Below are 44,576 nucleotides of genomic sequence, written 5' to 3'. Positions count from 1 at the left end.
CACGCTCAATGACGACCGCATACCCCGTCGTCGTCATCCCGAGAGACGGTCAACAATAGAGATGCACTGCCCACCGTGCCCTTACGACCCCCGATGCGGGAGTTGCGCACAACCTACGCATTACTGGCCACATCCTCGGTGAGACACGCCCAGAAACAGCGCATAACCGCAGCCGGGACCGGCGGCATGCTTTCCACGGCCTACGACCACCTCATCGAGATGAACCCCAAGGCCCGCCCAGTGCTCTACGGGCAGGACATCAACCCGCGCTCTTATGCCATGTGCAAGTCCGACATGATCATCAAGGGTCAGGACATCGACAACATCTACCGGGGCGACACCCTCACGGATGATGGCTTCCGCACCCGGCACTTCGACTTCCTGCTCTCTAACCCCCCGTTCGGGGTGGCCTGGAACACCCAGCAAAAACAGGTCACTGACGAGTGTGAGCAGCGTGGCTTCGCAGGACGATTCGGCCCCGGCCTACCTCGTGTGTCCGACGGGTCACTGCTATTCCTGTTGCACTTGATCTCCAAGATGCAGCCCGTCAAGGGCGGTGAGGGCGGCAGCCGCCTTGCGATGGTCCTTAACGGCTCCCCGCTGTTCACTGGTGGGGCGGGTTCGGGTGAGTCGAACATTCGGCAGTGGATCGTCGAGAACGACCTGCTGGACGCGATCATCGCCTTGCCGACCGACATGTTCTACAACACCGGAATCAGCACCTACATCTGGGTTCTCGACAACAACAAGCCCACCAAGCGCAAGGGCAAGGTCCAGCTCATCAACGCCGTCGACATGTTCGGCAAGATGCGCAAGTCGTTGGGGTCCAAGCGCAAAGAGCTACGGCCCAAAGACATCGAGCGGATCTGCCACCTCTACGAGGGCTTCCGCAACGAACACGGCACCGACGAACACCCAGCCCTCTCGAAAGTGTTCACGGGTGACGAGTTCGGCTACTCCACCATCACCGTCGAACGCCCCCTGCAACTGCGGTTCACCCCCACCGAGGACAAAGTCGAAGAAGTCCTCGCCCAGAAGAGCATCGAGAAGCTCAAGCCCGGTGAGCAGGCCGCGATCCGCAATGCCCTGACCGGACTGATCGGGTGGGAATACAAGGACCGCGACGGATTCGTCACCGAAGTCAGAGACGCACTCCGTAAAGCAGGGTTGGCCAAACCGCCTGCCCCGCTGATCAAGACGATCTGGTCGACCATCGGTGAGCACGACGACCCCTGATGGCAAGGGATGGATACGTACAACCCACTGTTGACCTCCGCGCCGTCACGCGGGGCGGCACTTATGCCGATTACGACATCGTCGCCGAGAGCGCGGTCGATTGCCAGGTGATTCCTTAGCTCGGTCACGGCGGATGCTCCTCGGACCACAGTCCGAAGAACTGATGGTCTCACTCGGGCCCGACCTGACGACCTTTCTCGAAGAAGTGCACCGAGGACCAATTCGGGGCTTCACGAGCCCGGTTGTACTGTCAGTGCCGCATCGCCCAGCGGATGGGACCGGGATTCGAAGAACGAAAGGTTCTGTTCGGGCAACTTTGCGCGGTAACGAGCCATCGTGGCTGTGTTCTGCTCGTTGGTGCCGGGGAACACTGAGATGGCGATGTTGCGAGGGGCGCCAGCCCTTAGTGCAGTAACGATGTGGTCGTCTTGCGGCCCAATATCCGCCCCGAATATCACTGTGTTCGACGTGTCAACGGCCAACTGACGAAGAGCAAACGAGAGATATTCCGAACGGCGGATCACGGCCAGCTTCTGCTTTGAGGTTCCTTCGCTCACCATGAGTGGTTGACGGTCGGGGTCAGAGCGATAGTAATCGGCAAGGTTCGCAAGAAGGTTGCCCTGAGTTCCGCTCGTCCACTTACCGGTCAGGCCGGTCGTCGATTCGTGCCAGAGATGCACTCCTCCATGGAGGTAGAGAAGACCTGTTCGCCCAGAAGCCAGTTCGCAATTACTGGAATCGAAAACACTGCCAGGTGCCCAGAAGTAGTCGCCTGTATAGGTAGGGCTGGTGGAGTTCATGGCAGACCAGTAGGTCAGCAGGTCGTAATTGAGGGTGAACACTAGGTTCTGCTGATTCAGGACCGTTGCGATTCGTGTGAAGGTAGATGGACGAATCAAGGCCCACGGGACGTGGACGTCCTGCACTGCTTCGAATAGCGCATTCTGCACGCTCTCGTAGAGATCTTTGACCTGCTCATGTGGTTGGTTTAGCGCGTGTAGTACTCGCTCTGCGTGCCAGAGCCCTTCAAGGACGACCTCGAAGTTGGAGGTGTCGAGATCGCCGAAAAATTGCCTTGCTGCGGGAGTCAGATTCGCGTGTTCCAGCAGGCTTTTGTACGCGAATCGAGACCACACATTGATACTCAATCCGTTGCCAATCAGAAGGGTTGGCCACGTGCGATCACGAAGTTGGTCCCAACGAAGGAGCTCATCGCTCAACGGTCAACTGCCCATCTGGTCGTTGTAGGCGACGCTGTATTGGCTCACGCCGAAGGCTTCAATCCCTCATAGATGACCGGAATTAGCTCGCCCAGTAACTTTGACGACAGCTCCGGGTTGTTCAGGATCTGCGTGGACAGATCTTCCGAGGACGCCATCGCCCCGATTACTGCGGCAACGAACTCGTTCTGCAGGTCTGGGCTGGCCGAGAACTGCGCAAGAGTGTTGTGCTCGGCCTGCTGCTGCAGTGTTTCGCTTTCTTCGAGCCGGTCTTTGATGTGGGTGACAACGTTGCGGACGCTGGAATCTGGGTGCTCCCCGGAGAACAGGTCGTTGATCTGGGCGATGACCTCGTCAAGGGCCACCAGCTCGGGATCTTTAGCCGTCCCCGTGCCCGACTCCTTGGCCGGTTGCAGCGGCACGTCGCCGGTGAGAGTGCCGGAAGTGGTGCCTTGCCCGTGCTGCGCCAGATAGTCAAAATCGACGGTGGACAGGTCGATCTCGTGGTTGAGCTGCTCGCTGCTGATCACCGGGGCCAGGTGGCGCAGGTAGATCGAGAGCTTCTCCAACGACAGGTCCTCGTAGTTCACGATCTGCGACAGGAAATCGTATTGGCGCAGGAAGGTGCTCACGTCCTTGCGGAACAGGTGTAATTCGTCGAGGGCCAGCTTGTCGCTGTGATCGACGGCATCGCGTTCCCGGTCACGGAAGCGGTCCCGGGCCGGGGTGACCCACTTGGTCAGGGCATTGTTGCCCTTCTTGGCCAGGTAGTCCTTGACCAGGCCCTCGACCTCGGACTCCTGATAGATCGCTGCGGCATCCAGCTTGGCCATCGTCGAGTGGACGATGTTCGGATCGGTGACATCGGCCAACGTGGTGGCCTCGTAATAGGGCTCGAACGCCTCGACGATGTCCTCGGCGGGATTGGCGAAATCCAGCACGAAGGTCTGATCCTTGCCGGGGGCCACCCGGTTGAGCCGGGACAGGGTCTGCACCGCAGCCACCCCCGAAAGGCGCTTGTCGACGTACATGGCCACCAGCAGCGGCTGGTCGAAGCCCGTCTGGAACTTGTTTGCCACCAACATCACTTGATACTCGTCGGTGGCGAATGCATCACGCAGATCGCGGCCCTTCAAGCCGGGGTTCATCGAGGTCTCGGTGACTTTCTCAAGCCCCGACTCCAGATCAGTGACTTCCCCCGAGAACGCCACCAGGGCGGTGACATCGGTGTAGCCCTGCTCTTTGACGTACTTGTCGAACGCCAGCTTGTAGCGCACCGCCGCTTTACGTGAGGACGTGACCACCATGGCCTTGGCCTTGCCCTCCAAACGCCAGCCGACGTTCTCGCGGAAGTGCTCGATGATGATCTGCACCTTCTGGGAGATGTTGGTGGGGTGCAGTTTGACCCAGTTCATCACCGACTTGATCGCCGCGCTCTTATCCACCAAGTCGGTGTTCGAGGCTCCTGAGACCTGGATGGTCCCCGTGACGTTTTCATGTGTGACCACAACGGTCCCGGCAGTTCGGGCTATCTTGAGGTATTCCTCCCGCAGCCCGCAGACAGCCGACGGATTTGGTTCGTACATGTTGATTCACTCCTGCGGCCAGCCCGCAGCCAGCCCGCAGTAGCCAGGCAAAGCCCATCCAAAGTGAGCTACACACACAACGCTAATCCTAAGGGCAATAGTCGGATTCGTCTTAAGCCATCACAACCTGTCAAAACCCAGAACGCCGAGAGGGGCGATCTTAAAATCCGCACAACCCCTTGGCGCGTGCGGTTGAGACGGAAACGACGGCTCGCGGCGTGCCCCAGGCGAGAGTCGAACTCGCAACTCAAGGATTTTAAGTCCTTTGCCTCTGCCAATTGGGCTACTGGGGCTCGGGAGTGGAGTCTACGTCCTCGTCTGCCAGCCCAGCTGTTCACCGGTTCGGATCATGTGGCAGTTGGCGCATCTCACCTCGCATTTCTCGAACTCAGCCAGAAGCTGTTTGCGGGTCCCGATAAGTCTCGAAATCCGTTTATTGTGGGGCTCACGCTCAATGTGATCAAATTGCAAGACGCGTATATCGTTATTGCCACAATCCATACATGGATGCGTCTCTAAATACTGCTTGATAATCACGCGTTGCTCTCGGCGCTGTTTTGCCCGAGATGCGACCGCCCTCATCTTGTATAAATCCTTATTTCGTTCATAATGCAAGCGTTGGTATGCACGTTCATCGTCGGGATTTGCGTACGGCACCGAAACCTCCAGGCTTTCTAGGTCATGCTGTATGGTCAACGTATCTACGTTTCTTCCGCTATTTACGTATTGTTGCAGGCGGGTCTGACACCGATCGACTAACTTTCGAACGACTCTCCACTAGAGTTATTTGAGCAAGGATGTGCCACAGCCGAGGTCCCATCAATGTCTAGAGTGTGGGCTCCCCATTGAATGCGTGCCGTTGGCTGGCAGGCAACCTAGTGGTATTTCCAGCTGAGGAGTATCGTCGGTCCACGAACCGCGCTCGTGGACCGGCGAAAGCATCAATTGGCATCCGTACTAGGGAATGAACCCGCCAACAAGCTTGAGTTCGAATCCGAGTGGGGGCGCCGCCGTACTAGGAGCCCTAGATTCCCAGAATGCGCGTGCCTTGCCGAATCGCAGAGTTCAACAAGCGGGTCACCAATCCGACCGCTCGCACGAATCCACCGTGGCTTCCGAACCTCGGCACGCTCGAGCACGTCGGGCGAAAGTCAGGGAAGCGCTATCAAACGCCCCTTCTGGTATTCAAGACCCATGATGGCTACGCCATCCTCATCGGCTACGGCCTACAGACGGACTGGTTGAAGAATGTGCTGGCCGGCGGCCCGACGGTGCTACGCAAGCGGAGACGGGCGGTCACGCTCGTCAACCCGCTGGTGGTAAGCAAGGCCGAGGGTGCGGCCCTGGTCGTACCGCGTTCTCGCCTCCTCTACCGAGCGTTTCCCTACAACGAGGCAGCCCTACTGCTGACGGAAGTGGTCGCTGCAGGTTGATCTCCGGACCGCGCCGGGCTTGGAACCGGGCGTTGTCTCAGCGCGGGGCCGCCTCGCCCAGGACGTCGTCCAGCCAGTCGAAGGCATAGCCCTCGAACAAGGTTGCGCCCAGCCCCTCGCAGTGGCCGCCGGCGCCTTCGGCCGCACTGAACCGCTTGAGCTCCTTGCGGATCGACGGCTGGAGGTGGTTGTACAGGGCTTCGCCCTGTGCAGCGAAGTCGCCCTCACCCTCGGTGATCAGCGTGGGGCAGGCGATCGAGCCCACACATCCGCCGAGCTCGTAGGTGAGCTGCCGCCGGATCCAGTCGCCGACGGTGGCGGCTCCCAGCGTGGCCATGCGCGACCCGTACCACTCGGTGTTGCGCGCTCCGTGGCACAGCTCCTCGAGTTGCGCATCCACGTCGGGATCCGCGTCGATGATTTTCTGCAGTTGCTCGGTTGTGTCGACCATCTTGGCGATTCGGCTGGCGAAGTCGAACTGGCCCGGGTCGGCGATCAGCGCCGCGATGCGCGGTTCGAAGGCGGCCGCACGTGGTCCCAGGTAACCGCCGAACGACCGGCCGATGATGGCCACCCGATTCGGGTCGACGCCCGGCTGGTCGATCAGCCAGGCGAACGCGGCGGCGAAGGGCACCTCGAAGTCGGGTCGCATCGCCACCCGGTGCTCGTACAGCATCCCGCCCTGGCCCGGGCCTTCGAAGACGAAGAAGTTGTAGCCCCGGGCCAGCGCCATGTAGCCGGTCGCGCAGTAGCCGGCCTCTGCCGTCGAGTCATATCCGCACGGGGCGATCACAGTCGGCCGTGGGATTCCGTCGCTGCTCGCCCGGAACAGATACCCGGACATCGTCGCGCCGTTGAAGGGGATCTCCGTTGCGGCAGAGGGGAATTCAAGATAGGGCAGAGCCGAGCGGAACGTGAGCCGATGCTGGCGCCACGCGTGCTGTAGTCGCTCATCGGTGATGTCGTGCCGGAGGAAGAAGAACGCCTGACGCCAATACTCCGACGCGCGAAGGTAGGCCTTACGAGCGGTCACGGCATGACCGCCCTCGGCGGCCTGGTCGGCGAGGGCCTGGGCGGTGTTGGCGGTGGCAGACCACTGCGAGTACCAGGAGTCGTAGTCGCCTTCGATGACCCGAGCGGCGGTAGCGAACGCTTCACCGAGATCGCAGGCCTCGGCCGCGATTGCGGTCAGAGTCCGGCTCAACTGCGCGTCCATATCGGCGTCGTCGAAAAGGATCTTCATGGGCGCATGTTACGGCGTTCGAGAACGCCCACGGCGAGTGTCGCCGGCGATGAGGCGTGACCGTTGCGCGGCGACCAATGCGCCCCTTCGGTCGATCGGGTAGGCCGGTGCGATCCCCGGCGTAGACGCGGCATACGCGAAAAATTTGTCACTGCTCAGCAAACCCCAAGATGAATTCATTCGACCGTGGGCGGTGGTCGGTGTCGGCGGGGCCCGAGGGCCTGCTGCGATCCCGGTCCGCGTTCGTCGCTGTCGCTGCGGGCCCCTGGGCGTCGACCGGCGCGTGCAAACGCCGCGAAATTTATATAAGCGTGGTTATGGTACTGAAAGGTAACTTAGAAGACAGGTTCAGCAAACTGCTTATCTTACCCTCAGGTAAGTTAGGCCACCGAAAATGGTAGCTGCCGGCCTTCCGTAGTTCGCCGAGGGGCAACCTCGCGGAGCCGCCAGAAGTGGCGTGAACAGGGGTGTTGACCACGCACGCCGAAATGTGGCGCAGCAATCTGGGGTCCTTTCGACGCGCAAGAAAGTTTCCAGAACCTCTACTTACTGATGAGTAAGGTGCGCTACGTTTTGGCGCTTAGGGGGTTAATTTCTTCGAAGGAGAGTCATGAACGCTGCTGTACGTCCGTACGCCACCGCTGGTGTTGCGCTGGTGGGAGCGAGTGTTATCGCGATCTCGCCGCTGACGCCGACGATGCCTGACGCTCAGGCCCTGCAGCGGTCGGTGTCGTCGGTCAGCGTCGAGCTCAGCGCCGCGATCAACCCGATCGAGAACTGGGTACAGGTTTTCCAGAAATCCGCAGCAAATCTCGGCGCAATCGGCCAGCAGATCGCAGCCAGTCCCGCGCCGATCCTCAAGCAGATCGTCGAAAACCAGCTCGCCAGCCTGAAGGCCTTGCAAACGGCCTATACCAATGACGTGGCGAACCTCAAGCTGATCTTCCAAGGCGTCCCCGGTGCGCTGGAGACCGCTCGCGGCCAGCTCCAAAGCGGTGACATCGTGGGCGCGTTCGACACCATCAACAACACCGTCGTGATCCCGCTCGCGCTGAACCTCGTTACGGTCGTCTCCGATTCGACCGTCCCTCTGGTGAACACGGTGAACAACTTCGCCAAGGCCTTCGCCACACTGCCCAACACCGTGTTTCAGGTCGTTCTACCGATGACCTTCCCGCTGGTGTCGACGATCAACGCTGCGGTGCAAGCAACGCAGGACGTGTACGACGGCGTGGTCGCCGGTGACCCGGGTGCCGTCCTCAACACCCTGGTGAACCTCCCCGCGAATCTGGTCGGTGGCTTCCTCAACGGGTCGGGCACCGTCCTCGGATTCATCGATGCCCCGGGCCTTCTTACGCCCTACAGCCCCGACTTCGGCTTCTTGGCGAGCGGGCCGATCGCCAGCCTGATCCAGCTGCGTGATGTCATCGCCCAGGCCATCGGAGCCACCCCGCCGGCCACGGCTGCCATCAGTGCCGCGGCCAAGGCGCCGGCTGCCGCCAAGACGGTAACCCTGTCGACCGCCGCCTCGGCGGCAACCGGCACGGCGTCGGCGGCCAGGAGTGCCACCAAGGCCGCATCGGACAGCGCGGCTGCCGACACCGCGACTGAAGCGGGCGCGACCGAATCCGCCACTGGCGGAACGGGTTCCACGAAGGCCAGCATCAAGGCCGTCCCGGCGGCGGCTTCCAGTGCCGGTGGCTCGGATTCGTCCAGCGGCGCCAAGGCCGGATCCTCGTCCGCCGGCAGTCACGACTCGAAGGCCGGGAGCGGCAAGAAGAGTTCGTCGGGCAAGTCCGGCAGGTCCGCGAAGGCCGGCAAGTAGTTTCGATCCGATGGCGCCAGCTGGCCCAAGGAGGGGTCGGCTGGCGCCATCGGCGTCACTAGCGACTGTGCGCAGCTTCGCGACGGTTGGTCTTCCTGATCGCAGCGACCAGATCGCTCTTGTTCATCGTCGAGCGGCGCGGAATGTCGAGCTTTCGCGCGATCTCCGTCAAGTCTTTCTTGGTCGCATTCGCATTCACACCCTGCGCGGTCTCGCCCTTGGCGTTCTTGGCCTTCTTCTCCCAGTGGTCGCCCACCTTCTCGAACTTGTTCTCCAGCGCGCTGTAGGCGACTCGGTAAGCGCGCTCGGCGTCGCTGTATTCCTTGGCTGCCGCGTCGTGTGCTTTGGCGAAGGTGCGCTGGGCCTTCTTGCCCGACTTCTGCAGGGTGCTTGGCAGTTCACTCTTCTTCGGCTTGCCGTTCTTCTTGGTCATCGGCACAGTGCGCTCCTTTCGAGTTGATCCGGCGTAGGCCGCCACCACCCGCGTGATCGGGCCGGTGGCGCCCGCTGATTCGACGCCGTCTACCCGCTGATGCGTCAGCTAAACGCGGCGCGCAACCTCATGCCGATTCGGACTGCCACCTACCTTGTGGCACAAGGAATTCGCCGGGACATTAGGCGATGCGGTGCGTCCGACCTGTCGATGTTGCCGGCCGCCCGACATCAGCGGCCTTCTTCCGCTCTCGCCGGTGCACCGCGCTCGAGCTTTCTGAGAAGACTCTGCAACCGCCACGGATGATCCACGTGCGGCCACATCCTCTCGATCGCGGCGTTGAACTCCGCGCCCAGAAGCACTGCGAAAGCGGTGATGTAGAGCCACAGGACAACAGCAATGGGCACCGCGAGTTGGCCGAAGACGGCGTCGTGCCGAACGCTCAACGAGAGATACGTCCGTAGCCCGGCAGACGCCAGCAACCAGATCGCCATGGCGAGTAACGCGCCGGGCAGGTCCCGGCGCCAGGGTGTCCGCCACGGGGCCCCGACGTGGTACATCGTCGCCAAGCCGACGATCAACACCGCGACGACCGATGGCCAGAAGAACAGGTGAAGTGTGCGAAGCGTGGTCTCCTCGACGGAATCCGGCGCCACCCACTTCACAATCCGCGGACCAAACACCATGGGCGGCAACACTGCCCCCGCACCCAGCAGCAGGCCGATGGTGAGTCCCAAAGCCAGCAGGCGCCGCCGCCAGCCGGGTCGCGGTTCGAGGTCATAGGCGATCGTGATCGTCTCGAGGTAGCGATTCACCGCCCGTGAACCGGTCCAGACGCTCAGCAGGAGGGCAATGGACACGACACCTCCGCGCGTTTCGGTCAGCACGGTGTCCACCAGCTGCTTGTAGGTGGCATAGCTGGGATCCGACAGGAACGACCTGGGGATTCCGAGTACGAGTTGGCGGAAGCTGTCCCGGCCCTCCGGACCGAGGGCGGCTGCGACGAATCCGAGTGAACCCACGACCGCCAACAGCAACGCCGGCAGCGAGATCAACGTGAAGAACGCCGCCTCGGCCGCCAACCCCGGGACCCGGTCCTCGAGTGTCCCGCGGCCGGTACGGCCGATCAGCCGGCAGGTCTGCTGCAACGGCCCGGGCAGGCGAACGAATACCACGTGACCGCGACGCCGCAGGGTCCAGCGCGCGGAGGCCGCGGCCTCCGACACGCGCGACCACGCGTCGTGCTGCCTGCTTCGCGATGACACTGCACCCAGCGTAGGAGAAGACGGCTCGCCACCAGCGGCGCGCAACAAATGGACCCGACCTGATCGGCCTGCAGCCCCCGACTGAATCCGTGTCCGGGCCCGCGGGAGGTGAACCTATCCGGCTTTCCGGGTACGTAACGTCGTGAACATGGATGCACGCAACTTGGCCTTGGAATGGACGGACACCACCCGGCACTGGCTCGTGGAGGTGCCGATCCGCCTGGCGGTGTACCTGATCGTCGTCCTGATCGTCCGATATCTGCTGCACCGGATGATCGACCGTGCCACTACCGGCCGGAGCGGCAAGAGCAGCGTCGAGGAGCGCCCCCAGGACGCCAAGCCGACCTTGCTACGCCGCTTTCGTCATGGCGTCCCGGTGACGACGATCAACGATCAAGCCAGCACTCGACGCCAGCAGCGTGCTCACACGATCGGGTCGGTCCTGAAATCCACCGTGTCGATAATTCTGCTGTCCTGGCTAGTGCTGGCGGCTCTCAACGTGGTGGGGGTGAATCTCGCGCCGTTCATCGCCTCGGCTGGCGTGATCGGCCTCGCGATCGGATTCGGTGCCCAGAATCTGGTGCGCGACTTCGTCAGTGGCGTGTTCATGCTGCTCGAAGACCAATACGGCGTGGGTGACGTCGTCGACCTCGGCGAGATGAGCGGCGAGGTCGAAAGCGTCGGTCTGCGCATCACCACCGTCCGCGACATCGACGGCACGCTGTGGTACGTCCGTAATGGGGAGATCTCCCGGGTCGGCAACATGAGCCAGGAATATGCGGTCGCCCGTATCGAGGTGCCGGTCGCGTTGACCGCCGACGTCGAGCAGGCGGAGCGGGTGGCGCTGGAGGCGGCCGCACAGGCTATCGCGGATCCGACAGTGGGCGGAAAGGTGCTCGGCGAGCCCGAGATGCTCGGTGTCCAAGAACTTGCCCCGGACCTGCTGAGGCTGCGGATGACGTTGAAAACCCGGCCGGGCGCGCAATGGTCGGTGCAGCGCCGCCTTCGGCGGGAGATCCTGCAGGCCTACGACGAAAACGGCATCGAGCTGCCGTATCCGCGCGGACGCATCCACGCCGTGGTGGGCGGGACCGCCGAGAAGTGAGGCGCGACGGGGCGGCTACCGCAGCGGAGAGAAGAGATTATTGGGGGTAGCCCAGACTCCAGCCCCGGTACATCCAGCCGGACCCCACATGAGGACTCGGCAGAATCTGGATGTTGTGGCCATCGCCGTACCCGCGCTTGAGTCCTTGGACGCCGCCCGAGATGTACGTCCCATCACCGCGGGCAATGTCGATGTGAGCGCCGTAGGGGCTCTTGCTGAAGACGAGCGCTCCCCGCGGAGCATCCATATCGGTGTGTATCTCACCCTGCTGCAGCAGGGTTTGGTACATCGTTTCGGCGGCACCATCCCAGCCGTACTTCGCCTGCGGCACGTCAAAGGCATAGGCCACGAAAGCCTCGCACCCGTAGGGGCCGAACATGTCTGACCCGAGCGCACTTTCGGCCTTGGCGATGGCGTCTTCGGCTCCAGGGATCCGTTCAGCGGAGGCACTGGGCGCGAACAGGAGTGTCGCGGCAAGCAACGTTGCCGAGATTACGAGACAAATGCGGGCGTTCAACTCATGGCTCCGATCCGACGTGAACGTTGGCCTCGTCGATGGGGCCGTGACTCGGTCTGCTCGTACGAGCCGCAAAGCTCGATCCAGATAATTTAGTGGTTGCGTTCAGGTTTTGTTCAGGCACCCGTCACGCGATCGTTGAGCTGCTGGGTGACGGGGTCTCAACCCACCGAGACAAAATCGATCGTCTGAACCAACGGCCTGCCTACGATCAGCCGATGCGCGGATCCAAGATTTTGATAACCGGAGTGAGCGGCCAGGTCGCCACCCCTGTCGCCCTCGCCATGGCGCCGGACAACGAGGTGTGGGGGATCGCTCGATTCACCGATTCGGCCGTCAAAGACAGCCTGGAGAAGGCCAGCGTCCGGTGTGAGACCGTCAACATGGCGGCCGGGGACTTCACCGGACTGCCATCGGATTTCGACTACGTCCTGAACTTGGCGGTGGCCAAGAGCGGTCGGTGGGACAAGGACCTCGCCGCCAACGCGGAATCGGCAGGTCTTCTCATGGCGCACTGCCGCAGCGCAAAGGCGTTCCTGCACTGTTCATCCGGCGCGGTCTACGACCCGCCCGGCGACGAGCCGCGAACCGAACGCACGGTCTACGGCGACAACCACAAGAGCCTGCTGCCGACCTACTCGATCACCAAGATCGCCGGTGAGACCGTCGTCGCGACGATGGCGCGCGCTCTCGGCGTACCGACCACGATCGCGCGCCTCAACGTTCCCTACGGCGACAACGGCGGCTGGCCGTATTTCCAGATGGAGATGATGCTCAGCGGCATGCCCGTCCCGGTCCCGCCCGGCGGACCGGCCGTCTACAACCCGATCCACGAAGACGACATCATCGCGATGATCCCGAAACTGCTTGAGGTGGCGTCAGTTCCGGCCACCACCGTCAACTGGGGCGGCGACCAATACGTCAGCATCCAAGAATGGTGCACCTTCCTGGGGTCGCTCGTCGGCGCGGAGCCGGTCTTCGAGGAAAGCGATCAAGCGCTGCGCGGCAATCCGTTGGACGTCACCAAGATGCATGAGCTCGTCGGGGGCACCACTGTCGACTGGCGCGACGGGATGCGGCGGATGGCAGCCAAGTTCCGCCCGGAGCTGGTCGGCGCGTAACCGATTGCCACACTGAGTGCATGCGCCCGACCGATGCGTGCCCGTGCGGCTCCGGTGCACCGTTCGGCCGCTGTTGCCTGCCGCTGCACCGCGGCGAGAGCCAGGCCGGCACTGCCGAACAGCTGATGCGGTCCCGCTACAGCGCCTACGCCGTCGGCGATCTCGACTACGTCTGGCAGACCTGGCATCCGCGCACCCGTCCCGACTCGCTCACTGCGCCCGACGGACTGACCTGGATCGGGCTGGAAATCCTCGACACCGTTGACGGGCAGCCCGGTGACGAAACCGGCGAAGTCGAGTTCCGGGCACAGTATCGGCAAGGCCTCCGACCTGGGGTGTTACACGAGCGGTCGCGCTTCGCTCTGCGAGCCCGCCGCTGGTTCTACCTGGACGGGGACATCTTCGACTGATCAAATCCGCGCCCGAGCGCCGCCGCTGCTTTATGGTCGAGCCGTGCCCGAATTGGACCGCCGAAGCATGATGCTGATGTCGGGGCTGGGCCTGCTGGCTGCTGCACTCCCGCTGCCCAGTGCACACGCCGAGGCCCCCTACCTGTTCCAGGACGACTTCAACGGACCGTCGGGGTCGGCCCCCAACCCTGCGAATTGGTCGATTCAGAACTGGCAGGACGACGTCTGGCCACCCGTCGAGAGCCAGTACCGCGACGACCGGCGCAACGTCTTCCTCGACGGAAATTCCAACCTCGTGCTGCTCGCCACCCACGAGGACGATCAGTACTTCAGCGGCAAGGTGCGGGGAAACTGGCGAGTCCCCATGGGCCACACCTGGGAAGCGCGGGCCAAGCTCGACTGCCTGACCTCAGGTGCCTGGCCCGCGTACTGGGCGGTCAACGAAGACCCGCTGCCCGACGGCGAGGTCGACATCTTCGAGTACTACGGCAACCGCAGCTGGGCCCCGGGCACCACCGTCCATGCGGCATCGAATGGCAAGACGTGGGAAAGCAAGTCGATTGCCGGGCTGATCGATGGCGGCTGGCACACCTGGCGAATGCGTTGGGACGCTGACGGGTTCAAGTTCTGGCGCGACTACGTCGACGGCGCGAAGCCGTACTTCACGGTGCCGCCGAAGCCCATCCCGGTGCACGGCAACCCCACCGACTTGCGCTGGCCGTTCAACAATCCCGGCTATTGGCTGTCGCCGATGTTCACCCTCGCGGTCGGTGGACCGGGTGGTGGTGATCCCTCTCTGGGCACCTGGCCGGCGGCGATGTTGATCGACTGGATCCGCATCTGGTAGCGAAAGCTACTGCGGGGCAGCCACCTTCATCTCGGCGTCGCTAAACCTCGCTAGTTCCCGCGTCGACAACGCCTGCCTCATGCGCTCCGGGAGTTTCCGGCATCTCGTGCCGTCCACCGCCCGATCGGCGCTGAAGGAACCACACACCCACACCCACCGAGACGACGGCACCCAGGATGATGGTGGGCCACATCAATACCTGCGCGAGCCAGACCCGCCGTTGGATTGTGACGATGCGCTGCTCGGCATGCCGAACTCGGCCCAGCTTGTTCATGTGTCATCTAATGCCCACGATCAGCCGCGAGAAAACAGGCCCGATGAGGGATGCAAGCCTTACTGGCAGCCGCCGGCCGGCGTGGTCACGAACAGGTTGTCGCCACCACTGGCATCGGCGTGCGAGCCGCAGTATGCGGTCGCCTCGTTGTTGCTGCCGTTGCCGGCGAACGCCACGCTGCCGCTGCCGTCTGCGATCGCCTGATTCCGGTCACCGCCGCTCACCGATGCAGTGCTGCCGTTGCTGGCATCGGCGATGTTGAGCTTTCCGGCGGTAATCGTTGCGGTACTGCCATTTTGGGCGGTGGCCACGGTGAAGAGACCATCGTGGGCGGTTGCGTGGCCGTCGTAGTCGGCACTGGCGAAGTTCAGGATTCCGCCGGTCGCGTCGGCCGTGCTGTTGTGATCCGCCACGGCGAAATTGAAGAGACCGCCGCCGGCGTGCGCGCTGCTGCCCGCGCCTGCCACCGCCAAATTGAATCCGGGATCCGACGTCGCCGTCGCACTGCCGGTCTGGACGACAGTGCGTCCGTTGAATGAGACGGCAAAGTCGGGTCTGGGCTGTGGGTCCGCGGCTGCGTGCACATGTGGGTGCCGCTTGGCATTGCTGCTCGAGCTGTCCGACGATGCCTGCTTGTGCGCGGCACTGGTTCCGGTCGATGGCGCCGCCAGGGCGACCGGGGCCCCGATCACGAGGGCGATCATCGGTCCTCCGATGCATATGGCACAGATCTTTGCTGACAGTGACGGGTTGATGCTCGATTTCACGATCCGGTCCTTAATATGCCGAGGTAGTACCCAACCCGGCTGGGACTTTAGTCATCCGTTGACGTGCAAGCAAATATATCCGCGCTTGCTGTGTTGTATTCAATTTTCACTTTGGCACCAGGAAGGGGCGGATGACCTGCCTAGCGGTGGATTCCGGTCGTGCGAAAACGGCTCCGGTAGGAGCTCGGTGACACGCCCAATGCGCGGCGGAAGGTGCGACGCATGGTGTCCGCCGACCCGAAACCGGCCCGCCGCGCGACTGTTTCTTGGCCGTGATCGCCGGTGGCCAGCAGTACTTTCGCGGCTTCCAATCGGGCCTGCTCGACGAACCGCGACGGCGTCAACCCCACCTGGTCGCGGAACATCCGAACAAGGTGCCGCTCGCTGACGGCGGCGCGTTCGGCCATCGACGCGATCGAGTGATCGGCCGCCGGATCCGTCACGACCGAGTCGAGGATCTCGCGAAGGCCGCGCGACACCGGCGAGGCCGCCTCGGTCCACACGCTGAATTGGGCCTGGCCCCCGGGGCGTTGCAGGAACACCACCATCCACCGCGCCACCCGCCGGGCCACGTCGGGGCCGTAGTCGCTTTCGACCATGGCCAGACCAAGGTCGACGCCCGCACTGATTCCCGCTCCGGTGATGTACGGGCCGTCCTGAACGAACAACGAATCCGGCACCACCTCGATCTCGGGGTAGGTGCGCGCCAACTCCTGGCAATGCGCCCAATGGGTGGTCGCCCGGCGGCCTTCCAGTAGGCCCAGGGCCGCGAGCACGAACGCGCCGGTGCAGACCGAGGCCACCCGGCGCGCCCGCGGAGCCAGCTCGCCCACCATCTCCAAGGCCGACGCCACGACGTCCGGCGTCTGCTCTTCGGGGATGTCGTGCTCGCCGGGGGTGAAGTAGAAGTCCGGTGGTACCCCGCCCGGCACGATCAAGGTGTCGATCCGGTCCGGCACCTCGGCCAGCGGGACGTCGACTTTGAGCGTGACGAAAGAGGTCGTGTTGACGGCTTCGCCGGTCAGCGAAGCCAGGATCACCTGGTACCTCGCGCCGAAATCGTTTGCCCGCGCGAATATTTCAAGCGGCGCGGCGACATCTTGCAACGTCACTTTGTCGTACAACGCGAACACGACGATCTTGGGCGCCGGTGATCCCTGCGCGTTCGCGGGTCGACGCCCTGCGGCGGTGGGCCGCTGTGAACTGTGCTCGTCTGACACCCGGTGCTGTCCTCTCGTGACCCCATCCGAGGTGAAGTCAACGTATCGGCACCGCGGCGCGACGGCAACGCGAACAGTGGCCCGGCGCCGCGAAGTCCGGAATTGCGCGTTTCGTGTCCGGAGCTGACGGGCGGAGCAACCGAGCCGTAACACCACTGAAACCCCCTGGGCTGAGGCTGATTTCACCGTACTCCGCTCCGGCGCCGAAGCGAGTCATCAACCCCTCGAAGAAGGTGGGCCATGGATTCTCGGACAGCCCTGACGCTGAGCATCGGCGTGCTCGGCGGCGTGGCAGTCGTGTTCACTGCCGAAGTCATCACTGTGCCGATCTGGGTGGTGTTCTTGGCGTGGGCTTCGTTCTTCTTCGTCGGTGGCGGTGTCGCGGGCTGGGTCCGGTCGGTCGCGTCGAACATCGTCGGCGTGGTCATCGCCTCGGCCAGCCTGTACGCCGCCTACCTGATGGGCGGCAGTCTGCTGGTGACCGCCATCGCCGTGGGTGTCGGTAGCGCTGTCATGGTGCAGGCGTCCTGGTTGCCGCTGTTGGCCACCACGCCCGCCGTCGTCGTCGGATTCGCCTCCACGGTGTCGACGGTCGCCGGACGAGGCAGCGACGTCACCGTCACCACCATCTCGCACCCCGGACTCGTGGCCGCGGTGGCCTGCGTCCTCGGAGCGTCCTTTGGCCTGCTTTCCGAATACCTGGCCACCGCCATGACGAAGAAGTCGGTCGCAGACACCGCACCCCCGCACACGGAAGGAAGCCCGGCCTGATGAAACTGCAGCACTATCTCGGCGGTCTCGAAGGCCTGCCAGAGCCGTTGACTTTGGAGAAGCGGGTCTTCGTCGAAGAGTGGGAGAAGCGCATCTTCGGCATCCACGTGGCGATGATGGGCTTGTCGAATCATCTTGGTGCCGCGCTGCCGGCATATCCCATCGATGAAGTGCCCACCGCCTTCAAAGACGAGTGGACGTGGGCCGACCTGCGTACCGGCGCCGAGGCGATGAACCCGTTCGACTACTTCAAGTTTCGCTATTACGAGAAGTGGCTGGGCGGCATCACCCAGTTCTTCATCGATAAGGGTTATGTGACCGAGGAGGAACTCGCCGACCGGATGGCCGAGGCGGGCTCGGGCGCCGACGCCGAGGACCTTCCGGCGATCGACGACCAGGTGATCGCCTACCTGCGCCTCGGGGACAGCCCGCGCCGTGACGTCGCGCACCCGAAGTTCGCGGTCGGTTCGCAGGTGCGCATCACCAATGTCCCCGCTGACGCACATAGCCGGTTGCCGGGTTATCTGCGTGAACGCGTCGGCACCGTGGAACGCGTATTCGAGGGTGACTACGGCTATTTCACCCACACCGGCGACGGCATCGGCGACCCGATGCCGATCTACATCGTCGAATTCGATCCGGCCGAGATTTGGGGCGCGCGCGCCGAGGGCGGCCCGCTGAAGCTCTACGCCGAGTTGTTCGAAGCCTATTTGGCACCGATCGAGGAGAAAGCATGACCGGACAGTTCGCCTACCCGCCCGACCGCGAGGAGATCAGCGCCAAGCAGGTGGCCGCACTCGAGGCGCTGCTCATCGAGAAGGGCGTCATCACACCGCAAACCGTGGACAAGGTGCTGGCGTACTTCGAGACCGAGATGACACCGCTCAACGGCAAGAAGATCGTCGTAAAGGCGTGGACTGATCCCGATTTCGCCGCCAAGGTAGTGGCCGACACCCCGGCGGCCGTTGCGGAACTGGACCTGCCGGAAGGAATGGCCGGCGCCGAGGGTGAGCACCTCCAGGCGGTGGCCAATACGGCCGGTGTGCACAACCTGGTGATCTGCACGCTCTGCTCGTGCTTCCCGTGGCCGGTGCTCGGCCTGCCGCCCTATTGGTACAAGGACCCGACGTTCCGGTCGCGGGCCGCCCGCGAACCGCGCAAGGTGCTCGCCGAGGTGGGCCTGGAGCTACCGGCCGACACCGAGATCAAGGTGTGGGACTCCAGTGGCCACTCCCGGTGGTTCGTCATTCCCGAACGACCCCCGGGCACCGAGGATTTCACCGACGAGATGTTGATGGATCTGGTCACCACGGAGTCGATGATCGGAGTGGCATTGGCGGGTGCGACGTCATGAAGCTGCACGACACCTGCACCACCGATCAGGCCGCACCGCAGTTCGACCACGAGTGGCAGCGCCGCGCGTTCGGGCTGGCGCTCGCGCTCTCGGAGTTCCGGCACTACCCGTGGAGTGAGTTCCAGGAGACCCTGATCTCGACGATCGGCGAGTGGGAAGGGCTACCCGAATCCGAACGGGGGCAATGGGAGTACTACGACCACTGGGTTGCCACGCTCGAGAAGCTCGTCGACCGCCACGAGCTCCTCACTGCGCCGCCGCTCACCGACGCCAACGATCACGCGATCGCCCACGACCACGACCACTAGAACTGCGAGGACCATTCCATGAACGAAGCAAATCCCACCCTCGGTGCGCCGCGAGTCGACCTGCGTGCGGCCGCGAACAGTCTCGCCACGCCACTGCGGCTGGCCGTGCTGACGCTGCTGGCGCTGATCGTCTATTACTTCGTCGGGTATGACCAAGGTGCCGTGTCCGTGTTCGGTTCGGACACCCATATCCACGAGTTCGTGCACGACGCACGTCACCTGCTGGGGTTCCCGTGCCACTGACCGCCGAATTGCCCGCAGCTGTGCGCTATCTCGTACCCGGGGTGATGGGCGGCATCGTCTGCTTCGCGTTCAGCCGGTGGCTCATCTCGCCGTTGATCTCCACCGCGGTGGACTACGAAGGCGCTCGTGAACACGCCGAGGCCGAGCTCGCCGGCGAAGCTCACGGACACGGTCACGAGCTCTTCAGCCGCTCGGTGCAGGAGAACTTCGGTGCCGCGGTCGGGATCGTCGCCTTCGCCGTCGCGATGGGCGTGCTGTTCGTGGTGGCCTACACCGTGATTCGCTCTGCGATCGAACGACGCGGCGGCACGGCCGACCCCACCGGCCTGGCGTTGCTGTTGTCGGCGGGGATGTTCGGGGCGATCACGTTGGTGCCGGGCCTGAAGTATCCGCCGAATCCGCCCACCGTCGGTCTGGAAGAGACCATCGGCGCGCGAAGTTCAGCCTTCCTGACCATCACTGTGGTCTCGGTGGTCGCGGCGTGCGTGGCGACCGCCGCCGGGTTGGCGTGGTCGCGGCGGTGGGGGAATTGGCCCGCGACCGCGCTCGCGGCCGGTGGCTATGCCGTGGTCATGCTGGCCACGTTCGCGGTGCTGCCCGGCTTCCACGAGGTGCCCGGCCCGGTCTCTGGACCGGACGGCATTCTGATCGAGGGCTTCCCGGCTCAGGTGCTGGCCGATTTCCGGGTGTATTCGTTGCTGAACCAGGCATTGATGTGGGCGACGATCGGTGTGACGTGGGCGCTTCTGTCCCGGTTGGCCGCCCGCAGCCGACGGCGCTCGTTCGGGATGGATTATGTCGCAGCCTGACTGATCTCGTTGGTCCGTCATGCGACACTGACTCCCAGAGCACGTGATGGGAGAACGCAGATGTCGCGCTGGACGAGGATCACCCGGGTCGCCGCTGTGGTGTTCGCCGGGCTGGTAATAGCGAATGCTGCACCGGCGCTTGCAGATCCGGGTGATCCGGCCGCGGGTCAGGACCCGACGCCGTTCACCGGCGTCGCACCGTTCGGGCCACCGAGGATAGCGCCTGCGAACGGCTCGACGGTGGGCGTGGCTCAACCGATCATCATCGACTTTCCCGGACTGATCGACGACGCCGGCGCCACTGAGAACGCCATCCACGTCTCATCGAACCCGCCGGTCCCCGGCAAGTTCTACTGGATGACCCCCACCCAGTTGCGGTGGCGCCCGCTCAGTTTCTGGCCTGCGCACACCGCGGTGACTGTCGACGCGGGCGGTGCCGTGTCCACCTTCCGCACCGGTGACACGCTGATCGCCACCGCCGACGATGCCACCCATCAACTGACCGTCACTCGTAACGGGGTGGTGGAGAAGACCATCCCGATGTCGATGGGGATGGCGGCAGGTGGTCATCAAACTGCCAACGGCACCTACTACGTGCAAGAGAAGATGCCGTCGGTGGTGATGGATTCCTCGACTTATGGGGTCCCGGTCAACTCCACATACGGCTACAAGACGACGGTCGAGCTCGCCGTGCGGTTCGATGACAGCGGCAACTTCGTGCACAGTGCTCCCTGGTCGGTCGACGATCAGGGAAAGCGCGACGTCAGCCACGGGTGCATCAATATCAGCCCGGCAAACGCCCGCTGGTTCTACGACAACTTCGGCGCCGGCGATCCCATCATCGTGAAGAACTCCACCGGCACCTACACCAGGGTCGACGGCTCCAGCGACTGGCAGCGATAGCGAGGTCACTTTTTCGTTCGCTGGGGGAGCCGCGCGCGGGCAGAGATGCGGGAACGTCCCCGTTCTCCGGCCGCTGAGTGATTTGCCGGAAGGTGCAACACCGAGGGCCGCAAGACCGGCCGAACGGTCCAAACCCGGCCCATCCCTGTCGAATTCGATTTCTCCGCCGCTGCCTTGGGGTAGGTTGCTCATGGGTCAGGGGTGACACGACGACGGGGAGTCACTATGTATGCAGTCCCTCGGCCCTTGGTTGCCGCCACGGTGGCGGTGGTCGGAGCCAGCGCCATCGCAATCAGCCCGGTAGGCCCGGCGGGCCCGGCGGCACTGGATATCCACGCCGCGCCCGCGATCCAATTGGCCGCCAGCACCGACTTGGCGGACATCTTCACCAGGGCCGGCCAGAACACGCAGGCCTTGTTCGACACCTGGCGACAGGCGCCGGCGCCGATACTGCAGCAAATCGTCGCCAACCAGATCGCCTACCTCAAAGAGCTGCCTGACTTCGCCGCCGTCGCCGATCAGATCCAGACCCACCTCCGGGCTGCCCTCGCCGCGCCGACCGCCCCCGACTTGAGCACCCTGGACAGTACGCACCGGGCGTTCTATCAACTCCTGCCCGCGGTCTTGCAGCTACCCGGTGTCCCAGACCTGTTGCAGCTCAGCATTTCTCCCACCGGAAAGCAGCTGCTGGCTTTCTCGACCACCGCGTTGAGCGGCGTCGTGCTCGGCATGGCCGGTCCGGTGCTCGGTCCCCTCATCGTGTTGTCGTCGAGTGTGGATGCGATCCGGGCGGAGCTCACCTCGCCGACGCCTGACGTGGCGGCTGCGCTGAACACCCTGACGAACATCCCCGCGGCCATGACCGACGCGTTCCTCAACGGCGGCCAGCACGTCGACCTCACCGCACTGGCGACGACGTTCGGACCGGCGATCGGAGTGAGCTTCCCAGCCGGCGTGAAAGTCGGGATTGCGCTCGGCGGTCTGCTCAGCCCGGGCGGCTCGATCTTCAATGCGCTGGATTTCGCCTACGACAACGACCTGCTCGGCGTGCTGCACATCCACGTTCCGCTCGCGACGGGTTCTCCCGTCGGGCCCATCGGGGCGTTCATGGAGTTCACCCGCGCCATCGCGAAGTCCATCGGCTGGACAGCCCCCGCGACCGCCGCCGCCACCGCCAGGAGCGCGGCGGCGCCGAGCGGTTTGGCGGCGGCCAACGAGGTGCCGAGGTCCGTCCTGGCGTCCGTGCCCACCGCCGCCGCGACGACGACGATCGCGCCCAAGGCGACCACGAAGCGCGAGGCCAAGGCGAGCAAGGGAAGTAGTGTCGCAGCTCGCGGCCACACCACCGCCAAGCGCACCCCGGCGGCAGCCGGGTCCGGCAAGGGATCCAGTGCGAGGGCGAAGGCGCCGGCGAAAGCTGCAGCAGGGTAATCGCCGGTCAGTGATCCAAACTCGGTAGCCGGGCCTCGGCGCGCCAGGGCCACGTTTCGGCCACGCCAAGCGATGATACGGATGTGGCTGCTGATACCAATGTGACTAACCAGGAACCGCCGGTCGAGCGCCCGACATCGCAACCGGAGGCAATCGCCGAGGCCGAGCACGAGGCCGTGGCCGGTGAGCCGCCAGCCGAGCCGACTCCGGCGTCGCCGCGCAAGCAGCGGACATGGTCGATGCCGAAGTCGCCGATCACGCGTAAGCAGGCCGACGACCTCGGTCGCGGGGCGCTCAAAGCCGTGACCAGCGTTGCCCGTTTCATCGCTGCGGTTGCCCGCAACACCGCGCTCGCCGTCACGAAGATCTGGCGGGTCATCGAAGGAGTGCCGGCGGCCGTCCAGTTGTTCGGTGCCGCGGGCATCGGCATGCTGCTCGGTATCGTCGGCGCGATCACGCTGCACTCGACTGCGGGCTTGGTCTGCACAGTCGTGATCATCCCGGTCTGCGCCGCCGTCCTCGGTGCGCTCGGCCACCGGTGGTATCGCGGACTGGGTATCGATGCGACCGGGCACCTCACGCCGGCCGAGCCGACGCAGTCCGACCTGCAGCGTTCGGTCGAGTACGTCGACAAGAAGCTGGCCCTGGCCATCAACGCGTTCGGCACCGAACAACACCAGCAGGCGGTCATCGCGTTGTTCCAGGCCAAGACCGCGGTCGAGCTCACGTTGGGAACAGATCAGGACCCGCCGAGTCACGTCGACCTGTCGCTGCGCGCGGACGACTACGCCCTGCGGCCGCGGATTCGTGCCGGGTCGACTTCTGCGCTGCCAGAAAGCAATTCACTGGCGGCATCGTGACAGGGACCGAGATCACCGGTCAGGTCGCCCTCGTCGAAGACGATTACACGCTCGTCATCAACCGTGGCAGCGACGCCGGGGTGAGACCGGGCATGATCTTCGCCGTGCACTCCCTGTCAGGGCCGGTGATCACCGATCCCGAATCAGGCCGGGAACTGGGCAGACTCAGCCGGGAGAAGCTGCGGGTCCGTGTATTCGATGTGCAGCCCCTGTTCGCCCGTGCGCACACCTTCGTCGAGACCGACAGCTTCCACGGCCTGCTCCGGATTCCGTTCGTCGCGTCTGACGAAGTTGTCACGATCGACGTCGGTGACTCGGTCGAATTGATCCATCGAGACGCAACCCGAACCCACGCCGCCGCCCAATAGCTACGAAACGCGGTACAAACGGGCGATAGCGGGTACCCGACCGCGATGGTGAATCGTGCAACCGCCGCCGCAGCGCTCATTGCGGCACCCGTGTTCGTCCTCGCAGGCTGCAACTCCGCTCAGAACGGCAGTCCGCAGACATCTGATACGACGACATCGGGCTCCAGTGCCCAGACGATCACAGCAGAGCTGAAGTCTCCCGACGGCAAGCCCGTCGCCAACGCGACCATCGACTTCGCGAACGGGTACGCGACCGTGACGGTGGAAACCGTCGCCGGAAGGACCCTGTCCCCGGGAAGCCATGGCATGCACATCCACTCGGTAGGTAAGTGCGAGCCCGACTCGGTCGCCCCGTCCGGTGGCGCGCCGGGCAACTTCCTGTCCGCCGGCGGTCACCTACAGGTCGGCGGCCGCACCGAACACCCGGCGAGCGGTGACCTGACACCGCTGTTGGTGCGCAAGGACGGTTCCGGGAAACTCGTCGCCACCACCGACGCCTTCACCCTCGACGACCTCAAAGGTCCGCAGGGCAGCGCGTTGATCATTCACGCGGGTCCCGACAACTTCGCCAACATCCCGCAGCGGTACACCCACGACGGCGTGCCCGGACCCGACGCCGAGACGATGGCGACCGGTGACGCCGGCGGCCGAGTGGCCTGCGCGGTCCTGTCGCCCGCGACCGCGAGCGCCTCCACATCCGTCACGACGAGTACGGCGACCGTCACCGAGACGACGGCTACTCAGGTTCCGCCGGCGGAGAGCAGCGCGACCACGACGCCGTCGACCACACCGACCACGACCACGACGGTGAGTCCGACCACCACGGTGACGACGTCCACCACGGTCTCGACCACGACGACACCGGTCAGTCCCCAGCCCGCGGGCTGACCGCGAGCAGCGGAAGTTGTTGACCCGCTGCGATTGACAAGCGCTGGCGGGCAAGGGCCGGCCATGCCTGCACCGCGCAGAACGGCGCGCACTGATGTTGAGCTGCGCTGGTGCCGACGTGCACGCAGCACTGCACCAGGCGTTCCTCGATCATGGTCGACATGTCCATGAACGGTTTGACTGTGATGCGGACGACCCGTTCGCCCAGCAGTCGGCGGAGCTTGCGGCGCCGCCCGGGCAGCGCCGACGATGCCATGGTCAGCAGCGTACTGATGCCGAGATCGCAACTCTCGCAAATGGTTCGCCACACTTCCCCGATATCGGGGTGCGACAGCGACGACTGCTCCGAGAGCAGCCCGAGCAGTGATTCCTTGACCGCAAGGCGCAGCTGCTGGGGGAGTTCGCTGTCGGCGATCCGGTTCGACACCAGCCCGAGTCTGGCCTTGAGACCGTCGTGGCCGAGAAGCGAGACCAGCGAGCGCCACGAGCCGGCGTCGTCGCGAATCAGGTATCCGACCGAGCAGCAGTGCGGGTGCGAGCACGGTAACGCGGTCAGGTCGCGCCAGGTCACCGCACCGTTGGTCTGCGGGCCGAGTCGCTTGAGCACCCCGGTGTGGGTGAGCCGGTCCAGCGGGTCGATGTGCCCGGACCGGCCGGACCCGAACTGCGGTTGGATGCTGATCCCACCGACGTAGGGCGTGGCCAGGGCCAGTGCGACCATATCTCCGATCTCGGTGTCGTTCACCCCGAGGGCGGCCGTCATCACCAGCGTCGTGAAGATCTCTCGCTGCGACAACCGTTGCAGTGCGGTGTGTTTCACCGCGCGCAGATCCCCACCGCGGTGATGGCGATGCGCTACGTCGGTGAGACCGTCGTATTGCAGATACACCTCAACCCGGTTGCGGTGCTCCGTCAGCAGATCGAGCAGGCTGTCGTCGTTCGCGATCCGAACACCGTTGCTGTTGATCAGTATTCGGGTGATCGGGCGAGAGGTCAGTTCGGCCAGCAGCTCGGGCATGGCCGGGTGCAGCGTCGGCTCGCCACCGGAGAGCATCAGCACGTCGAGGCGCCCGTTTTCGCGGGCCAGCCGCTGGTCGACGTTGGCGAGCACGTCGGCGACGGCAACCACGTTGCGCAGGTCCGGCGAGGAACCGGTGAAGCAGGTGGGGCAGCGCAGATTGCAGGTCTCGGCGATGTCTTCGAGAAGGATGCAGGTGTGCTGAGTCTGCATCTCCGGCAATCCGCGCAGATACGCCGACGGGATCGGATCGAAATTCCCGGCCACATCGGGGGTATGCGCCTTGGTCGGCGCGGTCCACTCCTCCAGGTAGCGCAAGATCTCCGCATCCTCGTCGTAGAGGGTGCTCACCAAACCGTGCGTCCGGCAACCACGCTCGAGCCACACCCGCTCGTCGCGCGCCACGAGCCGGCCACTGAGGCGGGTGACATCGGCCAGCGACTTCTCGGGGGCCTCGTCGTGGCAGGACGGGCAGAAGGCGGTGACGTAACGCAACAACCGGTCGCCGCGCAAACCCATCCCGGCGGTCACGTGTACAGCTCGGGGTTGAGGCCGGTACAGAATCCGACGGAGACGACGGACAGTGCCGCCCAGCCGATCATCAGGCCGAGGCCGAGGCCCTTGCCGTTGGCCTTCGCCGTGGCCAGCAGTACACCGCCCCCGCCGAAAGCGATGAGCGCCAACACCACTGCGCCGAGGACCACTGTGCTGTGCCCACGCCCGTCGGACATGGCCAGTACGGCGAAGCCGATGACGAAGTTCAGCGGCATGTACAAGAACGCGCCGAGGAACACCATGCCGACCGAGATGCGCGGGGTGTGTGGCTGCCACGGCGGCGGCGCAGGCGGCGGGTAGTCGTACTGACCCGGCGGCCGATACCCCGGTGGTGGCGGGTATCCCTGGGGCGGCGGATACCACGGTGGCTGCGGTAGGTAGGCAGGCGGCAGGGGTTGATCCGGTGGTGGGGGTGGGACGCCGTCACCCTTCTCGCCGTCACCCTTCTCGTCGTCACCCGGTGGGGGAGTCGTCATGCGGGCACCTCCTGCCGATGCGATGGGAAGCGATAGTAGCCGCGGCGGTAGCCATACCACATCCGAACGCCGACAACGGCGAGCGAAGGGAGCAGAAACCATTGCGGCCGAGTCAGATCCAGCCACACGGTCTGGTTGGCGCGGGTGAACTCGATGAAGAAGCGGAAGACGGCATAGGCTGCGACATAGATGACGAACAATTCACCCGGCCTGGTGATGCGGGACCGCAGCCACATCAGCGCGGCGAAAGCAGCCAGCTGGAAGGCGATCTCGTACACGAACGACGGGTGCATCGCCTGGCCGGTCAGGCACCCGGGACACTCGGGTGTGGTCGCGGCGGCGTGCACACCCCATGGCAGGGAAGTGGGTCGGCCCGGGGCCTCGGTGAGGTGGCACCCGATCCGGCCGACGGCCATCCCGAGCGCGACCGCCGGTGCGAACAGATCGCCGGTCTTGCCGCGATACCCGCCGAGGCGTTTGGCGATCAGCACCCCGACATACGCTCCGAGCAGGCCGCCGAGAATGCTCTTGGAGCCGTACTCCCAGGCGCGCGCCAAAGTGGGATTGGCTGCGAAATCCAGGTGACGTGCCCAGCCGGAGAGGCGCATTCCGATCGCGCCGCCGACCAGCGCCCCGGCGACCGCAACGAGCGACTGGTCGTTGACGGCCCCCCGCCGTCGCGCCTCGACCATGAACACGGCCATGGCCGTCACCACCCCGAGTCCGACGAACAGACTGTGCACCGGCACCGCCACCGGTCCGACATGCCATTCGGGGACCATGGTCCAAAACCTATCGGCAATCGTGCGAACGTGACATGTGATTGCCCGGCGAGTGGTTCGGCTCGGACCATCGCGCCGGGGTACATGATGGAATAACGTGACATATCACGTAGTTCTTCTGACCATAGGTCCCACACATCGAGGAGCAATCATGGGTCAACTCAGTGGCAAGACAGCCCTGGTCACCGGCGGCACTTCAGGCATCGGTCTGGCGACCGCGCAACGCCTCGCAAGCGAAGGTGCGCACGTCTTCCTGACCGGACGGACCCAGGAGCGGGCCGACGCGGCAGCAGCCTCGATCGGTGACGGCGCGACCGGAGTCGCGGCCGATGTCACCGATATCGCCGCCCTCGATCGTCTCGCCGACGTGATCCGGCAGCGCGGCGGCGGCGTGGACGTCATCTTCGCCAACGCGGGCGGCGGCGAGTTCGCGACTCTGGAGGATGAGACACCCGAACACCTGGCCGACACCTTCACCCGCAACGTCGGCGGCACGGTCTTCACCGTGCAGAAGATGCTGCCCCTTCTCAACGAGGGTGCCTCGATCGTGCTCACCGGATCGACGGCTGCCAGCCGCGGAGTGCCCGCATTCGGTGCCTACGCCGCATCCAAGGCCGCCATCCGCTCACTGGGCCGGACCTGGGCGGCGGAGTTGGTCGGCCGCAAGATTCGGGTCAACACCGTGGTCCCCGGGCCCGTCGAGACACCGGGACTCAAGGGACTGGCACCCGACGGTCAGCACCAGGCCCTGCTCGACGGCGAGGCTGCGACAGTGCCGATGGGCCGCGTCGGCGAACCCGACGAAATCGCCTCTGTGGTGGCGTTTCTCGCCTCCGACGCGAGCAGTTTCATGACCGGATCCGAGATCTTTGTCGACGGCGGGTCGGTTCAGGTCTGATCCGGGCTCGGCAAGGTTCCCTCGCGCAGGATGCTGTTGTAGACCACCGCCAGGATGTCGGCCAATTGCTCGTCCTGGCGGGCGTCGAGGTCGGAGAAGAACAACGTGCGAACCCACTCGGCGTGCAGCGGCGCCGCCGACCGCAGCGTGTCCCAACCGGCGTCGCTGAGCAGCACGTCGGTGGAACGGCCGTCGGTGTCCGATCGCACGCGGTCGACCAGTCCGCGCCCGGCCATCCGTTGAAGGTGGTGGGACAGCCTGCTGCGTTCCCAGCCGATGGTGGTCGCCAGCGCGGTGAGTTGGGTCCGCCGGCCCGGCGCCTGCGACAGCGCGTTCAGCACCGTGTAGTCGCTGAGCGACAAGCCGCAGTCGGCCAGCAGTTGCCGGTTCATCTCGTATTCGAGCCGGTGATACACCCGCATGTAGTTGAGCCAGGTCCGCTGCTGGGAAGCGTTGAGCGGATAGTTCTTACGGCGTGCGGCCACCCGTGGTGCTCCTGCCTGGAAAATGTGACATGTCACGCATCGTAGATCTGCTCGCACCGCGTTCAGCGACGTTTCACAACGTGTCCAGTCGGTGGTGGCACACTCACCGCATGGATATTGACTCCAGCGATACCGCCGTCGTCGTCATCGACCCGCAGAACGACGTGCTGAGCCCGACGGGTAAGAACTGGGCGGTTTTGGCGGCGTCGGTGACGGAGAACAACACCGTGCGAAACCTGGTCGAGCTGTTCGCCGCTGCCAAGGCGGCCGGCTATCCGGTGGTCATTTCGCCGCACTACTTTTATCCCACCGACCACAACTGGCTTTTCAACGGACCGCTGGAGTCCGACGAACTCAGCAGCGGCACGTTCGCCCGCCACGGTGCTCTGACCCTGGACGGCTTCGACGGATCCGGCGCCGACTGGCTCGAGGAGTTCAAGCCGTTCATCGAAGACGCCTCGACGATCGTGGCCAGCCCCCACAAGGTGTGGGGACCCCAGACCAACGACCTGGTTCTGCAACTGCGCAAGCGCAGGATCACCAAGGTCGTGTTGTGCGGCATGCTCGCCAACATCTGTGTGGAATCCCATCTGCGGGATCTGCTGGAGCAGGGGTTCGAGGTGGCGGTGGTCCGCGACGCCACCGCGGGTCCCCGGCATCCGACCAGGGGTGACGGCTATCAGGCGGCGCTGGTCAATTACGCGTTTCTGGCGCACGCTGTGCTCAGTACCGCCGACGTGGTGTCAGCCATGGCGGTTCCGACGGAAGGCGCGACGTGACGGAATCCCGGCCACCGACATGAGCAAGCATTACGCGTCGATCGCCTTCACCGACGATGTCCGCGCCGTGCAGAGCGACCACGGCAGCGACGCGTTCTACGGCCGCAAGATCGTCGCCGGTAAGGCCACCCCAGGCCGCGACTCGCTCACCGAGGACGAGAAGGACTACCTGAGCGAACGGGACGGCTTCTATCTGGCTTCGGTGTCGGAGACCGGGTGGCCCTACGTGCAGTTCCGCGGCGGCAACCCGGGATTCATCCACGTCCTCGACGACCACACCATCGGCTGGGCCGACTTCCGGGGAAACCTGCAATACATCAGCACCGGCAACATGACCGGTGACGACCGGGTGGCGATCATCGTCCTCGACTACGCCCACCAGCGCAGGCTGAAAATCTTCGGGCACGCGCGCATCGTGACCGCAGAGCAAGACCCTGCGTTGCTGAAGATGCTGACCGACGAGACCGACGACTCGGTGGTCGAGCGGGCCGTCCTGGTCGATGTCGAGGCCTACGACTGGAACTGCCAGCAGCACATCACTCCACGCTTCAGCGCGGCTGAGCTCGAACCCGCTCTGGAACCCCTGCGCGCCAAGCTGGCGCAGCTGCAGGCTGAAAACGACCGGCTGCGTGCCCAACTCGACGGCCAGAAGGGATGAGCACCGATGGCGACACTGGTTTCGGTCAATGTGGGACTCCCCAAGGACGTGCAGTGGAACGGGCGCACGGTGTACACCGGCGCCTGGAAGGCCCCGGTGTCTGGTCCGCGGATGGTGCGCCGGCTCAATATCGACGGTGACGGCCAGGGTGATCTCGGCGGCCACGGCGGCGAGAACCGTGCCGTGCTGGTGTATCAGGTTGCCTCCTATGAGTATTGGGCCAACGAACTCGGTCGAGACGACTTGGGCCCGGGTGTGTTCGGAGAGAACCTGACCATCGACGGGCTTCCCGACGACGAGGTGTGCATCGGTGATCGGTACCAGATCGGCGATGTCGTGCTGGAGGTGACCCAACCCCGGGTCACCTGTTATCGCGTCGGGATGCGGCTGGGCGAACCGCGAATGGCCGCGCTGCTGGTGTCGCATCACCGGCCCGGGTTCTATTGCCGGGTGCTGGCCGAAGGCGAACTCGCGGCGGGCCAGGAGGTGGTCAAGGTCGCCGACGGTCCGCAACGGGTGAGTGTCGCCGAGATCGACGCTCTGCTCTACCTTCCCGGGCATCCCGGCGACGCCCTGGAGCGCGCTGTCGCGATCCCGGCGTTGAGCCCGGGATGGAGAGCTTCGCTGCAAAGCCTGTTGGAGCAAGATTCGGCAACCGGCAACACGGGCCTGACCGGAGTGGCGCCACCACCGCCGGCCTGGCCCGGCTTCCGCTCGCTGAAGGTGACCGCGGTGCGCGACGAGAGCCGACATGTCCGTTCGGTGTCGCTGGCCGACCCCACGGGCGAGCCGTTGCCGACATGGCTTGCCGGCCAATCGATCGTGCTGCGGGCGGCGGTCGGCCCCGATGGGCCATCGCTCGTCCGCAACTACTCGTTGTCCAATGAACCGGGCATGCCGGAATACCGCATCGGCGTCAAGCGGGAAGCGATGGGCACCGTCAGCGCGTACATCCACGATCATGTGACGGTCGACGACCTCATCGAGGTGGCGGCGCCGCGGGGGAGTTTCTTCCTCGACGATAGCCCGCAACCGGTGGTCCTGATTTCGGCCGGTGTCGGGGTGACACCGGTCTTGTCGATGCTGCATGCGCTGGCCGAGAGCGGCTCCGAACGCCCCATCTGGTGGCTGCACGGCGCGCGTGACGGCACCGAACTGCCGTTCGCCGCGGAGGTTCGCGAGCTACTGAATCGACTGCCGCACAGCCAGTCTCGGATCTTCTTCAGCAGCCCGGGCACTGATGACCGCCCCGGTGTCGAGTTCGATGAACGGGGCCGGCTGACCGCGCAGGCGTTGAGCGCGCTGGGCCTGCCGACGCAGGCACAGGTGTTCGTCTGCGGCCCGGAGCCGTTCATGGACACCGTGACCGAGGCCCTCCTGGTGTTGGGTGTCGACGCCCACAACATCCACTCCGAGCGGTTCGGTGCACACACGGCGATCACGCCCGGCATCGCGGCGGCCACCGCCCGCCCCCCACACCAACCGGAGGGTCCGCCCGGTCCTGGCCCCAGCGTGCAATTCGCGCGAAGCGCGCTCTCCGCTCCGTGGCGGCCCACCGACACCAGCCTGCTCGAGTTCGCCGAAGCCTGCGACGTGCCCACCCAGTGGTCGTGCCGCACCGGCGTCTGCCACACCTGCGAGACGGCGCTTCTGGCCGGCCAAGTCCGCTACGAGCTCGACCCGCTGGAACCGCCGGCCGAAGGAAACGTATTGCTGTGCATCGCCGTACCGGCCGAGGACGTCGTCGTCGACCTGTGAGCGGTCAGGACTTGGTGAGGTAGCGCTGCCAGCGCCGCTGGACGGTGGTCGACGCAGGCCCGTCGGCAGGCCGCAGCGCATCGGTCATCCGGGTCCGGACGGTCGCGGTGTCGAAGTGGGTTCCGATTGCCACGAGGTGGTTGTCCGTTCCTGGCGGGACGGCGCTTCGGGCGATGTGCACAGCGGGCCCGACGACGTTGACCACAAAGCCCTGCACGGCGGTGCGATGTCGCACCGCCAGCCGGCCTTTCATCCGGTACACCCCGGAGGGTGGGAATTCGAGCAGTTCGAGCAGCCGCCCCGGGTCGATCGGCTCGGTGGCCGTCACCGTCACCGATTCGGCGTGCACATGGTCGTGCTCACCCACCGTGTCTTCGAACAGCGCATCGCGAAACGACAACTGGCCGGTCTCGTCGGTGGCCGCGGCGACGTCGTACAGCAGGGTCGGGTCGATGCGTCCGTTCGTGGCCCCGATGACGTGGGCACGCGAATTGCGTTCGCGTACCCGGGCTTCGACCCGCGCCAGAACGGCATCGTGGTCCTCCGCCGGAACCTGATCGAGCTTGTTGACCACCACTAGTGTTGCCGCGCCGTACCGGGCGGGGGCCACGCCGCCGCGGTCGACGGTCTCGAAGTGCTGTACGGCATCGACCACATCGACGACGCCACCGTCGCGAACTCCACCGATCTCGCTGAAGCCGATGATGCGGGCCAGTGCCGCGGGATCGGCCAGCCCGCTGGCCTCGACGATGATGGCGTCCAAGCGCAGCTTGGGATCCGCGAGCCGGGCCAGCGCGGCGTCCAACTGCCCGTCGTCGGGGAGGCAGCAGATGCACCCGCCGGCGATCGAGGCGGGCTCGTCGATCTGCCCGCTGATCAAGCCGGCGTCGACGTTGATCTCGCCGAAGTCGTTGATTACCACCCCGATCCGAGCCTGCGGGGTGCGCAACACGTGATTGAGCAGCGTCGTCTTACCCGCACCCAGATGACCGGTGAGCGCGATCACCGGGATCGTTGCGCCGCTGACAGTCCGGGACACCACGTTCCAGATGGTGCCACACTGGGCCGCGCCCCGGCTCGCCGCATCATGGCGCGTTTGCTGGAAGTTGTGAATGTCCACATCCTGGCGGGCAAAGGCCAAGGCCATCGCGGTCGCGGTTCCGCAACGCCCTGCATACTGTCCGGCCGGCCCGAGGCCTTGAACATTGCTGGGCGAAACACCCTCTTAGACAGTGGCTACCTCGCTGGTGGCGGGATAAAGTTCCTCAGGCAATCGCATCTTCCGGTCCGTTTCGCGGCACTGTCGCGCGGCGCCGCTGGATCCATGTCAGGACCGAATCGTGCTGTTTGCTGTGTACAAGCGGCCGTGCGCGGGGGCGCGCGCCGTGGTCGTCTCGAGCTCGGGGGGAACAATCGTCACCGATGGGCAAGCGCTGGCAGCCCGCGGGCGGGTGTGGGTCGGCCGCGGCGTCGTGGTGGCGTTGACCCTGCTGCTCCTCACGATGTTCGGACACCCGCCGGCGAACGCGGTCGTGATGTGGCATCCCAAGGCTGCGTTGCTGCCCACTCCGTGGACCAAACTGGTCGGGCCGGAGAACGCGCTGCCCGACTACCCCCGTCCGCAGATGACACGGGCGTCCTGGATGAACCTCAACGGTGTGTGGGGTTACATGGGTCGGTCAGCGGGAACGGTGTTGCCCGCGCCGCCCGCGCCGAGCGCCTACCGCGAACAGATCCTCGTCCCGTACCCGGTCGAGTCGGCCCTGTCCGGCATCCAGCGTCACGACGACGAGATGTGGTACCGCAAGGTGGTCAAGCTGCCGAGCAACTGGGTGGGGCAGCACGTGCTGCTGCATTTCGGTGCGGTCGATCAGATCGCGACGGTCTGGGTGAACAACCACGAGGTGGCCCGACACGAAGGCGGCTACACCGAATTCAGCGTCGACATCACCCGGGCGCTGCAGTGGCCGGGTCCCCAGGAGATCACCGTCCGCGTCCAGGACCGCAACGACGCCAATCCCTTTCCGATCGGTAAGCAACGCAATCGACCGAAGGGGCTGTTCTACACCGGTGCCTCCGGGATCTGGCAGACGGTCTGGATGGAGCCGGTCCACGCCACCTACATCAACAAGGTGGACATCAGCACAAGTCTGACCGGTATGACCGTCACCCCCCGCATCGCAGGGACGAAGGGCCAGCGCGCTGTGGTGTTCGTCGTCAAGCCCGACGGTGGCCGGGTGGTGGCGGTCGGTTCCGCCGGAGCCGGTGACACCATTCGCCTTCCGGTGCCCGAACCGCACCTGTGGACACCCGACGATCCCTACCTGTACGACCTGAAGGTGGCGCTGGTGGATCCGTCGGGCAAGGTTGTCGACGCGGTCGCCAGCTACGCCGGTCTGCGGACGATCGGGACGATGCCCGATTCGCAGGGGCGGCCGCGAATCGCGTTGAACAACAGGATCACGTTCCTGCACGGCCCGCTCGACCAGGGGTACTGGCCGGACGGCATCTACACCGCGCCCACCGACGACGCGCTCAAGTCGGACCTGCTGCGGATCAAGGATCTGGGCATGAACTTCGTGCGCAAGCACGGCAAGGTGGAACCCGCGCGCTGGTACTACTGGGCGGACAAACTGGGCCTGATGGTCTGGCAGGACATGCCGTCGTTGGATGTGTCGCTGGACGTTCCGGTGGGCCCGGCCCCGGAGCCGTCGGCCGCCGCGAAGGCCAACTTCGAAAAAGAGCTGCTGGCAATGATCGACCAGCTGCGCAGCGTGACGTCGATCGTCGGCTGGGTGCCCTTCAACGAGGGCTGGGGAGAATTCGACACCGCCCGGATCGCCGGCGTCACGAAGGCCGCGGATCCCACTCGGATGGTGGACGCCAACAGCGGAGTGAACTGCTGCAAGTCGCGTGGTGACACCCTGGCCGGCGACGTCTACGACGATCACACCTATGTCGGACCGGGCGAACCTCAGATCCACGACGACCTGATGAAGGCGCATTCGAAAGGTCCAGTCCCGGTGGACAATCGGGTGCGCGTCGACGGCGAATACGGTGGGCTTGGACTGGTGCTCGACCAGAACCGCTGGCCGGGGCGACCGGAAGCCTACGAAATGGCTGACAGCCCGGCGCGACTCACCGAGCGGTATGTCCAGGTCAGCCGGAGATTGGAAGACATCGTCCGCAGGACAGGTCTGTCCGGGGCGATCTACACCCAGACCACCGATGTCGAGAACGAGGTCAACGGCTTCTTGAGCTATGACCGCTGGCAGGTCAAGATGCCGATTGCCGTTGTGGCCGAACGCAATCGCGCGGTCATCGCTGCGGGAACCCCCGGGCTGGTGCCGCCAGACGTTCGCCGGTGACGGTGATTGCGCCGCGCTCTACTGGTCGCGCGACGCGAGGCCGGCGGGGGCGTGCCCGATGGCCCGGTGGATGGCATCGGCCAACGCCAACGCGCTTTCTTCGGTCAATTCCAGTGCCACCCGGGCCGCGGGTCCGAGCGCCGGATTGAGCACGTCGATGTTCACCGTGTGGGTGTACGGCGCGTGCACCGGGTGGTCGACGTAGACGGTGGCCCGGTCGGCGCCGAACCATCCCGTCGCGCCCTTCCCGCTGCCCTCGATGACGACCCGTTCGGTGAGATAGGTGCACATGAGATCGGAGACCTAGCCTTTCAGGTGGGTGGCGAAGAAGGCGTCGATGCGTCGCCACCCGTCGACGGCGGCGGCCACGCGGTAGGCGGGCCGGTCGACGGAGAAGAACGAATGGCCCGCGCCGTCATAGCTGTGGAACTCGTGCGGCTTGCCGAGTCGGGTCAGCTCCGCGTCGAGGGTCGCCACGGCTTCGGGCGTCGGGAACCTGTCCTCGGCACCGAACAGCCCGAGCATCGGGGCGCTCAGGCTCGGCGCCAGGTCGAGTATCGGCTTCATCGCCTTGGGCATTCCCTCCGGCGGATCCTCGACGATGAACGCGCCGTAACAGTTGACCGCGGCGTCGAACGGCAACGAACATGCCGCCAGGAACGCGTGCCGTCCGCCTGAGCAGTGACCGATCACGCCGAATTTCCCGTTCGCGCCGGGCAGTCCGCCGAGATGGGCGACCGCGCCGGCCACATCGCCGACCAGGCGCTCGTCGGGCACACCGCCGGCGGCCCGGGCGGCGGCCGCGGCATCGTCGGGATCGGCGCCGGGCGCTTCCCGCGAATACAGGTTGGGGCACACCACGTGGTAGCCACTGACGGCGAGCCGACGGACGAACTCCTTGGTCTCGCGGTCGTAGCCGGGCATGTGGTGGATCCACACGAGACCGCCGCGCGACCCGCTGGTCAGCGGCCCGGCCCAGTAGGCCTCGATCTCGTCGCCGCCGTGTCCCTTGATCGTGATGGTCTCCGCGCGGATCGCGTCCGAGCCCGCTCGTGTCATCGCACCGCTCCTTGGTTGAGTCTGCCCGCCGCTGGTTTACCCGCCCCGCCGCTCGTCATGATGGAAGGTGACGTGATCCACGGCAAGGGAGTCCCATCGTGAATACCGCATCCGAGCAGCCGGCGACCGATTATCCACAGGTGGCTGCGGCCCGCGGCCGGATAGAACCGTCGCCCCGCCGGGTCCGCGGCTTCCTCGGCACGGAGCTGATCTTCGACACCACAGCAGCGCGGTATGTCTGGGAGGTCCCGTATTACCCGCAGTACTACATTCCGCTGGCCGACGTGCGATCACAGTTCCTGATCGATGAGGACCATCCGCAGCGTGTGCAGTTCGGCCCATCGCGCACATGTGCCGTGAGTGCCGGGTCGCAGACGCACCCGTCGGCGGCGCGAGTGTTCGACGCGGGAGAGGGGCCGGTCGCCGGCCTGGTCCGCTTCGACTGGGCAGCGCTGAACTGGTTCGAGGAGGACGAGCCGATCTATGGCCACCCCCGCAACCCCTACGCGCGCGTCGATGCGCTGCGCTCCCACCGTCACGTGAGGGTGGAACTCGACGGTGCCGTGCTGGCGGACACCCACAGCCCCGTTCTGCTGTTCGAAACCGGTTTGCCGACAAGGTATTACATCGACCGCAGCGACGTCGCGTTCGAGCATCTCGAGCCGTCGGACACCCAGAGTCTGTGCCCGTACAAGGGCGTCACCTCGGGTTACTGGTCGGTGCGCGTCGGCGACACCCTGCATCCAGATCTGGCCTGGACCTACAACACTCCGCTGCCTGCGGTCGCCCCGATCGCGAACATGGTCGCCTTCTACAACGAGAAGCTGGACATCAGCGTCGACGGCGCCGAGTTGCCCCGGGCGCACACGCACTTTTCCTAGCGTCCGGTCTGACCTCAGTCGTCGGTGACGGTCAGCTTCACATCGATGTTGCCGCGGGTGGCGTTCGAATAGGGGCAGACCTGATGCGCCTTGTCCGCCAGCGCCACCGCGGTCTCATGGTCGACGTTGGGTAGCACGATCTCCAACTCGACCGCCAGGACGAAGCCGCCGGCGTCATTGCTGCCGAGTGAAACCTTGGCTCCCACAGCTGAATCGGAGACGTCAGCCTTCTCCTGCCGGCCAACGAGCCGCAAAGCGGAGTGATAGCACGCGGCGTAGCCGACAGCGAACAGCTCCTCGGGGTTGGTTCCGGTACCCGTGCCGCCGAGTTCTTTCTGGATGCTCAGATCGACATCCACCTTGCCGTCGGAGGTTCGGCCGTGCCCGTCGCGGCCATCACCGGTGGCCAGCGCTTCAGCGGTGTACAGAACCTTCATCGGAGTTCCTTTCCAGTTGGTGAAGCATGGTGTCACTGCGTCGTTGCGCTGCATCGGACGACCGCCGAGCATGCAGGAAGCCCTGGCTTGCAACGTTTTACCATCGCACCTCCGTGACCCGATCCGCGCCCAGTCGTCTAGAAGTTGCGGCGAGAGCCGATCAGGGGGAGGCTGCCACGACCAGAGCCTAGTGCACAATCGAGTTGTGCACAACTAAAATGATACGAGAGTGCGTCCGGTGTCCGGCACAGCCGGGCGCAAAGCGTCGCGCACCGCTGTCCCGGCGATGCGGTCGGGCGAAGATTTACCACCGGCAATGGTTGCCGGAGCGCAATGATCCGAGTGAGCAGTTGGTAACGATTTGGTAACGCCGGTCAAGGGTGACAGTGATCTCGATGGCCCCTATCCGCGCAGGTAGCGCAGACGCCGCAATCGTCACGCCACGTTCGCCGTGCGGTCTCACAGCTTGCTCACAACGCTTTGCGGGCCTACGGTCAGCTCGCCGAAGACTTGAACTGACGACGACGATGACTTGTTCGGTGGTGAGATTTCAACCCGAGATGAATGCTTCCAACACGCGCGGGCTGCAAAGCCCGTGGACTACTGATTTAGCCGGCGTGACCAGGCAACACGCGTCCTGGGAACGCCACCTGCGGTGCCCCTGCTCGACTGACGCCGTCGCGATGCGGCGGTTGGTCGACGCGACAGGGGTGCTCGACGTGAATTCGACATACGCGTATCTGCTGCTGGCCACGGATTTTGCCAAGTCTTCCATTGTGGCGGAGCGCGACGGCGAACTCTGCGGTCTGATCACCGGGTATCACCCCCCGGAAAGGCCGGAGGTGCTGTTCGTCTGGCAGGTCGCGGTGACCGAACGCGTGCGAGGCACCGGCCTGGCGGCGGCGATGCTCGACGAACTCGTGAATCGCGTTCGCCGAGCACGACACGGCCATCCGCTGACCGTCGAAGCCACGGTCGCCCCCAGCAATGGGCCGTCCCGCGCATTCTTCGGTGGCTTCGCCCGCCGTCACGGCGTCCCGATGACCGAGCGGCCTTACTTCGGCGCCGAGCTTCTCGACCCCGAGAGCGAACACGAAGACGAACCGATTCTGAGTATCGGGCCGATAGCGGCCGCTCTTTCCGACTGAACCCACCCGAAAGGAAACATGACAACCCAGGCAATGGCGCCTTCGTTCAACGACTTTCAGCTACCCGACGTCTATGACGCCGTAGAGTCGGAGGTGCGCAGCTACTGCCGCGGCTGGCCGGTTGAGATGGCCGGAGCCAGCGCGTCCTGGTTGACCGATACCAGCGGCCGACGTTATCTGGACTTCTTCGCGGGTGCGGGGGCTCTAAATTACGGGCACAACAACCCGCTCCTCAAGCGGCCGCTGATCGACTACCTCAGCCGCGACATGATCGTGCATTCACTGGACCTGGCAACCGAGGCGAAGACCGCTTTCCTCGAGACATTTCAGCGACTGATTCTCGCTCCGCGGGGCATGGACTACAAGGTGCAGTTTCCCGGTCCCACCGGCACCAACGCGGTAGAGGCGGCACTGAAGCTGGCCCGAAAAGTGACCGGCCGGGAGTCAATAATCAACTTCACCAACGCTTTTCACGGAATGACATTGGGGTCGCTGTCAGTGACCGGCAATTCCATGAAGCGTGCCGGAGCGGGTATCCCATTGGTTCATGCGACGCCGATGCCGTACGACAATTACTTCGACGGCGTCACCGAGGACTTTCACTGGTTCGAGCGAGTGCTCGACGACTCCGGTGGCGGGCTGAACCGTCCGGCCGCCGTGATCGTCGAGACGGTGCAGGGTGAGGGCGGGCTCAACGTGGCGCGGGCTGAGTGGCTGCGCGCTCTGGCCGAGTTGTGCAATCGGCGCGAGATCCTGCTGATCGTCGACGACGTCCAGATGGGTTGCGGCCGGACCGGTAAGTTCTTCAGCTTCGAGGAAGCCGGTATCAGGCCCGACATCGTGACACTCTCCAAGTCGATCAGCGGCTACGGGCTTCCGTTGGCGCTCACCCTGTTCCGGCGCGACCTGGATGTGTGGGCGCCCGGAGAACACAACGGCACCTTCCGCGGTAACAACCCGGCTTTTGTGACAGCCACAGCGGCGCTCGAAGCGTATTGGCAGGACACCACCTTCGCTGATCAGACCCTCGCCAAGGGCGGCCTGATGCGGGACCGTCTGGACGCCATCGCGGCCGCGAACCCCGAGATCAGCGCCCGCGGACGTGGTATGGCGCAGGGACTGAAATTCGAGGATGCGCCGACAGCCGCCAAGGTATGCCGTGCCGCGTTCGAGCGCGGCGTGTTGATGGAAACCAGCGGTCCCGCAGACGAAGTCGTCAAGTTGCTACCGCCACTGACCACTCCGGACGCCGAGATCGTGCTCGGCATCGACATACTCGCCGAGTCGGTCGCCAGCACGTTGTCCTGACATCGGCCATATCAGCAAAAGGAGTTCACCTGTGATTGTCCGTACCACCGACGAGATCACCGGCACCGATCGTGACGTGGCCGCCAAGGAGTGGAGGTCCAAGCGCATCATCCTTGCCGGCGACGGCGTTGGATTCTCGTTCCACGAGACCACCATCAACACCGACTCGGTCAGCGAATTTCACTACCGTCACCACGTCGAGGCCGTGTGGGTTGTCGAGGGCAGCGGGACGTTGACCAACCACGAGACCGGTGAGCAGTATCCGCTCGCCCCGGGCACGATGTATCTGCTCAACGGTCATGAGCGCCACCGGGTGACGTGTACCGAGCAGATGCGGATGATGTGCGTCTTCAATCCGCCGGTCACCGGTACCGAGGTACATGACGAGACGGGAACCTACCCACCCGCGGAGCCCGCGAGGTGAGCGGTCACCCCCACGACAACTACCCGACCCGGCTAGAGCGCCCGGCCGACCCGATCGCTCGAATCGAGCCGACGGTGTGGGGCGAGGGCAACGACGGACCGCTGTCCGACCAGGACCTGCAATCGATGGCGGCCAACGGCTACCTGGCTCGTCCGCAGACACTCGGGCAAGACTGGCTCAGGCCGATGGGTGATGAGCTGGCTCGTATCGGCGGCCTGATCGGTGATGACGATCCGCGCATCGTTCGCGAGCGGCAGGGCGGCATCCGTTCGGTGTTCGAGCCGCATCTGTTCAGTGACGTCATCGCGGAAGTCATCGGCCTCGACACCGTTCTACCGGTAGCGCGTCAATTGCTGGGCAGCGACGTCTATCTCCACCAGGCCCGGGTCAACCTGATGCCGGGCTTCACGGGGACCGGCTTCTATTGGCACTCGGACTTCGAGACGTGGCACGCCGAGGACGGTATGCCGACGATGCGGGCGGTGTCGTGCTCGATCGCGCTCTCCGAGAACTACCCCTACAACGGCTCACTCATGGTCATGCCCGGGTCGCACATGACGTTCTATCCGTGTGTGGGTGCTACGCCGAAACGCAACCACACGTCCTCCCTGGTCCGACAGGAAGTCGGCGTACCCGATCAAGCAACCCTGACCGCGGCAGCCAATCGGTATGGAGTGGACCAGATCACCGGCCCGCCCGGCGCCGGATTGTGGTTCGACTGCAACATCATGCACGGATCGGGATCCAACATCACACCGTTCCCACGGTCGAACATCTTCCTGGTGTTCAACTCGGTCGAAAACAAGCTCGGCCGGCCCTTCGCGGCGGCCGAGCCGCGCCCCGAGTATCTCGCCGCGCGCACCACCGAGCCGTTTTCCGTGCAGTCCGCGACCGCATAGGTTCACAGCACCTTCGACAGGAACTCCTGCAGCCGTTCGCTTTTGGGGTGGTCGAACACCTGATCGGGGGCATCGTCCTCGACGATGTTGCCGTCGGCCATGAAGATCACCCGGGAGGCCACCTCACGGGCGAAACCCATCTCATGGGTGACCACCACCATCGTCATGCCGCCTTCGGCCAGGTCCCGCAGAACCTGCAGCACGTCGCCGACCATCTCCGGGTCCAAGGCACTGGTCGCCTCGTCGAACAACATGATCGAAGGATCCATCGCCAGCGCCCGCGCGATGGCGACCCGCTGCTTCTGGCCGCCCGAGAGCGTGGCCGGCTTCACATGGGCCTTCTCGGCGAGACCGACCTGACCGAGTAACTCCATCGCCTTCTTCTCGGCGGCGGCCTTGTCCATCTTCCTGGTCGTCAGTGGGGCCAGCGTGACGTTCTGCAGCACGGTCATGTGCGGGAACAGGTTGAAATGCTGGAACACCATGCCGATGTGCTGCCGGACCTTGTCCAGATCGACTTTGCGGTCGCTGAGATCGAAGTCGCCGACCACCACCGTGCCCGCGGTGATGTCCTCGAGCTTGTTCAGGCAGCGCAGGAACGTCGACTTTCCCGACCCGGACGGGCCGATGACGCACACCACCTCGCCCTGTTTGATGTCGGTGGTGATGCCGTCGAGCACCAGGAGTTCACCGAACGACTTCTTCAGGTCTTCGATGTGGATCATCACCGTGTCTGCCGGCTTTGCGTCGGCGGAATCGGGAACGAGGTCGGTCATTTCACGATCCTTTTCTCGACGCGGTCGGAGAGTTTGGTGAGCGCCATGATGACGATGAAGTAGATGATCCCGATGATCAGCCACATCTTGAACGACTGGAAGTTGCCGGCGATGATGATGCGCCCGGTCTGCGTCAGCTCGGCGATGCCGATAACCGACAGGATCGACGTGTCCTTCAGCGTGATCACGAACTGGTTGATGTACGACGGAATCATCGTCCGGATAGCCTGGGGCAGTATGACTTTACGCATCGTCGGCAGATATCCGATGCCCAGGCTGCGGGCCGCTTCCATCTGTCCCTTGTCGACGGATTGAATACCGCCGCGCACGATCTCGGTCATGTACGCGCCCGCATTCAGCGACAGGGTGATGATGCCCGCGGTCAGCGCGCTCATCTGGAAGCCCAGCGCCGACGGGATGCCGAAGTAGATGAAGAAGGCCTGTACCAGTAGCGGGGTGCCGCGGAAGATGTCGACGAACGTCGTGCCGATGGCACGCAGCACAATTGACCGGGACACCCGGAACAGGCCGAAGATGACGCCGAGCACCAGGGCGATCGCGATCGAGACGACCGTCAAGATGACGGTCATCTTCAGGCCCTGCAGCAGGATCGGGTAGGTGCTCTTGATCAGCCCGAAGAACGAATTGTCATCCTTCGAGGCGCCTTCACCGAGGTAGCTGTTGACGATCTGGTCGTACTTCCCGGACTTCTTGAGGTTGTCCAGACCGGCGTTGAACTTCTTGATCAGCTCGGCGTTGCGGCCCTTGTTCACCGCGAAGCCGTAGCCGGTCGGCTCCTCCTTGGGGGTGACGGTCTTGAAGCCGTTGCCCTGCGCGATGCCGTACAGCAGCACCGGGTAGTCCTCGAACACCGCCACCGAGTTGCCGGTCTTGACCTCGTCGAACATCGACGACGAGTCGGCGAACGAAACCACCTGGAAGCCGTACTTGTCCTTGATGGAGTTCGCGAAGGTGGCGCCCTGGGTACCGTTCTTGACCGCCACCCGCTTGCCGCGCAGGTCCTCATAGGACTTGATGTCGTTGTTGGTCTTCAGGACCGCCATCTGAATACCGGACTCGAAGTACGGTTCGGAGAAATCGAAGACCTGCTTGCGCTTGTCGGTGATCGACATGCCGGCGATCACGCCGTCGACCTGGTTGGCCTGTACGGCCTGCAGTGCGGCGTCGAAGCCGAGCGGTTTGATGTCGACGGTGAATTTCTGATCCTCGGCGATCGCGCGGATGAGATCCATGTCGATTCCGACGAAATTGCCTTGCTTGTCCTGGAATTCGAACGGAGCGAAGGTGGTGTCGGTGGCGATTAAGTAGTTCTCGCCGTCGGCTGACGCTCGCGGGGGCGCGAACAATCCAGTTGTGAGCATTGCCAGGACGGCGGACAACGCCACCAAGGCAAACGCCCGCGCAGTACTTCGGCGAGACTTTCGGCGTAACCATCCGCTCGGCATGCGCTGCCCTCCCATTTTCCGATTGTGCGCGTGCAGTTCACGCTAACGTCAAGACTCGCCGCGTGTCTGGCTAACTGCCCATCGACGACGAGGAGTGTCATGACCATCCGACTGGTGACCTGCGGTGCGGTCGCGCTCTTGCTGTGTCCGGCGACGCCCACCGTAACGGCCGGGGCGACGCCGCCCGGGGGCGACGTGACACGCACCGACCTCGCCAAGGGGGACACCGACGCGCCGGTGTCGATCACCACTGACGGGCCCGCCACGCAGATCGTCCAGAGTCTGTCGATGGGGCCCGGCGCGACCAGCGGTTGGCACACTCACCCCGGCACCGAACTGTCGGTGATCACCGGCGGTTCGGTCGCATTGCAGACTGCGGGTACATGTGCGCCGGTGACCTACGCGGCCGGGCAGGCGGTCGCCATTCCCGCGGGCGTTCCGCACCGCGTCGCCAACGAATCCGGCTCGCGCGCCGAGGTCGTCGTCACTTACACCCTGCCGGCCGGCGCCCCAGTCCGGGAGGACGCTGCGGACGTGTGCGCCCGGTAGCCTGATCCCGTTACCTGCCAATGGTTTTCGCCGCACCAGAAAAGCCGGTGTTGCATTGACGTCAGCCCTGCTCGACAGTGTTGGAGAAGCCGGACTTGTCGACCGTCGGTGAGCCGCCGTGGTAGGTGATCGTGTTGTCCATCCCGGATGCCTCGATGGCGTCGGCCGCATCGACGGTGACGATGTTGTTCATCCCGGACACCTGAACGCGCGCGCAGTGGCCGGTGATCACCACGGTGTTGTCCATGCCGCTGATGGTGACCACGCTGTCGTCGCACGCGAGCCGCTTGTTCTCGTTGACACCGGAGATGCTGAGGTTGGCGCCCGATTCGGGCGGGGCCACCGTCGCAGCCGAATTCGACGGGGGAGTCGGGGTGCTGCGGCTGGGTCGGGTCGCCGTGGTGAATGTGCCGCC

General features: G+C 64.7%; 48 protein-coding genes and 1 tRNA gene (1 of these 49 only partly in view). 29 read left to right on the top strand and 20 right to left on the bottom strand.

Annotated features, from left to right (window positions below; all coding sequences use genetic code 11):
• Positions 1 to 93 precede the first annotated feature (93 nt).
• On the top strand, positions 94 to 1,236 hold the full coding sequence (locus tag CRM90_RS21285) for an HsdM family class I SAM-dependent methyltransferase (protein WP_286145651.1): 1,143 nt from the start codon (positions 94 to 96) through the stop codon (positions 1,234 to 1,236).
• Between the two features lie 230 nt (positions 1,237 to 1,466).
• Here CRM90_RS21285 and CRM90_RS21280 read toward each other — a convergent pair whose 3' ends face one another.
• From CRM90_RS21280 to CRM90_RS21270, 3 genes are all read right to left on the bottom strand, one after another.
• On the bottom strand, positions 1,467 to 2,456 hold the full coding sequence (locus CRM90_RS21280) for a DUF4917 family protein (RefSeq protein ID WP_102808909.1): 990 nt from the start codon (positions 2,454 to 2,456) through the stop codon (positions 1,467 to 1,469).
• A 44-nt stretch (positions 2,457 to 2,500) separates the two neighbouring features.
• Positions 2,501 to 4,042 carry a type I restriction enzyme subunit R domain-containing protein gene (locus CRM90_RS21275; RefSeq protein WP_353616987.1) on the bottom strand — a complete coding sequence of 514 codons (1,542 nt, stop codon included), beginning with the start codon at positions 4,040 to 4,042 and terminating at the stop codon, positions 2,501 to 2,503.
• Positions 4,043 to 4,261: 219 nt separating this feature from the next.
• Positions 4,262 to 4,335 (bottom strand) — tRNA-Leu (locus tag CRM90_RS21270).
• Positions 4,336 to 5,079: 744 nt separating this feature from the next.
• Between CRM90_RS21270 and CRM90_RS21265 the strand changes: the two genes are divergently transcribed.
• Entirely contained in the window at positions 5,080 to 5,475 is a 396-nt protein-coding gene (locus CRM90_RS21265) for a nitroreductase family deazaflavin-dependent oxidoreductase (RefSeq protein WP_102808908.1), read from the top strand.
• A gap of 37 nt (positions 5,476 to 5,512) precedes the next feature.
• Here CRM90_RS21265 and CRM90_RS21260 read toward each other — a convergent pair whose 3' ends face one another.
• Positions 5,513 to 6,718, bottom strand: a complete 1,206-nt coding sequence (locus CRM90_RS21260) for an alpha/beta hydrolase family protein (protein WP_102808907.1) — start codon at positions 6,716 to 6,718, stop codon at positions 5,513 to 5,515.
• 610 nt (positions 6,719 to 7,328) lie between these two features.
• Between CRM90_RS21260 and CRM90_RS21255 the strand changes: the two genes are divergently transcribed.
• A complete protein-coding gene (locus tag CRM90_RS21255) occupies positions 7,329 to 8,543 on the top strand; it encodes a hypothetical protein (RefSeq protein WP_102808906.1) in 1,215 nt (404 codons plus the stop codon).
• 58 nt (positions 8,544 to 8,601) lie between these two features.
• On the opposite strand, the gene CRM90_RS21250 is transcribed toward CRM90_RS21255, so the two are convergent.
• The gene (locus CRM90_RS21250; RefSeq protein WP_102808927.1) at positions 8,602 to 8,982 is read right to left on the bottom strand and encodes a ChaB family protein; all 381 of its coding nucleotides are present in this window, start codon (positions 8,980 to 8,982) and stop codon (positions 8,602 to 8,604) included.
• 224 nt (positions 8,983 to 9,206) lie between these two features.
• Positions 9,207 to 10,241 carry a YihY/virulence factor BrkB family protein gene (locus CRM90_RS21245; RefSeq protein WP_102808905.1) on the bottom strand — a complete coding sequence of 345 codons (1,035 nt, stop codon included), beginning with the start codon at positions 10,239 to 10,241 and terminating at the stop codon, positions 9,207 to 9,209.
• Between the two features lie 148 nt (positions 10,242 to 10,389).
• On the opposite strand from CRM90_RS21245, the gene CRM90_RS21240 reads away from it, so the two are divergent.
• On the top strand, positions 10,390 to 11,346 hold the full coding sequence (locus CRM90_RS21240; RefSeq protein WP_102808926.1) for a mechanosensitive ion channel family protein: 957 nt from the start codon (positions 10,390 to 10,392) through the stop codon (positions 11,344 to 11,346).
• Positions 11,347 to 11,383: 37 nt separating this feature from the next.
• Here CRM90_RS21240 and CRM90_RS21235 read toward each other — a convergent pair whose 3' ends face one another.
• A complete protein-coding gene (locus CRM90_RS21235) occupies positions 11,384 to 11,827 on the bottom strand; it encodes a hypothetical protein (protein ID WP_233209434.1) in 444 nt (147 codons plus the stop codon).
• A gap of 254 nt (positions 11,828 to 12,081) precedes the next feature.
• Between CRM90_RS21235 and CRM90_RS21230 the strand changes: the two genes are divergently transcribed.
• Genes CRM90_RS21230 through CRM90_RS21220 form a run of 3 tightly spaced genes read left to right on the top strand, consistent with a single transcriptional unit; the run spans position 12,082 to position 14,241 of the window.
• On the top strand, positions 12,082 to 12,984 hold the full coding sequence (locus tag CRM90_RS21230) for an NAD-dependent epimerase/dehydratase family protein (RefSeq protein ID WP_102808925.1): 903 nt from the start codon (positions 12,082 to 12,084) through the stop codon (positions 12,982 to 12,984).
• 20 nt (positions 12,985 to 13,004) lie between these two features.
• Positions 13,005 to 13,394, top strand: coding sequence for a YchJ family protein (locus CRM90_RS21225; protein ID WP_102808903.1), 390 nt, complete (start codon positions 13,005 to 13,007; stop codon positions 13,392 to 13,394).
• Positions 13,395 to 13,446: 52 nt separating this feature from the next.
• Positions 13,447 to 14,241, top strand: coding sequence for a glycoside hydrolase family 16 protein (locus CRM90_RS21220; RefSeq protein ID WP_233209438.1), 795 nt, complete (start codon positions 13,447 to 13,449; stop codon positions 14,239 to 14,241).
• Positions 14,242 to 14,574: 333 nt separating this feature from the next.
• On the opposite strand, the gene CRM90_RS30305 is transcribed toward CRM90_RS21220, so the two are convergent.
• Together CRM90_RS30305 and CRM90_RS21205 are read right to left on the bottom strand one after the other, a co-directional pair.
• On the bottom strand, positions 14,575 to 14,982 hold the full coding sequence (locus CRM90_RS30305) for a hypothetical protein (protein ID WP_142391414.1): 408 nt from the start codon (positions 14,980 to 14,982) through the stop codon (positions 14,575 to 14,577).
• Between the two features lie 440 nt (positions 14,983 to 15,422).
• Positions 15,423 to 16,421, bottom strand: coding sequence for a GlxA family transcriptional regulator (locus tag CRM90_RS21205; protein WP_102808923.1), 999 nt, complete (start codon positions 16,419 to 16,421; stop codon positions 15,423 to 15,425).
• Positions 16,422 to 16,742: 321 nt separating this feature from the next.
• On the opposite strand from CRM90_RS21205, the gene CRM90_RS21200 reads away from it, so the two are divergent.
• The 11 genes from CRM90_RS21200 (at position 16,743) to sodC (ending at position 24,437) form a co-directional block, all read left to right on the top strand.
• The gene (locus CRM90_RS21200) at positions 16,743 to 17,273 is read left to right on the top strand and encodes a DUF1097 domain-containing protein (RefSeq protein ID WP_102808900.1); all 531 of its coding nucleotides are present in this window, start codon (positions 16,743 to 16,745) and stop codon (positions 17,271 to 17,273) included.
• Positions 17,273 to 18,010, top strand: coding sequence for a nitrile hydratase subunit beta (nthB, locus tag CRM90_RS21195; RefSeq protein WP_102808899.1), 738 nt, complete (start codon positions 17,273 to 17,275; stop codon positions 18,008 to 18,010). The genes CRM90_RS21200 and nthB overlap by 1 nt, the downstream gene beginning before the upstream one ends.
• Positions 18,007 to 18,627, top strand: a complete 621-nt coding sequence (gene nthA / locus CRM90_RS21190; RefSeq protein WP_102808898.1) for a nitrile hydratase subunit alpha — start codon at positions 18,007 to 18,009, stop codon at positions 18,625 to 18,627. The genes nthB and nthA overlap by 4 nt, the downstream gene beginning before the upstream one ends.
• A complete protein-coding gene (locus CRM90_RS21185; protein WP_102808897.1) occupies positions 18,624 to 18,935 on the top strand; it encodes a nitrile hydratase accessory protein in 312 nt (103 codons plus the stop codon). Before nthA ends, CRM90_RS21185 begins: the two co-directional genes overlap by 4 nt.
• An 18-nt stretch (positions 18,936 to 18,953) precedes the next feature.
• Positions 18,954 to 19,178 carry a CbtB domain-containing protein gene (locus tag CRM90_RS21180; RefSeq protein ID WP_036343583.1) on the top strand — a complete coding sequence of 75 codons (225 nt, stop codon included), beginning with the start codon at positions 18,954 to 18,956 and terminating at the stop codon, positions 19,176 to 19,178.
• Entirely contained in the window at positions 19,169 to 19,987 is an 819-nt protein-coding gene (locus tag CRM90_RS21175; protein WP_102808896.1) for a CbtA family protein, read from the top strand. Before CRM90_RS21180 ends, CRM90_RS21175 begins: the two co-directional genes overlap by 10 nt.
• A gap of 60 nt (positions 19,988 to 20,047) precedes the next feature.
• The gene (locus tag CRM90_RS21170; RefSeq protein ID WP_102808895.1) at positions 20,048 to 20,890 is read left to right on the top strand and encodes a L,D-transpeptidase; all 843 of its coding nucleotides are present in this window, start codon (positions 20,048 to 20,050) and stop codon (positions 20,888 to 20,890) included.
• Between the two features lie 225 nt (positions 20,891 to 21,115).
• On the top strand, positions 21,116 to 22,321 hold the full coding sequence (gene gjpA, locus CRM90_RS21165; RefSeq protein WP_142391413.1) for an outer membrane porin GjpA: 1,206 nt from the start codon (positions 21,116 to 21,118) through the stop codon (positions 22,319 to 22,321).
• An 83-nt stretch (positions 22,322 to 22,404) separates the two neighbouring features.
• The gene (locus CRM90_RS21160; RefSeq protein WP_233209433.1) at positions 22,405 to 23,181 is read left to right on the top strand and encodes a hypothetical protein; all 777 of its coding nucleotides are present in this window, start codon (positions 22,405 to 22,407) and stop codon (positions 23,179 to 23,181) included.
• Positions 23,178 to 23,549 carry a hypothetical protein gene (locus CRM90_RS21155; RefSeq protein ID WP_102808893.1) on the top strand — a complete coding sequence of 124 codons (372 nt, stop codon included), beginning with the start codon at positions 23,178 to 23,180 and terminating at the stop codon, positions 23,547 to 23,549. Before CRM90_RS21160 ends, CRM90_RS21155 begins: the two co-directional genes overlap by 4 nt.
• A 45-nt stretch (positions 23,550 to 23,594) precedes the next feature.
• Positions 23,595 to 24,437, top strand: a complete 843-nt coding sequence (gene sodC, locus CRM90_RS21150; protein ID WP_199189979.1) for a superoxide dismutase[Cu-Zn] — start codon at positions 23,595 to 23,597, stop codon at positions 24,435 to 24,437.
• Here sodC and CRM90_RS21145 read toward each other — a convergent pair.
• Genes CRM90_RS21145 through CRM90_RS21135 form a run of 3 tightly spaced genes read right to left on the bottom strand, consistent with a single transcriptional unit; the run spans position 24,415 to position 27,268 of the window.
• Positions 24,415 to 25,974: a radical SAM protein gene (locus CRM90_RS21145; protein WP_199189984.1), complete on the bottom strand. Its 1,560-nt coding sequence runs from the start codon at positions 25,972 to 25,974 to the stop codon at positions 24,415 to 24,417. The two genes, sodC and CRM90_RS21145, sit on opposite strands and share 23 nt — an antisense overlap.
• Before the next feature lie 8 nt (positions 25,975 to 25,982).
• Positions 25,983 to 26,486 (bottom strand): hypothetical protein, encoded by a 504-nt coding sequence (locus CRM90_RS31035; protein WP_233209432.1) that lies wholly within the window; start codon positions 26,484 to 26,486, stop codon positions 25,983 to 25,985.
• Positions 26,483 to 27,268 carry a prolipoprotein diacylglyceryl transferase gene (locus CRM90_RS21135; RefSeq protein ID WP_102808891.1) on the bottom strand — a complete coding sequence of 262 codons (786 nt, stop codon included), beginning with the start codon at positions 27,266 to 27,268 and terminating at the stop codon, positions 26,483 to 26,485. Before CRM90_RS21135 ends, CRM90_RS31035 begins: the two co-directional genes overlap by 4 nt.
• Before the next feature lie 151 nt (positions 27,269 to 27,419).
• Between CRM90_RS21135 and CRM90_RS21130 the strand changes: the two genes are divergently transcribed.
• On the top strand, positions 27,420 to 28,166 hold the full coding sequence (locus CRM90_RS21130; protein WP_102808890.1) for an SDR family NAD(P)-dependent oxidoreductase: 747 nt from the start codon (positions 27,420 to 27,422) through the stop codon (positions 28,164 to 28,166).
• On the opposite strand, the gene CRM90_RS21125 is transcribed toward CRM90_RS21130, so the two are convergent.
• Positions 28,157 to 28,651 carry a MarR family winged helix-turn-helix transcriptional regulator gene (locus CRM90_RS21125; RefSeq protein WP_233209431.1) on the bottom strand — a complete coding sequence of 165 codons (495 nt, stop codon included), beginning with the start codon at positions 28,649 to 28,651 and terminating at the stop codon, positions 28,157 to 28,159. The two genes, CRM90_RS21130 and CRM90_RS21125, sit on opposite strands and share 10 nt — an antisense overlap.
• A 110-nt stretch (positions 28,652 to 28,761) precedes the next feature.
• Between CRM90_RS21125 and CRM90_RS21120 the strand changes: the two genes are divergently transcribed.
• The 3 genes from CRM90_RS21120 to CRM90_RS21110 are packed head-to-tail and all read left to right on the top strand — an operon-like array spanning position 28,762 to position 31,846.
• Positions 28,762 to 29,430, top strand: coding sequence for a cysteine hydrolase family protein (locus tag CRM90_RS21120; RefSeq protein WP_102808889.1), 669 nt, complete (start codon positions 28,762 to 28,764; stop codon positions 29,428 to 29,430).
• A 19-nt stretch (positions 29,431 to 29,449) separates the two neighbouring features.
• Positions 29,450 to 30,088, top strand: a complete 639-nt coding sequence (locus tag CRM90_RS21115; protein ID WP_102808888.1) for a pyridoxamine 5'-phosphate oxidase family protein — start codon at positions 29,450 to 29,452, stop codon at positions 30,086 to 30,088.
• A gap of 6 nt (positions 30,089 to 30,094) precedes the next feature.
• A complete protein-coding gene (locus CRM90_RS21110) occupies positions 30,095 to 31,846 on the top strand; it encodes an MOSC domain-containing protein (protein WP_102808887.1) in 1,752 nt (583 codons plus the stop codon).
• Positions 31,847 to 31,850: 4 nt separating this feature from the next.
• Here the strand turns inward: CRM90_RS21110 and CRM90_RS21105 are convergent, their stop codons facing one another.
• Positions 31,851 to 32,888, bottom strand: coding sequence for a CobW family GTP-binding protein (locus tag CRM90_RS21105; protein WP_233209430.1), 1,038 nt, complete (start codon positions 32,886 to 32,888; stop codon positions 31,851 to 31,853).
• A 460-nt stretch (positions 32,889 to 33,348) separates the two neighbouring features.
• Between CRM90_RS21105 and CRM90_RS21100 the strand changes: the two genes are divergently transcribed.
• Complete coding sequence (locus CRM90_RS21100) at positions 33,349 to 35,214, top strand: glycoside hydrolase family 2 protein (RefSeq protein WP_102808918.1); 1,866 nt, start codon at positions 33,349 to 33,351, stop codon at positions 35,212 to 35,214.
• 18 nt (positions 35,215 to 35,232) lie between these two features.
• Here CRM90_RS21100 and CRM90_RS21095 read toward each other — a convergent pair whose 3' ends face one another.
• Both CRM90_RS21095 and CRM90_RS21090 read right to left on the bottom strand, forming a co-directional pair.
• Positions 35,233 to 35,505, bottom strand: coding sequence for a DUF6295 family protein (locus CRM90_RS21095; RefSeq protein ID WP_036343599.1), 273 nt, complete (start codon positions 35,503 to 35,505; stop codon positions 35,233 to 35,235).
• A gap of 12 nt (positions 35,506 to 35,517) precedes the next feature.
• Positions 35,518 to 36,273, bottom strand: coding sequence for a dienelactone hydrolase family protein (locus tag CRM90_RS21090; protein ID WP_102808885.1), 756 nt, complete (start codon positions 36,271 to 36,273; stop codon positions 35,518 to 35,520).
• A gap of 98 nt (positions 36,274 to 36,371) precedes the next feature.
• Here CRM90_RS21090 and CRM90_RS21085 point away from each other — a divergent pair, with 98 nt between their 5' ends.
• Positions 36,372 to 37,154 carry a DUF427 domain-containing protein gene (locus CRM90_RS21085; RefSeq protein WP_102808884.1) on the top strand — a complete coding sequence of 261 codons (783 nt, stop codon included), beginning with the start codon at positions 36,372 to 36,374 and terminating at the stop codon, positions 37,152 to 37,154.
• A gap of 14 nt (positions 37,155 to 37,168) precedes the next feature.
• On the opposite strand, the gene CRM90_RS21080 is transcribed toward CRM90_RS21085, so the two are convergent.
• On the bottom strand, positions 37,169 to 37,591 hold the full coding sequence (locus tag CRM90_RS21080; protein WP_102808917.1) for an organic hydroperoxide resistance protein: 423 nt from the start codon (positions 37,589 to 37,591) through the stop codon (positions 37,169 to 37,171).
• Positions 37,592 to 38,151: 560 nt separating this feature from the next.
• On the opposite strand from CRM90_RS21080, the gene ectA reads away from it, so the two are divergent.
• From ectA to thpD, 4 genes are read left to right on the top strand one after another with little or no spacing between them, the layout of a single operon-like run.
• Positions 38,152 to 38,739 (top strand): diaminobutyrate acetyltransferase, encoded by a 588-nt coding sequence (gene ectA / locus CRM90_RS21075; RefSeq protein ID WP_102808883.1) that lies wholly within the window; start codon positions 38,152 to 38,154, stop codon positions 38,737 to 38,739.
• Positions 38,740 to 38,757: 18 nt separating this feature from the next.
• Positions 38,758 to 40,047, top strand: a complete 1,290-nt coding sequence (gene ectB / locus CRM90_RS21070; protein WP_199189978.1) for a diaminobutyrate--2-oxoglutarate transaminase — start codon at positions 38,758 to 38,760, stop codon at positions 40,045 to 40,047.
• A 31-nt stretch (positions 40,048 to 40,078) separates the two neighbouring features.
• Positions 40,079 to 40,471 carry an ectoine synthase gene (locus CRM90_RS21065; RefSeq protein WP_102808881.1) on the top strand — a complete coding sequence of 131 codons (393 nt, stop codon included), beginning with the start codon at positions 40,079 to 40,081 and terminating at the stop codon, positions 40,469 to 40,471.
• A complete protein-coding gene (gene thpD, locus CRM90_RS21060) occupies positions 40,468 to 41,370 on the top strand; it encodes an ectoine hydroxylase (protein ID WP_102808880.1) in 903 nt (300 codons plus the stop codon). The genes CRM90_RS21065 and thpD overlap by 4 nt, the downstream gene beginning before the upstream one ends.
• 2 nt (positions 41,371 to 41,372) lie before the next feature.
• Here thpD and CRM90_RS21055 read toward each other — a convergent pair whose 3' ends face one another.
• Together CRM90_RS21055 and CRM90_RS21050 are read right to left on the bottom strand one after the other, a co-directional pair.
• Complete coding sequence (locus CRM90_RS21055; RefSeq protein ID WP_102808879.1) at positions 41,373 to 42,146, bottom strand: amino acid ABC transporter ATP-binding protein; 774 nt, start codon at positions 42,144 to 42,146, stop codon at positions 41,373 to 41,375.
• Positions 42,143 to 43,528 (bottom strand): amino acid ABC transporter substrate-binding protein/permease, encoded by a 1,386-nt coding sequence (locus CRM90_RS21050; RefSeq protein ID WP_233209429.1) that lies wholly within the window; start codon positions 43,526 to 43,528, stop codon positions 42,143 to 42,145. Before CRM90_RS21050 ends, CRM90_RS21055 begins: the two co-directional genes overlap by 4 nt.
• Before the next feature lie 183 nt (positions 43,529 to 43,711).
• On the opposite strand from CRM90_RS21050, the gene CRM90_RS21045 reads away from it, so the two are divergent.
• Positions 43,712 to 44,161: a cupin domain-containing protein gene (locus CRM90_RS21045; protein WP_102808877.1), complete on the top strand. Its 450-nt coding sequence runs from the start codon at positions 43,712 to 43,714 to the stop codon at positions 44,159 to 44,161.
• 61 nt (positions 44,162 to 44,222) lie between these two features.
• Here CRM90_RS21045 and CRM90_RS21040 read toward each other — a convergent pair whose 3' ends face one another.
• On the bottom strand, positions 44,223 to 44,576 hold the 3' portion of the coding sequence (locus CRM90_RS21040; RefSeq protein ID WP_102808876.1) for a DUF3060 domain-containing protein. It continues 318 nt past the right edge of the window; 354 of the gene's 672 nt are visible here — the last part of the coding sequence; its start codon lies beyond the right edge, outside the window; it ends in the stop codon at positions 44,223 to 44,225.

Origin of the sequence: Mycobacterium sp. ENV421, assembly GCF_002887815.1 — a bacterium.
In the GTDB taxonomy this organism is placed as follows: Bacteria; Actinomycetota; Actinomycetes; order Mycobacteriales; family Mycobacteriaceae; genus Mycobacterium.
The sequence above is the reverse complement of the archived record's forward strand: the minus strand, read 5'-3'. Positions and strand labels throughout refer to the sequence as shown.

What these genes read in the sequence shown, in the direction of transcription:
- CRM90_RS21285 (WP_286145651.1), top strand. Translation starts at nt 94, where the DNA reads ATGCGGGAGTTGCGCACAACCTACGCATTACTGGCCACATCCTCGGTG.
- CRM90_RS21275 (WP_353616987.1), bottom strand. Translation starts at nt 4,042, where the DNA reads ATGTACGAACCAAATCCGTCGGCTGTCTGCGGGCTGCGGGAGGAATAC.
- CRM90_RS21265 (WP_102808908.1), top strand. Translation starts at nt 5,080, where the DNA reads ATGCGCGTGCCTTGCCGAATCGCAGAGTTCAACAAGCGGGTCACCAAT.
- CRM90_RS21260 (WP_102808907.1), bottom strand. Translation starts at nt 6,718, where the DNA reads ATGAAGATCCTTTTCGACGACGCCGATATGGACGCGCAGTTGAGCCGG.
- CRM90_RS21255 (WP_102808906.1), top strand. Translation starts at nt 7,329, where the DNA reads ATGAACGCTGCTGTACGTCCGTACGCCACCGCTGGTGTTGCGCTGGTG.
- CRM90_RS21240 (WP_102808926.1), top strand. Translation starts at nt 10,390, where the DNA reads ATGGATGCACGCAACTTGGCCTTGGAATGGACGGACACCACCCGGCAC.
- CRM90_RS21230 (WP_102808925.1), top strand. Translation starts at nt 12,082, where the DNA reads ATGCGCGGATCCAAGATTTTGATAACCGGAGTGAGCGGCCAGGTCGCC.
- CRM90_RS21225 (WP_102808903.1), top strand. Translation starts at nt 13,005, where the DNA reads ATGCGCCCGACCGATGCGTGCCCGTGCGGCTCCGGTGCACCGTTCGGC.
- CRM90_RS21200 (WP_102808900.1), top strand. Translation starts at nt 16,743, where the DNA reads ATGGATTCTCGGACAGCCCTGACGCTGAGCATCGGCGTGCTCGGCGGC.
- nthB (WP_102808899.1), top strand. Translation starts at nt 17,273, where the DNA reads ATGAAACTGCAGCACTATCTCGGCGGTCTCGAAGGCCTGCCAGAGCCG.
- nthA (WP_102808898.1), top strand. Translation starts at nt 18,007, where the DNA reads ATGACCGGACAGTTCGCCTACCCGCCCGACCGCGAGGAGATCAGCGCC.
- CRM90_RS21185 (WP_102808897.1), top strand. Translation starts at nt 18,624, where the DNA reads ATGAAGCTGCACGACACCTGCACCACCGATCAGGCCGCACCGCAGTTC.
- CRM90_RS21180 (WP_036343583.1), top strand. Translation starts at nt 18,954, where the DNA reads ATGAACGAAGCAAATCCCACCCTCGGTGCGCCGCGAGTCGACCTGCGT.
- CRM90_RS21170 (WP_102808895.1), top strand. Translation starts at nt 20,048, where the DNA reads ATGTCGCGCTGGACGAGGATCACCCGGGTCGCCGCTGTGGTGTTCGCC.
- gjpA (WP_142391413.1), top strand. Translation starts at nt 21,116, where the DNA reads ATGTATGCAGTCCCTCGGCCCTTGGTTGCCGCCACGGTGGCGGTGGTC.
- sodC (WP_199189979.1), top strand. Translation starts at nt 23,595, where the DNA reads ATGGTGAATCGTGCAACCGCCGCCGCAGCGCTCATTGCGGCACCCGTG.
- CRM90_RS21145 (WP_199189984.1), bottom strand. Translation starts at nt 25,974, where the DNA reads ATGGGTTTGCGCGGCGACCGGTTGTTGCGTTACGTCACCGCCTTCTGC.
- CRM90_RS31035 (WP_233209432.1), bottom strand. Translation starts at nt 26,486, where the DNA reads ATGACGACTCCCCCACCGGGTGACGACGAGAAGGGTGACGGCGAGAAG.
- CRM90_RS21135 (WP_102808891.1), bottom strand. Translation starts at nt 27,268, where the DNA reads ATGGTCCCCGAATGGCATGTCGGACCGGTGGCGGTGCCGGTGCACAGT.
- CRM90_RS21130 (WP_102808890.1), top strand. Translation starts at nt 27,420, where the DNA reads ATGGGTCAACTCAGTGGCAAGACAGCCCTGGTCACCGGCGGCACTTCA.
- CRM90_RS21120 (WP_102808889.1), top strand. Translation starts at nt 28,762, where the DNA reads ATGGATATTGACTCCAGCGATACCGCCGTCGTCGTCATCGACCCGCAG.
- CRM90_RS21115 (WP_102808888.1), top strand. Translation starts at nt 29,450, where the DNA reads ATGAGCAAGCATTACGCGTCGATCGCCTTCACCGACGATGTCCGCGCC.
- CRM90_RS21110 (WP_102808887.1), top strand. Translation starts at nt 30,095, where the DNA reads ATGGCGACACTGGTTTCGGTCAATGTGGGACTCCCCAAGGACGTGCAG.
- CRM90_RS21100 (WP_102808918.1), top strand. Translation starts at nt 33,349, where the DNA reads ATGTTCGGACACCCGCCGGCGAACGCGGTCGTGATGTGGCATCCCAAG.
- CRM90_RS21095 (WP_036343599.1), bottom strand. Translation starts at nt 35,505, where the DNA reads ATGTGCACCTATCTCACCGAACGGGTCGTCATCGAGGGCAGCGGGAAG.
- CRM90_RS21090 (WP_102808885.1), bottom strand. Translation starts at nt 36,273, where the DNA reads ATGACACGAGCGGGCTCGGACGCGATCCGCGCGGAGACCATCACGATC.
- CRM90_RS21080 (WP_102808917.1), bottom strand. Translation starts at nt 37,591, where the DNA reads ATGAAGGTTCTGTACACCGCTGAAGCGCTGGCCACCGGTGATGGCCGC.
- ectA (WP_102808883.1), top strand. Translation starts at nt 38,152, where the DNA reads ATGAATGCTTCCAACACGCGCGGGCTGCAAAGCCCGTGGACTACTGAT.
- ectB (WP_199189978.1), top strand. Translation starts at nt 38,758, where the DNA reads ATGACAACCCAGGCAATGGCGCCTTCGTTCAACGACTTTCAGCTACCC.
- CRM90_RS21055 (WP_102808879.1), bottom strand. Translation starts at nt 42,146, where the DNA reads ATGACCGACCTCGTTCCCGATTCCGCCGACGCAAAGCCGGCAGACACG.
- CRM90_RS21050 (WP_233209429.1), bottom strand. Translation starts at nt 43,528, where the DNA reads ATGCTCACAACTGGATTGTTCGCGCCCCCGCGAGCGTCAGCCGACGGC.
- CRM90_RS21045 (WP_102808877.1), top strand. Translation starts at nt 43,712, where the DNA reads ATGACCATCCGACTGGTGACCTGCGGTGCGGTCGCGCTCTTGCTGTGT.